Below are 56,965 nucleotides of genomic sequence, written 5' to 3' on the forward strand. Positions count from 1 at the left end.
TCTGCGATGCCTCAGAAGCTGCTTCTCCCACTTGTTCAGAACGTACAGGCTGACCAGGACAAGGAACGTGCAGAGGAACGCCGCGGTTAGAAAACCGGCGCCTACGCATAATCCGATCGCGGCAACGGTCCAGATGGAGGCTGCCGTCGTCAGCCCTTTGATGCCGCTCCCGTTCCGGAGAATGGCGCCCGCTCCGAGAAATCCGATCCCGCTGATGACCTGAGCGGCCAGACGCGCCGGGTCGACCTGCACGTTCGGCTCGTTCACGAATTGCGAGAAGCCGTAAATGGACATCAGCATGATCGTGGCAGCACCCAAGCATACCAGAATATGCGTACGGAAGCCGGCAGCATGATTGTTCCACTCTCTCTCGATGCCGATGGCTCCGCCAAGCGCCGCGGCAAGCACCATTCGGACCGCCAGCTCCGCTTGAGAGATCTCCCAGACGCTTCCCGATGCGGCGAACATGGCCGATCGCCCTCCCTTGCCGTTTACCGGCTCAACTGGTTGATGGCCTTGCCGAAGTGCCCGTTCGACAATCGCAAGGCTTCGATGGCTCTAGTAGCGGTTACTCCGAATTTGATCATTAGAATGGCGACCCTTGCGTCTCCGCCAGCCTCGAGGACGTACTTGCTGGCCGTCTGTTCGTCGCAGTCGGCGCCTTTCGCAACGATTCGGACGACACGTTCTCTCAACTTGTCGTTCGTAGCCTGAACGTTGACCATCAAGTTGCCGTACACCTTGCCAAGGCGGATCATCGTCGCGGTCGTGATCATGTTCAAGACCATCTTCGTCGCCGTGCCCGCCTTCAACCTCGTCGATCCGGTAACGATCTCGGCTCCGACCGGCACCTCGATCGGATAGTCCGCCTCCTCGCTGATCGGCGAGTCCGCGTTGCAGCTTAGGCTTGCCGTTAAAGCTCCGATTCGAGCAGCTTCTCTCAGAGCGCCCATTACATATGGCGTTCGTCCGCTGGCGGCGATTCCGACGACGGCGTCACGGGACGTAACGAGCTTCCCGATATCCGCGATTCCCGCCTCGGTATCGTCCTCCGCATTCTCGATGGCCCGAGTGATGGCTCCTTCGCCGCCGGCGATCAAACCGACGACCATCTCCGGATCGACGCCGAAGGTCGGAGGACATTCGGAGGCGTCCAGAATGCCCAGACGTCCGCTCGTTCCGGCTCCGATATAGAACAGCCGCCCTCCTCGCTCAACGACAGCGGATATCGCTTCGATAGCGGCCGCGATGCTGGGCAGAGCCCGATGCACGGAATCCGCGACCGTTCGGTCTTCTTCATTCATCAGCTCGACAATCTCCCGGACGGTCAACCGGTCCAATTGCTTGGAGCGCTCGTTGGCCTGCTCAGTTGTCGGCATCTCGTCAGCTGAACGTATCATGGTTGCATTCCCCTTCTGTCTTGCATTGTAATTGTATCCGGCGAATCATATCCGACGTCAGGCGTAAGCCGGCTTGCCTGACCGCCATGTAATAACTCCCCGTTACGGGAGGAACGTTCAGTACCCGGATGTCCAGCGGAAGCGACTGAATGTCGGAACGATTCGAGAATTCCTTAAGGAACAGCGCATCGCTGAACACGCCGCCGCTCAGCACGAGCGGCATTCGGCGACGTTCGGGGCTGAACCTTGCGTAAGCTGCCGCGACAAGCTCCGCCAACTCCCGGACGGCCTCCTTGACGATCGCTCGTCCTTGACCGTCTCCTTCGCGGGCGGCTTCGAATACGGCCGGTGCCAGCGAAGCGACCTTTGCCCGCATGTACGGCGCTTCGTAAATGGCGGTAACGAGCTGCTCGGGTTTGCTCAGCTCAAGCTTCGCCAATACTTTATCCGTCAGGCTCGTGCCCGCCGCTCTGCCGTCGAACGCTCTCACGACGGCTCTAAGGGCGGCGGCTCCCAGAGCGAAGCCGCTGCCTTCGTCTCCGAATACGTATCCCCAGCCGCCCGCTCTTACATAGGTGCCGGCGGCCGGATCGAAGCCGCAGCAGATCGAACCCGTTCCCGATATCAATACCATTCCTTGCTCCCCGAACGTTCCGGCCGCAAGCGCCGTTATGGCATCGTTATGCACGGATATGACCGACTCAGGGAGCATGGAGGACATATGGGCGACGACGCGGGACTTATCCTCAAGCCTGTCGCTTCCCGCCAGTCCGAGGACGGCGGCGTCGACCTGCTCCGCGGTAGAACCCGAGCTTTCTAAGCCTTCGAGCACCAATCGGGCCAGCTCCCCGGCAACGTCGCTCCACGGCCTTGATTTCAGATTCGTCGATTCGCCTTGTATTTTAGCTAGAATCCGGCCTTCCCCGTCTCCTACCCACAGCAAGGTCTTCGTTCCGCCTCCGTCAACGGCGAGGAGTCTCTTATCCCGTTTATGCGTCATTTCTCGGCCTCCTCTCGGTGCTTTACGGGGTATCTTCGGACGAATCCAAGCACTCCAGAAGCTCTTGCAGTTCGCCGATAACATAAGCCGGACGGAACTTCTCCGTCAACGATGCGAAGACTTCCCGCTGCTTCTCGTTCGCGGCCAGCTCGTGCAGAACCGGCTCAAGCTCGGGACAGCACGCTCGCTCCTTAGGAGACAAAGACATCATCGACGGCGGCAATCCCCGATGAATAAGCACGCCCGGGACCTCTAATCCTCTTGCAAAAATCATATCGTGATCAAGCCGGTCTCCCACGTGCGCCGCGATTTTGCCGTCCCGCAGCAGCCCGTCGGCCATTCGAACGTCGGGCTTCGAGCAGCCGACCCGGTCCGGAGTCACGATCTCGTCCAGCCAATCCGTCAAGCCGAGCTTCTTCATGACCGGATATTGATATTTGTAGAATCCGTTGGTTACCGCCGCTAATGAATAACCGTTCTTTTTTAAGCGTTCAAGCGTCGGCAGCACCGTATCGTCTAGCAGGAATATTTTGGGCGCGACAGAATGACGGTTCACCATCTCGAGAATATCGACCGTGCGGTTAATCCCTAATTCTCTTATCAACCTGCCGCAAATCTCGTCCCAATCGTAAGCTGCGACGATTTGCTCCTCGGACAACAAACGCTCGTGTTCGTCCATCAGTTGCCGCTTGAAGGCATGGCTCGATTTCAATTCGGCCGACACGATCTCCTCCAGCTCGGGGAAGATCCATCCTGAGAACGGATTCTGCATGAGAGTGCCGTCCAGGTCGAACGTAATCCATCGCTTCATGACTTCACCGCCCCGGCGGTCAGTCCTTCGATAAACTGCCTGGACGCGAACAGGAAGGCGATGATCATCGGCAAGGAGGACAGCGTTAACCCGCTGAACAGCAAGTTCCATTGCGTGTCGAATTCGCCGAAGAGGCTAAGCATGCCGAGCGGGATCGTTCCCTTCTCCGTCGTCTTGATGAAGATAAGCGGATAGAAGAAATCGTTCCATACTTTGATGAGATCCGTGATCGCGACAGTGGCCATGGCCGGACGCATAAGCGGCAGGATAATCTTGTAATAGACTTGAAAGTTATTGCAGCCGTCAATTCGGGCGCTCTGATCCAGATCCTTCGGCAGCGTCTTGAAGAACCCGAAGAAGAGAAACACCGCGAACGAGATATGTCCCGCAACGTAAACGATAATAAGGCCGGACAGCTTGTCGAGCAGGTTCAGCTTCAACAGCTGCATATAGAGCGGCGATATCGCCAGCTTCATCGGAAGCATCAGCCCCAGCATGAAGAAGAACAGGACGATGCCGTTCCAGCGGTAGTTAAACCGGGCCAGATAAAACGCCGCCATCGAAGAGATGAACAGGATGATCAAGACGGAGATGACGCTTACCCAGACGCTGTTGCCCAGGAACTTGGCAAAGTTCACTTTATTCCAAACCTCGACGAAATTATCGAACGAGAATCGGTGAGGAAGCCCGAGCGGCGAGGTCGTAATCTCTTTCTTGGTTTTGAAGGAAGACATGATCATTAGGAAAATCGGATACAGAGAAAGGAAAGCGAACAAGCTGACAAACGCGTATTTAAAAAATGACTTCATCAATAATCCACCTCTTTACGCTTGAAGAAGCCCATGGAGATCGCGGTCGCGCCCGAAATCAGGAACAGCAGCACGACGGCCAATGCGGAGCCCAAGCCAATGGATTCTCCTCCGCCGGCCGAGCCGAACATGAGCCGGTAGAAGAACAAAGCCAGAACGTCCGTCGAATAATAAGGACCGCCGGAGGTTCCCTCCATGGCATAAACCAGCTCGAAAGATTCAAAGGCGGAGATGAAAGTCAGAATCGTCATGATCATGATAGAAGGCATCGAGAGAGGAATCGTAATCCGGAATAGCAGCGTAAGTCCGGTAGCTCTATCGATTTTGGCCGCTTCGTAAATCTCGCTCGAGATGGACTGAAGGCCAACCAGGAAAATCAAAACGGCAAAGCCGAATTCGTACCAGCTGTCGATGAAGATAATGGACAGCAGAGCCGTTGCCGGCGAACCGAGCCAGGGCCGAGTCCAGGAATCGAGACCGACGGCATCCAGAGCGGTGTTGAGGGCACCGTAGCTGGGATTCAGAATCAAGCTGAATAGATACCCGACCACGATGACGGACAGAAGCTTGGGGAGAAAAAACACCGTCTTGTAAAATTCCTTGCCCTTCAATTTGCCGTGCAGCACAAGCGCCAGCGCGTAAGCGACCATCAGCTTAGCCGGAATCAGAACGATAAAGAAAACGACGTTATGCTCTAAAGCATTAAAGAAGGTCTCCTGGAACGGCGATTCCGTAAACAAGCGAATAAAGTTTTTGAACCATACGAAATCCCCGCGTAGAAATCCATTCCACTCGAAGAAGCTGTTCAATAAAGCGGATGCGATCGGATAGATCATGAATCCGACGTAGAAAACAAGCGCTGGAAGCAAAAACAAATGAATCATGTGTTTGGAATAGGTTTTTTTCATCGGCTTCGCCTCCTTATGTGCGATTCATTGGATCAGATCCCGACGGATCTGATCGTGCAGCGTTCGGCGAAGCGACCGAATCGGCGTGTGCCTGCCATAATGGACGGCATTGGTCAGCCATACGACGCTTAGCTCCGTCTGCGGTTCGATCCATAGGCTCGTTCCCGTAAATCCCGTATGCCCGAAGCTTCCTTCCAGCCAAGTCGAACCGCAGCCGAGCGGAATTTGGTCTCGATGCCGTATTTCCCAACCCAGCGCTCTTCCTTCGCAAGGCTGTTCGAAGCACTCGGAGACAAGTTCTTGCGATAAGACGGGGGATCGTTCCGGATTCATCCACTGTTCCGCGTAACGCGTCAGATCCGACGCAACGGAGAATAAACCCGCGCTTCCCGACACGCCGCCGAGGGCATACGTTTTCTCGTCATGCACCTCGCCGACGATGTACCTGCCGTTGACGTTCTCCGTCGAAGCCGCCCGATCCTTGAGATCGGGCAAGTCGGCGGCGAAACCGGTCCGGCTCATGCCTATCGGCCCGAATACTCTCTTCGCCGCCGCCCGATTAAGCGGTTCTTCCGCGACACGTTCGATCAACAGCCCCAGCAGGATCATTCCCAGATCGCTGTATGCGGCCCGAAAGCCGGGTGGGCTCTCCAGAGGAGACTGATAGATCGAGTCGAGAACGACCTCGGCTCTCCGAATTCGCGGAGGTTGAGACATGTCCGCCGGAAGTCCCGACGTGTGCTGCAGCAGGTGCCGGATCGTGACTTCTCCGTGGATGAACTCAGGCAGATGCTCCCGTACCGGATCGTCCAAGGTCAGGCGTCCTTCCTTCGCAAGAGACAAAACCGCAGGCAGAGTGGCGACTACCTTAGTCAGCGACGCGAGATCGAACCGGGTTTGCAGTCGAACCTGGCGCGAACTCGAATTGTCGTGATAAGAACCATAAGCTTTAGAGAACCGGAAGCGGTCTCCGATTCGAATATCGAGCACCGCTCCCGGGATGTACCTTTCCCGGACCCAGGCTTCGACAAGTGCATCGAATGCATGCATTCCTGTCAGCTCCCTTGACCGATTTCTGTACGATGCGAAAGGATTAGGATTTCGGTTTGAACCACTTGTCGACCGATTTCTGGAATTCGGAAGCGACTTCTTCCGGAGTCAGCTTGTCGAAGTACATTCCTTGAAGGGAGTCCTCGAACGTCGTCTTCGATGTCGGCACTCCCATATTGAAGTTGGTGAGAATCAGGTAAGGAGTCGACTGATCGACGTTGCTTTTCGCCATGCGTTGCAGCAGCGGATCCGCAGGCTCGACACCCGCAATCGGGCTGACGCGAGTCAGCTTCTCGCTGAACGCTTGACCGAACGACTTGGAAGCAACGAACTTCAGGAAGGTCAGCGCTTGCTCCTGATGCTTGGAGCTCTTGGCGACCGCATAAGAGCCGTCGACCCACGTCACGATATTCGGCGTCTCTCCTTTGTTCTTGGCGAACCCGGTGAAGAAGTCCACGGTAAAGTCCAGATCGTTCGCCTGGAACGTCTCGAGGCGGTGGCTGCCGTTGATGTACATGGCCGCATCGTGGTTATAGAACAGCGTTTGAGCGTCTTTGTCTTCCATGGCGATGAAGTCCTTAGGGAAATACGCGGTCAGGTCCTTCATGCGTTGGATCGATTCGACGAACCTCGCGTCGTTGAAGTTCGTCTTTCCCGTCAGCACTTCGCTCGCGAAGTCGTTGCCGCCGTACGCGTCCACTCCGATGACCGCATGCGTCATGGACAGAAGGTAGCCCGCCTTGCCCGACTGAGCGATCGGGGTAATCCCTTTGCTCTTCAGCGCTTCGCATACGGCGAGGAACTCTTCGTACGTCTCAGGCACGCTCAGGCCGTTCTCCTCGAACATCTCCTTGTTATAGAAGATGACCGCGTTGTTCAGCATGAACGGAACGCCGTACACGTTCCCGTCGCTGCCTCTGGCGGCGTCCAGGTAAGTATCCGGAATTTGATCCAAGCCCTCCAGGCCGTCGATCGCCGTCAGGAAGTTCGAATCCGCCAGCGCCGCCGCGACGTCGTAAGGACGGAGCTGCAGGATGTCGACTCCCGTTCCCGAATTCAAAGCATTGTTCAGGATCGTATTGTATTCCGTCGATTTGAACGGCTTGAATTCAACCTCGATATTCGGATGCTCCTTGTTGAATTCCTCGATGAGAGCCGCGTAACCGTCCGCATCCTCGGGACGCCAGCTGTACATCGTCAGCTTCGCGGGCTCGTCGCCGGCGCCGACGGATACCTCCGCGCTGCCGGATGCGCTGCTCGAAGGCGATGGAGAAGACGTATTCGACTCGTTATTGCCCCCGCACGCCGCCGCGACGCTTGCCAATGCCAGAAGGCTTGCTCCAACCAACCACTTTTTGTTCACCATAAGACCCTCCCGTAATCTGTTGTCCTATTCGATAGATGGGCAGTTGCCGATAATAAGCTAGCTTTTGTTCCGTACCGCCTTGCGCGTCTTCTCCAGAAAACGGACGTGACGTTCGTGGTTCTTCCTGGCAATGCCGACATATAAAATGTCGATTACGTTAAGTTGAGCGATTCTCGATGCCATGGCCCCGCTGCGAATGCTGTTCTCCAAGGAACTCGTAAACAGATTGATGTCCGCCGCCGCCGCAACGGGATTGCTTCCGAGCCGGGTAAGCGATATCGTCGCTGCGCCGTTCTCTCTCGCAAGGGCGAGCGAGTCGATGACATCGGTCGTTTGCCCGGAGTACGAGATACCGAACGCGACGTCCCTCTCGTCCATATTGGCCGCGAGAGTCGTCTGCTCGTCCAATCCGAGTCCCGTCTCGCACCAATAATTAATGCGAGTTAACTTCTGCTTGAGGTCCATTGCGATGACGGCCGAAGCGCCTACCCCGAAGATCGCGATCTTCTTCGCTCGGCTCATGACGTCGATCGCCTTCTCGAGCTCCTCGTTCGACAAGACCGACAAGGTATCCTGAATCGACCTCATGTTGTTGTGGGAGATCGAGGCGACAAGGTCGGCAATCGGACCTTCGATCTGGATTTCCTGATAAGAATCCTCCATCTCCGAATGATCCGACAAGTCCGCCGCGATCCTCAGCTTCAATTCCTGGAAGCCTTTGTAATTGAGGGATCGGCAAAGCCGAATAATGGTAGCTTCGCTCACATCGGCCAAAGCCGCAACCTTTTGTACCGAAGAGTTAACCACTTCCTCCGGATGCTCGACGATGTATTGAGCCGCTTTCTGTTCCGTCGGCTTCAAGCTGGATATGGCCGTCTTAAGGCTAATGAGACCGCCTTTCAGCAAAAGAACTCCCCCCCTTTCTTTTCGTTTTGATGTCTAGTTGTAAGTCCTGTTGCATGACAGCTTAGTTTACTTTTTTCATTATACAATTTTATTTCACGATGTAAATACATTTTTGAAATATTATTTCACAGCATCCCTAGCCTCTTTATTCCGAATAAACGCGCTGAATAAGAAAGAGCAAAAGTATGGCGGGTTCCGCCGTTAAAAGAACAGGGGCCGTCCCCTAAGTCAACTCGATGACTTAGGGGACGGCCCTCTCTTCGGCTAACGCCATACTCCAAACGAACCGATTATTCGACGGGACGCCAGTCGTAGTACTTCGTCGTTTCATCTTTTTGCTCCGGCATGCCCGGAAGAATTAAACCTCCGTCTACCTTCAACGTCGTACCCGTTATATAAGAGGCGGCGGACGAGGCTAGCCACAGCACCGCTTCGCCGATATCTTCCGGCTGTCCGACTCGGCGCAGCGGAATTTTTCTCCCCAGCTTCTCATAGAAGTCCTCGCTACCTTTCTCCACTTCCGTCGCTCCCGGCGCCACTTGATTCACCCTTATACCGTGCATGGCCAGCTCAATCGCGATCGATTCGCCGGCCCTCTCCAGCGCGGCCTTCATGCCGCCGTACAGCGAATCGTGCGGATAGGCCCGCTGCGCCCGCGTCGAAGTAATATTAATCAGGCTCCCTTTGATCCCGAGTTCGATCATGTGACGGCCGACGGCCTTCATCAAAAGGATCGGTGCAACGAAGTCCACGTTAATGAAGTTGAGCATGTCTTCCGATTTCATGTCGATCAGCTTCGACGCGTAACCGGCGCCGGCGTTATTCACAAGCAGGTCCACTCTTCCGAGCTCCGCAATCGCGTCGGCCGCATAGCTCTCCGCGGCGGCGGGGTCGGCCAAGTCTGCCTTGACCGCGTGCAGCTTTCTTCCGTATTTGCCGATCACCGTTTTCTCCAAGTCGCGAATCCCTTCGTCGTTGGAACGATATACGGTGGAGATATCGTAGCCTTCTCTGGCAAGGACGTTGGCAATGCCTTTGCCGATTCCGCTGCTGGCTCCGGTTACGATCGCTGCCTTCCTGAACGGCGCAAGTGACTCGTGATTCGTTCTCATGTCCCCGTTATGTCCCTCCATCGCAACCGACGTTGAAGTCCGCTTGATTTCTCCATGATTTTCTACAGTCTGCCGGCAAATCATACATGCTTCCATTCTTCGCTTATCCCTAGCCGCTTGTCCTTTCGCTTATCCTCCGTAGATTCTTTACCTCGTTTTAAGCCTATTGACGCGTATTAAATCACTCTCTTGTACCTAAGCGAGAGATATCCATGCTCCTCCTCTTCCTCGCCTTGCAATTCAAACCCTCGCGCTTCGTAGAAAGGGATTCCTTTATGGTTGCCTTTCTGCACGGAAATCCATTGCGCGGCCGCTCCGAATTCCTTCTGCTGAGCCGTTATCGCTTCGATCAGAAGACTTCCGATCCCTTCGTTGCGTCTATCGGGGCTCACGTACAGGGCAAAAATCTCGGATTCGGCATCCCCGATCATTCCGCCGCCGCCCGCTCCGATCACTCGGTCCTTTTCCACGGCGACCCAATATCCTCCCCAAGCTCTCGTCGGACTTCCGACTTCCTCTGCGATTCTCTCGGGGGTATAATACTTGGCGATAATTTCTTCTAAATATTCCTTCGCGTAGATCTCGCCGTAGGTTGCCCGATTCGCTTGCGCGCACACTTCGGCGATCCCTTGCACATGCGTTGAATCGGCTCTCTTTATCTCGATCATAGTCTCTATTGCACCTCTGCGCGCTTCTGGACTAACGGAAGAATGAGCATATGCAGCATAGCAGCAATGACGAGCACGATTGGCATCGCCGGGGAATCGGGATCCTCCGCGAACAAGATGAGGAACAGGATCGACAGGACGCGGCCGACGTTCAGGAACAGCTCCTTGATGACGACGGATTCGATCCGAAATTCCCCTTTGAGCGGCAGAAAGTCCATTAAGCGGTAATTGTAAGACGTCAACGTATTGACCGTCAGCGGGTTGAAGAACGAGAAGATCGACATGAACAGAAGCACGCTCCACCAGCTGATGTCGATCAGCAGCAAGCAAGCGGCCAGCGTCACGAGCGAGCTGCTCAGAGCCAGGCTTCCCCGAACGGAATCCCTATTGTTCCGGCGCGATATATAGAGTCCCATCGAGATCGTAAGCATCGAGAAGAAGACCGTGAGCAGACCGACCCACTGCTCGCTGCCGACCGTTTGATACAGCAGGATGTTCGGCAGGAACAGCATGATTCCTTGGAAAGCCCCAAGCAGCAGGAAGCCGAACAAGCCTCTCAGCCAGACGGGCTCTTTCTTCAACACGGATAAGGTGTATTTCAAATAATAGGTTCGGTGATGCGAGGTTTTCTTCGGGATTCTCATGCTGAATAGAGCCGCGATCATAAACATCAAGCAAGCGACGGAGAACATGACGATATAGCCCTGCAGCCCCGCGAATCGGCCGATCAGGAAGCCTGCCAGCGCCGGCCCGATCAAGCCCGCCGTATTGAACACGACCATGTTGATCCCGAGATAGCGGCCCCGGCTTCTCGAATCTACCACATCGTACATGAGCACGAGATACCCGTTCCAATAGAGTCCTAGAGCGAAGCCGTTAAAGAACGCGTAAAGCATGTAAAAATCGACGACGCTGTCCCTTGCGATGACGACGACAAGGTAGAAGCAAGCGATCATGACGATGCCGACCCGGTACGTGACCATGCGATCCTTGCGCTTCGCGATGTACCCGCCGACGGCGAACGCGAGCGGCGTCACGCCGTAGACGATCAGGTTGAACATGCCGTTAATCCACAAATCCTCGGTCAACCGCCATAAGTATAAGTTCAGGAACAGCCCGGACATCGAGGCGCCGAATTGAAAACAACCATGGATGAATAAAGACACGATGGCTTCGCCGTTCAGACCGAGCATCTGCTTCAGCCGGTCTTGAGCGTTCTGTAATCGTTTCCAATGGAACATGCCGAATCCCCGCCTCATTCTCGAAGAGGGCGATGAGAGCCTCACCGCCGCATTCGATATCTTATGATGTTAGGCCTTGCCGTGTACCGGAAGATGAATGGTGAAGGTCGTTCCTTTGCCTACCTCGCTCGCCGCTTCGATGCGTCCGCCGTGGGCTTCGACTATGTTTCTGACGATGGCAAGCCCCAGCCCCGTTCCCCCGCTTCCCCCGTTGGAATCCCGCTTGCGGGCCTTATCGGCTTTGTAGAACCTCTCGAAGATATACGGGAGATCTTCCGCCGGTATTCCCTGGCCTTCGTCGGAGACGGTAATCCGCACTTCGTTCCCTCGCTTGTCGCGGACGAGCTCCGCGTTTAATCGGATCGAGGCTTGCGGAGGCGTATGCCGGATCGCGTTGTCCATCAGATTCGTCAGCACTTGCTCCAGCCGATCGCCGTCGGCTTCTTGAAGGATAAGCTTATCCTTGCTTTCTTCGTAAATCAGGTTTAAGCCCTTCTCCTTGGTCAGCACCGCGAATTTGCGATAGACGCGGTTCATGAGCAGCTGAACGTCGAGTACTTGGGCGTTGAGCTCCAGATGTCCCGCTTCCATGCGCGCCAGGTCGAGCAGGTCCTTGACCAGCCTTCCCATGCGCAGCGACTCGTCGTGAATGACCTGCACCAGCTCTCTCCTCTCTTCCGGAGAGGTGGCGATCTCGTCCAGCAGCGCCTCGCTGTAGCCTTGAACCATTGAGAGTGGAGTTCGGATCTCATGCGAGATATTCGCCACGAAGTCCGTGCGAAGCTTCTCGACCTTGAATTCCTCGGTTACGTTGCGGAAAACGGCGACGGCGCCTCGAACCCCCTCCGTGGACACGAGAGGGGTCATGACGACGGAGAACACCTCGTTCTTCACGTACGCCCTGCTCGTCATGTCCTGTCCGCGGCGAATGACTTCGTGGAACGTCTCCTGAATCGGGACGGGCACCTCGCCTTCCCCGTACGCTTCCTCCTCGCTCCAATCGGTCGTGATCCAATCGTTCAGCAGGTTCTTGCCTTGCGGGTTGGTGAGGATCACTTTGCCTTCTGCGTTGAACGAGATGACCGCGTCCGTCATGCTTCTCAGCACGCTGCTCAAATGGTCCCGTTCATGCTGCAGGATATGGATGAGCGAGTCGATCTCCGAGGACATGGAATTGAACGTGTTCGCCAGCTCCCCGATCTCGTCGGAGGAGCGAATCGCAACCCTCGTCGTGAAGTCGCCTTGGGCGATCAACACGGCCGCTTCCTTCATCTCTCTGAGCGGCTGGGTTATCTTCTTAAGCAGGAAGAACGCGAAAAAGGTTGTCAGTAAGAAACCGACAGCCCCTGCGTAAATGAATAAATGTTTGACTTTGCTGGAATCGACGAACGTCAGGTCGATGTAATTGAGCAAGAACAATCCGATCACGATGATGACTACGGCGACGAGCGCAATGATCGTCAGCCACATCTTGCCGACGACGGTTCTCCAGATTGCCATCGATTACTTCGCCACCTCTAGCTTGTATCCGACGCCCCAGACGGTCGTAATCATCGAAGCCGCCTCGACCGATACGCGATTCAGCTTCTCGCGAAGACGCTTCACGTGCGTATCGACCGTACGAAGATCGCCGAAGAAGTCGTAGTTCCATACATCCTTAAGCAGTTCTTCGCGAGAATAGACCTTATCCGGCGAGCTCGCCAGGAAGTGAAGCAGCTCGTATTCCTTCGGGGTCAGGTTGACCTCTTGCCCGTCCGCCGTCACCCGGTGAGCGTCATGCTCGATGACCAGATGCGGGAAAACGATGTTGTTGCTCGTTGCGAGCTCCTTCGAGAGGAACGCGGTCGCCGACGATCTTCTTAGGATCGCTTTGATCCGGAAGATGACCTCGCGAGGGCTGAACGGCTTCACGACGTAGTCGTCCGCTCCGACCTCGAAGCCTTGCACGCGGTTGACTTCCTCGCCCTTCGCCGTCAGCATGATGACCGGCGTCGCCTTGCTCTGTCTGAGGCGAGTGCACACCTCCATGCCGTCGATTCCGGGCAGCATGAGATCGAGGACGATCAAATCGTAGTCCGTCTGCAGCGCCTTGCGCAGAGCGGTTTCCCCGTCTTCCGCTTCCTCGATGACGTACCCTTCCTTCTCTAGATACATCCGGAGGAGACGGCGAATTCTCTCTTCGTCGTCTACCACCAGAATGCGATTGCCTGCCTCGTTCAAACGAATCGACTCCCTTAGCGTATATTTACACTCCTGCGTACGAATGCAAGCCTGCAATAACCAGATTAACCCCAATCAGCGTAAACAAAACGACGATGAAGCCGATAACGGCGAGCCATGCCGATTTCGTTCCCTGCCAGCCGCGAGACAGCCGAAGATGGAGATACGCGCTATAGAAAAGCCATGTGATAAGCGCCCATACTTCCTTGGGATCCCAGCCCCAGAAGCGTGACCAGGCGATCTGCGCCCAGATCATCGCGAAGATCAGCGCCCCGAGCGTGAAGACCGGGAAGCCGATCGCGATGGCGCGATAGCTGATCTCGTCCAGATCCTCCGGATCGATCCCGTCCAGATGCGGATGGATCACGGCTGCCAGCGGCTTCCGCGCGATCAAGCGGGCGATGCCGTACAGAATCGCTCCCGAGATGATCGACCAGATAACGGTGTTGAGCTTGCGCCCCGCGTTGACGCCGTTCATCCACGACGGAGCTTCGAACAGCGGCTGCTCCATTCCCAAGAAGGAAGTCATATGAACCGTCTCGCTATTATACGGAGCCACGATCGGCGGCAGGTCGTATTTGACCGATTGCACGGAGTCCAGTTCCTGCCCCTGCTGATCGATCTCGAAATTCTCTTGCCTGAATTCGGCCGAGTATCCTCCGGCGCGGAAGCCGAAGACGGATACCAGGAATCCTATGATGACGATGATAAAGATCAACACCCATTCCACGCCTCGTTGCTGCCTGACGGCCGATTTCTCTTTGCTGGAGAAGTCGACCACCCGCAGCAGCTGAACGAGCGCCGCCGCGAAGCTGACGGCGAAGAACGCTTCGCCGGCCGCGGCCGTCGTCACGTGGACCTTGAGCCAGATGGAATTCAGCGCGGGAATGAGCGGCTGCACTTCCGACGGGAACACCGACGCATAAGCGATGATGATGACCACGAGAGGCGTTGCGAACGCCCCCAGAAGCGCAGTTCGATAGATTAAGTATACAACAATAAAGGCGAACATGATGGCCATGCCGAGGAATGTCATAAATTCATACATATTGCTGGTCGGGATGTGGCCGCCGCCCTTCCAGCGGGTGAAGAAGAAGACGAGATGGCTGACCCAGCCCAGGATCGCCAGGACGAAGCCGATTCGAGCCCATCTCTTCTTATGGGCCTCGACATCGCGATTGCTCCAGCGCCTGCCTCCGATCGCGATGCAGAACCCTATGAAAGAAAAGCAGTAGAGAAAGAAAGCGATAATAAAAGCGTTGCTGCTGATCGATAGCCAATTCAACGTGTATTCCTCCTGTTATCGAGTGCCTTGGGATCCACTTCGATTCCTGTTTTCTTCAGAGCGCCCGCCACTTCGGAGCGAATGCCGAACGTATTCTTATTCGTATGGGCTCCGAGCGTCAGGATGCCGTCGTCGATCCTCAGCCACACGCGGCGATGATGCCAGTAAAAGCCCATCACGAGACCGATCATCGAGATCGCGGCCCCTACCCAGATGTACGGCATCGCGCGGTCGACCCGAACGTTCAGATAGGTCGTATATTCGGAGAAGCTCACGTTCTCCATCTTGCCTACCTCGAAGGAGAATCGGCCCGAATTGTTGCCGCTCTTCTGGAAGCTGGCGTTGATCATCTGCTGAAGCTGCTTGTCCTCCGCGTTAGGCAACGGGAAGTAGATGTAGATCTCGCCGCTCTCGTCGAGCCCAGGCCCCGTCACGATAAAGACGAACGCCGGATTGTTCGGATCGCGGGACTTGGTCATCGGGCGGTTCTGCTCGTCCATGCCGAAATCCGGATAGACGTCGCTTAATTTCAAAGTATAAGGACCTGCCGTATAAGTCAATGGCGGATTGCTCATCGGCAGCTCGAAAGGTCCGTACTTCTCGCCCGTCCGCGAATCGACGAGCATCGGCTTGACCGTGATCAGGCGGATCCGCTGCTCGTAATTGTATTGATAGAGCTTCAGGCCCTTGTAGGACAACGGACTGTTCACTTGAATGTCGTGGCGGTCGACTTCCGTCAGCACCGGCTCCTTGATCGGATCGTCGCAGTCGGCCGTGCACTCGTAAAGCACCGCCTTCGTCTCGTACAGCTTGGCCCGGGCCGTTCCCTTGAGATTGTCCGGGAGCTCTTCGTCCTTATAATACTCGACGGTGAAATCCTCGTTCTTCACGTAATAATTCGTGTTCGGAATCTGCTTGGTCTGCCCTTCGTCCATCGACACGTACTGGTCCATGTGCCAAGCGGGCACTCCGCGCCCGAGCACGGCAAGCAGGAAGATGATCAGGCCGATATGGTTGATATACGGTCCCCAGCGGCTGAACCGGTTCTTCTCCGCCAGGAGCGCCGTCCCCTCGATCTTGACCTTGTAGTGCTTGCGTTTCAACTGCTTGGCGAACGACTCGGTCCATTCTTCCGGATTCTGCTCTAGCTTCGCCTTGTAGACCGTCTGCTGCCGGTTGATGAACGTAAGATGCTTGCGCACCTGCTGCTTGGAGAGCGCCTTGTAGAGAGGCAGAACCCGGTCCAAGCTGCAGACGACGAGCGAAGTTCCGATCATGACCAGGAGGCCGATGAACCACCAGGATTCGTAGGTTCTCGAGAATCCGAGAGCCTGGTAGACCGCCCCCCATGTCCCGTAGGTATCGCGATAATATTGCGCCGGGTCGTCCAGATTGATGAACGTGCTCTCCTGCGGGTAAATCGTCCCGATAGCGGCGCCTATCAAGGTAATGACAATGAGATAAACCGCGATCTTAACGGATGAGAAAAAATTCCACACTCTATCGATAAGAGCGGGATTGTCCTTCTGTGAGCGGCGCGCGACTCCGTCGTAACGCATCTCCAGAGGGCTATCCAGCGGCAAGTCCTCGACCAGCGGCTTGCCGCAGTATTCGCAGAGCACGGTGCCCGTCGGATTCTGGTGCCCGCATTCGCATTTGGTGTTCTGAAACAACCTCGACAGCCTCCTCAGCTCCACTTATTCCCCAAACAGTCGCCTAATGCGAGAATCGATATCCTCCTCGCTCATAGGTCCCCCTATCACGATATCTTGAATCTCTCCGTCCGGCGTAATGAAGAACGTCGTCGGATACTCCTTGAGTCCGTACTTTTTCTCCGTCTTTTTATTGCGGTCGAGCAGAATCGGGAAGTACGCGCCGACGCCCTCGGCGAATCTTTGCACCGAAATCCGGTCCTCGCTCAGGTTGATTCCGACGAGTTCAAGGCCTTTGTCCTTCCATTTGTCGTACTCGTGCTGCAGCGCGGGCATCTCGTTGCGGCAAGGAGGGCAGAAGGTGCCCCAGAAGTTCAGCACGAGTGGCTTGCCCTTATAGGACTCCAGATCGTGCACGTTGCCCTCCAGATCCGCGAGAACGAATTCCGGCGCGGCTTGTCCGGGCTTCAGAACGGGCGAAGTCGTGAAGAAGGAACGCCCGACGGCATAGCCTCCGATCAAGATGACGAGCGCCAGGATGACGTATTGGATAGGCTTGCGATAACGCTTCACTTTTTCACCACCGAATGGATATGTATGGGCTTTCGCAATTCGCCCCTATCGGTCATTATCGGCAACACGAAACGCCCCATACAGGGGCGGCTGCTTTAGGTGACCTAATTAGTTCCATTATAACGAAAACACCGGGGCCAAGGATAATCCCTTAACCTCCGGTTATGAACATTGTGTGACGTCAATCCTGCAAGGATGACGATTCTGCGTCTTGCAAGAGCTCTTGGAGCTCCGCTTTGGACAGCTTTCGGTGCTTGCCCCTCTGAAGATTGTCCAATTGAAGGCTGCCGAAGGAGATTCTCTTCAGCCGGATGACGGGATGGTGGATCGCGTCGAACATGCGCCGCACCTGGCGATTGCGTCCCTCGCGGATCGTGATGCGAATGGTCGCCTGCTTGTTATCCGGGTCCACGTCGTGGTATTCGACCTCTGCCGGAGCCGTCATGCCGTCCTCCAGCTTGATGCCCTTGGCCAGCTTCTCCAACGCCGAGCCGTGCGGAACCCGCTCGACGGTGGCCAGGTAAGTCTTCGGCACGTGATGCTTCGGATGCGCCAGCTTGTTCGCCAGCTCGCCGTCGTTCGTGAGCAGAAGCAAGCCCTCCGAATCGTAATCCAGCCTTCCGACCGGATACACCCTCTGCTTGACGTCCTTCAGATAGTCGGTGACGACGGAACGGCCTTTCGGATCGCTGACCGCCGTGATGACGCCTTTGGGTTTATTGAATACGATATAGACTTTCGATTCCTTGAGAATCTTCTTCCCGTTAACCGCGATCTCGTCGACGGCCGGGTCCGCTTTGACTCCGAGCTCCGTCACGGTCTCCCCGTTCACGGTCACCTTGCCGCTCGTAATCAGTTCCTCGCACTTGCGCCTGGACGCGATGCCGGCGTTCGCGAGAATTTTCTGCAAACGTTCCAAGTTGGTTCACCTCATCCCCCATCATACCCTCAAGACGGGCTTAAAACAACAGCAAACATACCGCCACCGCCGCGAAAAAACCGACCGCGTCCGAGAAAAGGCCGACTTTGAGCGCATAGCGGGCGTTGCGAATGCCGACGGCTCCGAAGTATACGGTCAGAACGTAGAGAGTCGTGTCCGTGCTTCCTTGGATGGTCGCCGCGATTCGGGCCGCCAGGGAGTCCGCGCCGTGCGTCTTGATCAGATCGGTCGCGTAAGCGAGAGATCCCGCGCCGGTAATAGGACGAAGGAGTCCCAGCGGCAGCACGTCCCCGGGGACTCCGAATTTCTCGAACAGGGGCCGGACCGCTTGAACGAGCGCATCCATGGCGCCCGACGCCCGAAACATGCTGATCGCCGTCATCATGCCGACCAGATGAGGAATGATGCCGACGGCGGTCCCGAAGCCTTCCTTGGCTCCGTCGACGAAGCTCTCGTAGACGGGCACCTTGCGGAACGCCGCGTAGAGAGGGATGAGCACGATCATCATGGGCACCGCCCAGGCCGATACCTGATGAAGGAAGGCGATCATCGGTTACCCTCCTTTCGTATCCGCGGCCTTGCCGGCTTGCAGCGGCGGCAGACGGTCCCGGCTGCGGTACCAGCGATCGGCCGCGATCGCCGCCCCCGTCGCGACGATCGTGGCCAGAAGCGTGCTTGCCACGATATCGGTCGGATGGGCGGAGCCGAAGTTCATCCGGATCGCGATCATCGTCGTCGGGATCAGGGTAATGCTTGCCGTGTTCAACGCCAGCAGCGTGCACATCGCCGGAGTCGCCGTGTCCGGGTTGGGATTCAGCTTCTGGAGCTCCTGCATCGCCCGGATGCCCATCGGCGTGGCGGCATTGCCGAGGCCGAGCAGGTTCGCGCTCATGTTCGTCAGAATAAAGCCGAAGGCCGGGTGATCCGCCGGAACGTCCGGGAACAGCTTGCGAACGAGCGGCGCGACCAGCCGGGCCAGCTTGCTCACGAGGCCCGCCTGTTCCGCCACCCGCATGAGGCCGAGCCAGAAGACGAGAATGCTGATGAGGCCGATGCATACCGTCACTCCGGTTTGAGCTCCTCCGAAAGCCGCTTCGGTCACCTCCTGCACGCGACCGTTCACCGCGGCGAACGCCACGCTGATCACCATCATCCCCAGCCAGATCCAGTTGACCATTCCGACCTCTCCTTCCGTAGCTCTAAGGGAAAACCTTCGATTTGATCCAAGCCAAGATCGATTTCATTCGGGCTTGCTCGTCCGGCGGAGAGCCGTTCGCCTTCGCTTCCGGATTGTTCGGAGCCGAGTCGTTCGAAGAAGACGGCGCCGCCGCAAGGCCCACCGTTCCGATCTCTTGATCGCCCAATCTCAGCGCCAGCTTGCCTCGGGCTCCGAATGCGTAATCGATCGAATCGGACGCGATCGGCACGATCCGCAGCCTCAGCTTCTCCCGTTCCCCGTCCGCGAACGGATAACGGAAGTCGTTGACGGTCACGAACGGGTATCCGGCGACCGTCTCGCCTTTTTTGATCACCGTCTCCAAGGGATACTTCTCGAAGCCGTAATCCAGCAGACGCCGGTGATCCTGCCAATCGTTCCGGTCGTTAAGCGTAACCGCCACGAGCTGCTGCCCGTTCCTCGTCGCCGAGCTGACCAGGCACCTTAACGCTTTTTTGGTATATCCCGTCTTGACTCCGTCCGCTCCCTCGTACTGCAGCAGCATCTTGTTTTTGTTGATCCATTTGTACTCCCACTTCTCGTTCGGATTCGGCGCCGTCTTCACTTTCGTTCTCACGATGGAGCGGAACGTATCGTTATGCAGCGCGTAGGAGGCAAGACGCGCCAGATCGTTCGCCGAAGAGTAATGCCCTTCTTGATCGAGGCCGGACGGATTGGCGAAGCGGCTGTGCTCCATGCCCAGTTCCTCCGCCTTGAGATTCATTAAATAAGCGAAGCCTTCGACGGAGCCGCCCACGTGCTCGGCAATGGCGGTAGCGGCGTCGTTGCCGGAGCGCAGCATCAGCCCGTACAGCAGATCGACGAGCTTGATCTTCTCCCCCGCCTTCAAATACAGCGACGACCCTTCCTTGCCCGCGGCTCTAGGGCTTACCGTAACGACTTCGTCCAGCTTGCCGTTCTCGATCGCGACGATCGCCGTCATGATCTTCGTCAGGCTCGCGATTCGCAGCTCCTTATCGCCGTTCTCCTGGGACAGAAGCCTTCCCGAAGCAACGTCCATCAGCGAGGATGCGACGGCCTGCGTATGAAGGACGGCAGGCGAGCCGACCGCCGGCAGCGACGCCGGGCCGGAAGGAGGCACGGCCGCCTCGGCCGTCGAAAGCTCGGTCGATATCGCTAAGACCGCCGCAAGCAACAAGGTTGTCCGAAGCAACCGGTTGACCGTATGTCTCATAGCTGTCTGGTTCCTCCTCGGGTAGATGCGGACAACCTATGGCGAAGATTCTTCTACCAATTTATGTAGGCATGTCCGGATTGATTCTTGTCTAGTTTGCTTGGAAAAGCAAAAATTCCGGCCTTGCGGCCGGAATGGCGTGATCGACTGCAATTGGGCCAATAGAACAAAGCCTTCAGGCGAACGCGTTCCTTACATGACATTATCGTTCGACGAATGAATCGAGATCCGGTTCGTTTCGACCGATTCGCCGGGCCGGCGGAAAATATTCTGAATTTTGTCGACCCATTGCGGCGCTTCTTCGATGATTCTCTCGAAAATGTGGGTTTGATTATCCAACGGCACGACCTTTACTCCTTGCGTACCTACGACCAGGAACGCGATCGGAGTGATCGATACCCCGCCGCCGCTGCCACCGCCGAACGGAAGGGACACGGAAGCGTTGTGGCCTTTGGTTTCCCCGTTGCCATGGTTGGAAGAATCGGAAGCCGACCTCGTGCCGTTCTCGTCGACCTGAAACTCGCTTCCTCCCGCGGCGAACCCGAATCCGACTTTGGAGATGGGCATAATAACGCTCCCGTCCGGAGTTTGAACGGGCTCGCCTACGATGGTGTTGACGTCCACCATCTCCTTAATGTTCTCCATTGCCGTTTGCATAAGGCCTTGAATTGGATGTTCGGACATAATGCGCATCCTCCTTTCTCCCGATAGCTTGCCCTTCGCCCAGCCTCGTTTATTCGCCTCGCGGATTGAGGTTTCTTGGCCGTTCAGGCATGCTCCGGCCCCGCGTTCCATGTCTTCCACGCCCGAAGCGCTTGCCGGACGCGAACCGTTCGCGTGCCGAGTCCGATCATGGACAGCGCCAGCTCGGAAGCGCGGATGCGAAAGTCCGCTTCCCATACGAAAGTGAATTCCTTGCCGTTATAGACAGGCTCTACCTTGCCGTGCGGATGGGTCCTCAGACGTATGTATTGGCTCGCCATGCCATTGACGCATCCCATCAGCGTCCAGAACAAGCCGGACAGCACGGCCGTCATAGCGGCGTCTCCCGTACCGATCCTAACGTCCATTCTCCACCGGGTGCATTCCACTCGCCGCAGCGTTCGAATGGACCATTCCTTAACATGGTCGATCGACAGCTTTAAGCTTTTGGTCGCGTTCCACAGCCTTCGGACGGTTCCGTTGTCGATGAATCTTTTGTCTTGCCCGTCCTTATTTTGCCCGGCCATGCTGCTCTTGGCCTTCTCCTCATAGAAGATTCCCCAGCTCCGCAACGTGATCGTAGGAATCGTGCGCTGAGTCTGAACGACCCCGTACAACGCTCGGATAACGATGACGAGCTGATCCAGCTGGCCGCTGCGCCAGTATCGAACTCTTATCCGGATAGACGACAACAAGGCTGCGATCAGGAGAATGATGACGACGGCCGCTGCCCCTGTCCAAAACCAAAAAGCCATACTCCCCCCGCCTTTCGCTAAAGGGTAGTATGGCCTTCTGTCTTCGTTCTTCATTCGGTTGGCAGGGCTTCATTTCGCTTCCAGGGCTTTCAGGTCGTCGAGCGAAAGCTGTCTGCCTTCGATCTTCTCGAACAAAAGCCGGGATTGCTCTTCGATCTCGTCGTCCGTCTCGTTGATCATCGGATCCGGCAATTGATCGAGGCTCGCCAGACCGAAATAATCGAGGAACGCCTTGGTCGTTCCGTATAGAATCGGCCGGCCGAGCGCTTCGGCGCGCCCGACCTCTTCGATCAGGTCCTTGACGACCAGCGTATGGATCGCCCGGTCCGCCTTGACTCCGCGTATCTCCTCGATCTCGATCCGGGTAATCGGCTGTCGGTAAGCGATGATGGAGAGCGTCTCCAACGCGGCTTGGGAGAGCACGGCGCGAGAAGGGTTATACGCCAGCTTCTCGAAGTACGGCGCGTGCTCGGGCGCCGTGGTCAGCCGGAAGCTTCCCGCTACTTCCGCGATGCGGATTCCCCTTTTCTTGCGCTTGAGGTCCGTCTGCAGGTCCTTCAGCACGTCGCGCACGACGTCGACGTTCATCTCGACGACCTCGGCGATCGTCTTCGCGTTGATCCCTTCGTCGCCGGAAACGAACAACAAGCCCTCAATAACTGACTTCAGGCTCGAATAGTCCATCCCCAACCTCCTCTCTTCCCGTCCAAGACAACACGATTTCGTCGAACAATTGATTCTGATAGCAGGTGATCCAATGCCTTCTCATCAGCTCGAGGATGGCGAGGAACGTCACGACGACCTCCTGACGGTCCATTTGGTCGCCGATCAGTTGAGAGAACAGAACCTTGTCCTCTCCCTCTTCCGATCTGCCCCTCAGAAGCCCGACGATGTCTCGAATGCGATCCATAATCGAGATCTCGTCGCGTTGAATCGCCGAGATGCGATTGCGGCCCTGCACGCGCCGGAGCGCCTTCCGGAAGGCCCGGACGAGATCGTCCACGTGCAATCCTTCGACCGGATTCTGCGGAATATCCGGAACGAACGGCTCCAGGTCCGCCGGCTCGCGCGTATAAGTCTGGCTGCGTTCGAACTCGTGCTCGCGCAGCTCGCTGGCGATCGCCTTGAACTTGCGATACTCGATCAGCTTGCGGATCAGTTCTTCGCGAGGATCGTAGCCTTCTTCCTCGTCGAACGACACCCAAGGCTCGTCGGTAACCGGCGGCTTCGGCAGCAGCTGCCTGCTCTTCATCGCGAGCAGCGTCGCCGCCATGACGAGAAACTCGCTCGTGACGTCGAGCTCCAGCTCCTGCATGGCTTCCAGATAAGCAATATATTGATCGGTGATCTCGCTGATGGAGATATCCTGGATGTCGATCTCCGCCTTATCGATCAAGTGAAGCAGCAGATCGAGCGGTCCTTCGAACGTTTCCAGCTTGTAAAGCACCGTCACGCGGATCCCTCACCCTTCCCAGACTCTTAAAAGCTTATCATACTACTTATCCTTTAAGAGCGCTAGTCAGGTTCGCCATCTCGATAGCCGAAACAGCCGCTTCCCAGCCCTTATTGCCGGCCTTGGTGCCCGCCCGTTCGATCGCCTGCTCGATGCTGTCGACGGTCAGCACGCCGAAGATCGTCGGAACGCCCGTCTTGAGTCCCGTCGCGGCCACGCCCTTGGCGACTTCGTTGCACACGTAATCGAAGTGGGGAGTCGATCCGCGGATAACCGCTCCAAGCGTAATGACCGCGTCGTACTTGCCGCTCTCCGCCATCTTCTGCGCGATCAGCGGGATTTCGAATGCGCCAGGCACCCAAGCCACTTCCACCTCGTGGTCCTCGGCTCCGTGACGCTTGAAAGCGTCCAGGGCGCCGCTAAGCAGGCGCGTCGAGATGAATTCATTGAATCTTCCCGCGACGATTCCGTATTTTAATCCTTGGGAAACCAAATTACCTTCATAATAAATAGCCATTGTCCTTCATCCTCTCATTAAGTTCAAACGCTGCTGCCAGCCGATTAAACTCCCAGTTTATTGTCGTTGTCCGCCGATTCCTTCTTCTCTTCGCCGGAGAAGCCCAGCATATGGCCCAGCTTCGCCTGCTTGGCGCGCAGGTAGCCGGTATTCGTCTGATTCGCCTCGGTCTGGATCGGGACGCGCTCGACCACGTTAAGCCCGTAGCCTTCCAGCCCTCGGATCTTCCGCGGGTTGTTCGTCAGAAGCCGGAGCCGGCGTACGCCGAGATCCTTCAGTATCTGGGCCCCGATGCCGTAATCCCGCAAATCCGGCGCGAATCCGAGCTTCAGGTTCGCGTCGACGGTGTCCAAGCCTTCTTCTTGAAGCTTATAAGCTCTGAGCTTATTGATCAAGCCGATACCGCGTCCTTCTTGTCTCATATACAATAGCACGCCGCTTCCCTCTTCGTCGATCTGCCTTAAGGCCGCCTCCAGCTGAGGTCCGCAGTCGCAGCGATGGGAATGGAACACGTCGCCCGTCAAGCATTCGGAATGCACGCGGACGAGCACGGGCTTCTCGCTGTCGATCGTTCCTTTGACGAAGGCGACATGCTCCTTCGCATCCACCAGATTCGTATAGGCGATGGCGTTGAACTCGCCGAAGTCGGTCGGGATGGTCACTTCGACCTCCCGCTTGACCAGCTTCTCCTTCTCGTTCCGGTAACGGATCAGCTCTTCGATCGTAATCAGCTTAAGAGAGTGCTGCTTGGCGAACTCGATCAGGTCCGGCAATCGGGCCATCGTTCCGTCCTCTTTGACGATCTCGCAGATGACCGCGGCCGGAGTGGAACCGCACATCCGGGCGAGGTCGACGGCGGCTTCCGTGTGCCCCGATCGGCGCAGCACGCCGCCGTTCTTGGCAATCAACGGGAACATGTGGCCCGGTCGGCGGAAGTCGGAAGGCTTCGCGTTCGGGTCGATCAATCCCCTTACCGTATCCGCTCTCTCGTAAGCCGAAATGCCCGTCGAAGTGGATGCATGATCGACGGATACGGTAAACGCCGTGCCATGGTAATCGGTATTGTGCGTAACCATGGGAGGAAGGTCCAATTGCTCCGCCCTCTCCTGGGTAATCGGCACGCAGACGAGTCCTCTGCCTTCCGTAATCATGAAGTTGATAATCTCGGGCGTCGCTTTCTCGGCAAGTACGATCAGATCGCCTTCGTTCTCGCGATCCTCGTCGTCCACGACGACGATCGCTTTGCCTTCCATCAGATCCTTCAGCGCGTCTTCGATCCGGTCGAACTCGAAAGCTTCCGGGCTTCCACCCGCATTCCGCCGTTCATCGTTCGTGCTCATGCTCGTTTCCTCCTCTTCCCTTGTTTCTGCTCTATCCATTCTTTACTATCTCGATAATCCGAAACATCGATTCGGATCGATTCGGATCGTCGCGGCCTTCCTATCGGCCGGATGCTCTCACCCTAAGGTTAGAAGCCTAATTCTCTGAGCTTCGCTTCGGTTAGGCCGCCGCCCTTCGGACTTCCGGAGGACTGTTCTCCGAGCCTCTGCGCCAACAGATGGTCCACGTACTTGCCGAGAATGTCGCATTCGATGTTGATCGTTTCGCCCGGCTTCTTGTACTGCAGCGCCGTCTCCTGCAGAGTGTGCGGAATAATGGATACCGTGAGCGTCCCCGCTTCCCGGTCGACGAGCGCCACCGTCAGGCTGATGCCGTCCAGCGTGACGGAGCCTTGCGGCACGATCTGGCGCAGCGTGCTTGGGTCATGCGGCTTAATCGTGAACACGACCGCGTTCGCATCCTCTCGGCGATCCGCGATCGCGCCCGTCCCGTCCGCGTGGCCTTGGACGATATGGCCGCCGAACCGTCCGCCCGCCATCATCGCCCTCTCCAAATTAACCGGGTTGCCGGGCTTCAGCTCGCAAAGGTTGGAGTGCCGGAACGTCTGCGGCATGACGTCGGCGTTGAAGCTTCCGCCGTCGTAGGAGACGACGGTCAAGCAAACTCCGTTAACCGAGATGCTGTCGCCGAGCTTGACGTCTTCCAGCACCTTCTTCGCCGCGATCGTCAAGATCATCGCTTCTCCGCGCTTCTGTACCCGTCGGAGCACGCCGATCTCTTCGATGAGTCCTGTAAACATGGAGCGCACTTCCTTCCTACTCCGGTTTCGCCCGGTTGCTCGGATACCCCGTCACGCACCAGTCGCGACCGAAATGTTCGACCGACACGTTCTCAAGCTCGAGAGCGTCGCCCATCCGATCGGGACCTTGAAAGGCGAATGCGGACGGAGCTTCGGAGCCGACGAGCTTGGGCGCGTAGAACAGCATGATCTTGTCGACAAGACCGGCTTCCAGCAGCGATCCGTTGATCGTTCCTCCGCCTTCCACGAGAATGGAGCCGATCTCCTTCTCCCCGAGCTTCTTCAGCGCCAGAGCCAGGTCCACGCGAGGTCCCGGACCGCACGCGATCACCTCGGCTCCTTGCGCTTCCAGCTCTCGCGCTCGTTCTGCCGGCGCGCTCTCCGTCGTCAGCAGAATCGTGGGGGCTTCTCCGTTCAGCACTCTCGCGGAGACCGGCGTGCGAAGCTTGGAATCGACGACGATTCGGATCGGGTGGAGGCCCGGTACCGATAATCGGGTCGTCAATTCGGAGTCGTCGGCCAGAATCGTGCTGACTCCGACCAGGATCGCGGCGTTCCGATGGCGGAGCGTATGTACCGCTTCGCGGGCTTCGGGCCCCGTGATCCAGCGGCTGTGGCCCGTTCGGGTCGCCACTCTTCCGTCCAGCGTCGCCGCCGTCTTGATCGTCACGAAAGGAAGCTTCGTCATAATGTACTTGTTGAAAGCTTCGTTCAGCTTGCGGGACTCTTCTTCCAGCAAACCGACCGTGACGTCGACCCCGGCTTCCCGCAGCCGCTTGATGCCTCTTCCCGCGACAAGCGGATTCGGATCCGTCGCCGCGACGACCACCCGCTTGACGCCCTCTTGGATAAGTCTCTCGCAGCAAGGAGGCGTTCTCCCATGGTGGCTGCAGGGCTCGAGCGTGACGTAAGCCGTCGCTCCCTTGGCGTAATCGCCCGCCATGTTCAAAGCGTGAACCTCCGCATGTCCTTCGCCCCGCTTCAGGTGCGCGCCGATGCCGACGACCCGTCCCTCGTTCACGACGACGCATCCCACCACGGGATTGATGCTCGTCTGTCCGGCGGCGCTGGAGGCCGCTTGAAGCGCAAGTCTCATGTAGAATTCGTCATTGATGACTTCCATTTCTCTCTCACTCCCTTGACGTCCGGCAATGCAAACAAATAAGCCCCCGGAGAACATGTCCCCAGGGGCAGATGGCAGTTACACAGCGTAAGACAGACCTATTGCGTGCGCGTCCGAAACCGGCGGCAATCGACCAGGCCGAGCAAGAATCGCCAAAGCAAGCTGCGAGGCAGCCGCTATTAGACTAAACGAAAGTCGATGTTCTCTACCGCGAGCGACGACGATAGCATAGGTCCCTATCGACGAAGCCGCGCGAACCCAGACACCGCAGCTTTCATTTGTTGGCGCGAAAACGACTGATTTGTGAAAAAAAGGACAAAGCAGGTCGTTTCCCATCTTGTGCCGGTAACCCGATTGTTCGCTGCATGTTGGACGCGGCAAGGCCGCGCTGCGCTCCTTCTCCCATCCAGACTGTAACTGTCGGTCCCGGACTCTCACCGGGTCAGCCGCCTCGCGGGCTCCGGTTGACCGGAAGCTGCAAGAACGGGTCACGGACTGACGGCGGACGGATCCGCCGAACACCGCCGGTGGGGAATTGCACCCCGCCCCGAAGGTAGACGCTTGAATCAATGACTTTGTAAATCACCGTTAACCGTAAGAGAACTCTCTTAAAGCTTACGTTGATTGGAATAGTAACACTACGGCGGCAAAATTGCAACCACCTTTCCATTCGTTTTCAAAGGTAAACGCATTCAATTCATCGTTTTAGTCGGAATTGCTTTCTTCGACCTCACGAATTCCTCGAACAAAAAAGGGCTGCCACTCTTCGACACACATTTCGGTTCGCTCCTTATATAATGAGAACCGAGTTATTATTTTTCAATTATGGATGAGGAAGGGATTAAATGAGAAAAAAAGGGTTTTCGCTGCTGATCGGGATCGTCATGTTTCTCTCGCTTTCCAGTCAAGCATTCGCGGCACCGTCTTCCATCGCTACCTCGTGCGGAGTCGCCAAAGGAACGGCATCGTCGCCTATCCGGATTTGCAGCTCGGAAGACTTGAAGCTGTTGGCCTCGTATCCGAGCTCCCACTTCTTATTGAGAAACAGTATTGCGGTCGATGATGCCTGGATTCCGGTCCCGTCATTCTCCGGTACGTTTAACGGGAACCATCATACGATATCCGGCTTGCAGGACAGCTTGATCGATCAGAACTACGGGACGATCAGAAACCTGATCTTGTCGTCCTCCGTCCTCCATGACCAAAGAGGAGCCTTGTCGATCGCCAATTATGGATACGTATCCAATCTTAAGGTTTATGGCGAGGTCTACGGCGATAACGCGGGGGGAATCGCGAGCCTCAACGAAGGAACCATCGAGTACTCGTCTTCCTTCATGGAGATCGGCGGCAAGTCCGTAACCGGAGGGATCGCGGCCCGGAACGGGAAGAACGGCATCATCCGTTATTCGCATTTCAGCGGAGAAGCGGGCGCATTCGCCCAGAGCGGCGGAATAACCGCCTTTAACGAGGGATTGATCGCGAATTCCTTCTCGTGGGGGAAAGTTTCCGTGGTGAGCGGAGGCGCGGGAGGCGTAGTGGCCCACAATTATCCCGGAGGCGCGATCCGAACCAGCTGGTCGGCGGGAGAAGTTCATTATCTGTACGAGCCGCGGCTCGATGTCGGCAAATTCGCGGGCAAAAACAGCGGAATTATCGTCAACCCGATCATCACGAACCACGTTTATGCAGATGGCGTTCTGGTGGAGTAAGACCGAAACGTTGCTCGCGAATCGAATGAAATAAAGCAAACCCTCCGAACGTTGCGAATAACGTCGGAGGGTTTGTCGTTTGGCCCGAGGGTCGGAATTACTCTTCCCACACCTTGACTTCGTTCATCTTGCTGCCGCCGCGAAGCTCGTCGACATGCTCCATGCCCGAAGTGACCTTGCCGAATACCGTGTGCACGCCGTCCAGGTGCGGTTGCGGAGCGTACGTGATGTAGAACTGGCTGCCGCCCGTGTTCGGACCGCGGTGAGCCATGGCGAGAACGCCGCGCTCGTGCTTGTTCGGATTGATTTCGCAATCGATCTCGTAGCCAGGGCCACCGGCACCTGTTCCCTGTGGGCAACCGCCTTGAGCGACGAAGCCCGGGATGACGCGGTGGAACGTCAAGCCGTTGTAGAAGCCGCTGTTCGCCAGCTTCTCGAAGTTCGCGACCGTATTCGGCGCGTCCTTATCGAAAAATTCAATCTCAATCGCATTGCCGTTCTCCAGCGTGATCGTGCCTTTCTTCATTCCCTGTCACCTCGTAAGCGTAAATGGTTTGCGGCCGATAGAATTCTATCTTACTTGGCTACCGCCTGCTTGCGCAAGCGCGCCGGAATCAAGTCGTTGCCTACGATGTTGTCGTAAGTCTCGCGAGCAACGACAAGGTCGGCCTGTCCGTCGCGTACGAAGACGACAGCGGGACGGCGAATCCGGTTGTAGTTGCTGGCCATGGCATAATTGTACGCTCCCGTGCAGAAGACCGCAAGCAGGTCGCCCGTTTGCACCTTCGGCAGGTTCAGATCCCAGATGAGCATGTCGCCGCTTTCGCAGCACTTGCCCGCGATCGAGACGACCTCGGAGACGGCTTCGTTCGCGCGGTTGGCGAGAACCGCTTCGTACTTGGACTCATAGAGAGCCGGACGCGGATTGTCGGTCATGCCGCCGTCGACGGCCACGTACTTGCGCACGCCCGGAATGTCTTTGCTCGTTCCGACCGTGTACAGTGTCGTGCCCGCGTCGCCGACGATGCTGCGGCCCGGTTCGACCCAGATCTCCGGAAGCGGATATTCCGCGGCCGTGAACTCGCCGATGATCGCGTCGGTAATGGCCTTAACGTAAGTCGCGACCGGAAGCGGAGTATCTCCTTCGACATAACGGATGCCGAAGCCGCCGCCGAGGTTAATGACCGGGAACGTCGCGTCCAGCTTGTCGCGCACGTCGATGGAGAACGCGGCAACCTTCTCGACGGCCATGCGGAAGCCTTCTACCTCGAAGATCTGCGAGCCGATGTGCGAGTGAACGCCGAGCAGCTTCAGCTGAGGAAGCCCCAGCGCCGTCTTCACCGCTTCGAACGCCGTGCCGTTGCCGATGTCGAAGCCGAACTTCGAATCCTGCTGGCCGGTGGAGATGTAGTCGTGAGTATGCGCTTCGACTCCCGGAGTCACGCGCAGAAGGATATTGACTTGCTTGTTGTGATCGACAGCGATCGCGTTCAGAAGCTGAAGCTCCACGAAGTTGTCCACGACGAAGCAGCCGATATTCGCCTTAAGCGCCATCTCGATTTCTTCCGGCGTCTTGTTGTTGCCGTGGAAGTGGATGCGCTCCGCCGGGAAGCCGGCTTGCAGAGCGGTGTACAACTCGCCGTCGGAGACGACGTCCAGGCTCATTCCTTCTTCTTCCGCGAGTCGGCACATCGCCATCACGCAGAATGCCTTGGAAGCGTAAGCGACCTGGAAGCGGAGTCCCGTCTCGCGGAACGCCTCCATGTACTCCCGGGCGCGTTGGCGCACGAGCGCCTCGTCCACGATATAAAGCGGAGTGCCGAACTCCTTGGCTAGATCGGTGACGTCGCAGCCTCCGATTTCAAGATGTCCTTTGTCATTAATGCGGCTGGTTCCATGCAGGTACATTCCCATTATCCCCTTTAACGAATATTCTCGGATTCGGACGACCGACGGCCGATCGCGGTCCGGTCATTTGCACGATTTATCCTAGTATATCCGATCCTGTCCGCGCGGGAAATGGAGGATTTAGAAGAACATTTGCATTCGTTCCTTCGCTACCCGTGCCGCTCGCTTTCTCCGGCTCCTCTTTCCGTTGTCGCGAGGGGCTGCTTGACGTTCTGTTTCGTTCGGTTGATCGAGGGTCTAACCTTGTTCTTGGGCCGCGGCCTGCGCAGGATAACGGCCAGCAACGCGCCCGCGTTGAACGGAATGAACGGCCACAGGTACGGGGAGTTGAACGAACGGGTAAGCGACAGCCAAATGACGATAATCGTCGTGGCGGCGATCAAACCCGGCGCTTGGAACGCGAAAGCCGCAAGCAGCAGCACCAGCCGTACGATCCGGTTCGCCAAGCCGAGCTCATAGCTGGGGGTGGCGAACATTCCGATCGCGGCAACCGCCATGTACAAAATAACCTCGTTGATAAAAAGCCCCGTCTTCACGGCGATATCGCCGACGAGAATAGCCGATACGAGCGACATCGCGGTCACGAGCGGAGACGGGGTATGGACGGCCGCCAGCCGCATCAGATCGACCCCGACCTCGACCAACAGGAATTGAAGGACCAGAGGCAGGTCCCCCGTTTTGTTCGCTCCGAGAAACCAAAGCCAATGCGGACGCAATTCCGGATGCTCGGCGAACAAGAACCAGAGCGGCAGGAGGAATATCGAAGACAGGATTCCGAAAAAGCGAACCCAGCGCAAATACGTGCCGATGAAGGCGTTCTGGCGATTTTCCTCGGCATGCTGGACCAGATCGAAGTACGTCGTCGGAAGCACGATAACGCTAGGCGATGTATCCACGATGACCGAAACGCTGCCGTTCATCATATGCGCGGCAACGACGTCCGGCCTCTCGGAATACCGAACGAGAGGGAACGGATTCCAGTCCGTCTTGACCGTCAGTTCCTCCAGCTGCTTGTCGGCGAGCGGGATTCCGTCGATGTTGATGGCTTGAATTTTATCGCGGAGCGATTCCACCAGCTTCGGGTCGGCAATGTCCTCGACATAGCCCATCGCCACGTCGGTCTGGGTGCGGGTTCCCACCTTGAGGATCTCGAAACGGAGGTGGGGATCCCGCAGTCTCCGGCGCACGAGCGCCACGTTCATCAGCAGCGTCTCCGTGAAGCCGTCCTTGCTTCCCCGCACGACCTTCTCGAGAACGGGCTCGTCGGGCGTTCGGGTCGGGTACTGCTTCGCATCGATAATCAGGGCGGTACTTTCTCCATCCACGTAGAAAGCGGTATTGCCGATCATCACTTCCTCGATGAGCTTCTGCATGGAATTCGTCACGGTCACCTGTACGGCCGGCAAATAAAATTCGAAGAACGTCTTTAAGGCGCTGCTGCCCTGGCGAAGCGACTCCGGATCCAGATAGCTCAGCCTTTTGATAACCTCCGTCAAGGAGACGTCTTTCGTAAAACAGCTCAGGAAAAGCAGGCCCGTGCGTTTATGGCCGAAGGTCATCTGCCGTACCTGCACGTCGAAGCTGGACTCCAATCCGCTTTTGCGCTTCAGCTCTTCCAGCCAATCGTCGATATCGGGAGGAATCCGATCCTCGGGCTTGAGATCGTCCGGATCGGAGACGTTGAAGCCCCCCGGCTCTTGCCTTCTCTCGGACCGGTCCCGCGAAGAAGCTTCCCTGCCTTCCCGCTCCCGATCGGCATGCGCCCGACCCTCTCGCTCCGATCGCTCCTTCTCCTCGCGTTTACGGTTCACTCCGACAGGCTTCGGAACGATCATCCCGTTCTCGTTTCTGCCTTCATCCTGCAGGGGTGCCATCGTCTCGGCTGCCGGTTTTCTCTCGGCGGTGGATAGGTCCATGCTGCCATGCTCGTTCGTTTCCATCTCGAACCCCTCCTTTTTCCAAATCTTATCTAGGTTGCAATATCAGCCAATCCACGAGCGATCCGGTTGTCTTCCCTAGAGCCAACGCGATCAAGAGAGCGAACAAATATCTTTTGAGGCCCAATTGCTTCGTCAGAATGGGAATGACGTTCAGCACCTCCGTCAAAGCGGCCGACATCATGCCGACGAACACCCCTTGGAACACCGCCGGGATGAGCAGAATCGCCTGGGGAAGAACAAACCTCCAACCGAAGAAATCCGCGCAGCACCAATAGACCGCCCCCGCCAACAGAGCGGACTCGAACACCCAAGAGCGCCGATGGGCGCGGGTAAGCTGGACGAGCCGGGGGATCAGGTCCAATACGATCAGCAGCGCGATAAAAGCGCTGCCCACGGCGAACCCGCCGGCCAGAGCGACGACGGAGACGAGAGCGAACCCGGCCGCCTCAATCATGGCGCGCCTCCCGGGCCCGCTCTTGCTTCTTCCGGAATTCTTCCGTTATGACGTAATGGTTGACGTTCTCCTGGTACATGAACATCTCGACCTCGAGCGGATTCGGTTCGTCGCTTCGGCGCTTGCGGAACAGCCGATTGAAGAACAGCAGCATGCCGAGCCCGACCCCGATGGAATACGGAATCTGGAACAGCCAAGGGTGCCGGTCGCCGCTTCCGGTGAGCAGCTCGACCACCCTTCGCTGCACCAAAGGCATATTCACGTCGGCATGGAAGTTGACGATCGTCATCCCGGAACCGAAGAACAGAAGGAGCCACGCAAGCACAAGCGCGACTCTCCTCGGCTTCTGCTCCCCGTTCTTCGTGATCTCGACCAGCACATGCGGTTCCCCGTAAGTCTCGATGACGATGCCCGGAGCTTCTTCGCGAATTCGGCGAACGATGTTCAGCATATCGATAATAAGCCGATCGCCGTCTTCCGGCTTCGCCCGGACCAGCTCAAGCTCCGACAGCCTCCTCTCGACATCCGGTTCCGAAACGATCCGCGCGATGTCGCCCAATCGAACCGCTTCGCCTTGTTTCATGACAATTCTGCGCCTAAGACGCAGGTAGACGGTCGTCTCCACCGGCTTCCCACTCCTCCCGCAGCGTTACCCGCCTAAATCTCGATTGACGCCGATTCGCACCATCCTTGCCAGTAGTATGAAACAAATGAACGGAACAAATCCCCCAAAAATCGCCTCCGATAGACGAAAAAACGCCCGCGCCTGGAAGCCGGGAGGCTTGGCGCGGACGGTTCGGGATTCATTGGGCGATTTGCTCTTTGATGCTTTGCAGTATTTTTTTCTCCAGACGGCTGACTTGAACCTGAGAGATTCCGAGCCGGCTGGCCACCTCCGATTGGGTCTGATCCCGGAAATAACGCAGGAATACGATCAAGCGCTCCCGATCGCTGAGCCCCTGAATGGCCTGCGTAAGGGCGAGCTTGTCGAACCATTTCTCCTGGGATTCGTCCGCGATCTGATCCATCAGCGTGATCGGATCCCCGTCGTTCTCGAACACCGTCTCGTGAATGGACGTCGGCGGCTTGTTCGCCTCTTGGGCGAAGACGATCTCCTCCGGTGTGACCCCCAGCTCCTCCGCCACCTCGCCGATGGTCGGCTGCCTTCCATGGCGCTTGGAGAGCTCGTCCTTCGCCTTGCGAACCCGGTTCGCCATCTCCTTGAGAGATCGGCTTACCTTGAGCGTTCCGTCGTCCCTCAGAAATCGTTGAATCTCTCCGATTATCATAGGGACGGCATAAGTAGAGAACTTCACGTCGTAGCTAAGATCAAATTTATCTACCGCCTTCAGGAGACCGATGCAGCCGATCTGGAACAGATCCTCCGAGTCGTACCCTCTGCCCGAGAAGCGCTGAACGACGGACCAGACGAGCCGAATATTGCTCGACACAAGCGTCTCGCGAGCCGTCCCGTCGCCGGATTGGCTTAACGCGATAAGCCGCTTGACTTCGGAATCGTCCAGATACCCCTGCGGCGACGATCGCTTCCATTCGATTTCCATTGCTCCAACCCCTGCCGCGCGGTATTTAGTTGAACAGCGCCTTCTTGGATTCGATTCTTTTCTTCATGCGAAGACGGGTTCCCTTGCCGGGTTCGCTGGACACGTCCAGCTCATCCATGAAATTCTCGATAATCGTGAAGCCCATGCCGGATCTCTCCAGCTCCGGGCGCGAGGTGTACAGCGGCTGCCGGGCAAGGTCGATGTCCTCGATGCCCCGGCCTTCGTCCGCAACGGTAATCGTGACGGTGTCACCGTCGATCTCGGCTTCCAGCAGCACGACTCCGTCCGGCTTATTCTCGTAGCCGTGGATGATGGAATTCGTCACCGCCTCCGACACGACCGTCTTGATATCGTTCAGCAGCTCCAGCGTAGGATCCATCTGAGTGACGAACGCGGCTACCGCCACGCGGGCGAACGCCTCGTTCTCCGAACGGCTCGCAAAGCTAAGCTTCATGAAATTGCCTGCGCTCATGATACGACCTCCAATCCGGCTAGAGCCGAACGCTCCGTCTCGTAGAATGAGATAATCTTGAACAAGCCGGACAGCTCGAACAAGCGTTTTACGCCCGAATGAACGTCGCACACGACCATTTTGCCCCCGCGGCTCTTGATCAGCTTGTATCTTCCGAGAATGACCCCGAGACCCGAGCTATCCATGAACTGCAAGTCTTTCAAACTGAGAACGACATGCTCCACGCGACCTCTTAGAATCGCATCTTCCATCTTGAAGCGGACGATATCCGCCGTATGATGGTCCAATTCCCCTCGCAATCTGACAACCAAGACATTCCTATGCTGCTCCAATTCCACCTGCAAGCTCACGCCGATCCCTCCCCATCGTGTACCAACGGCTGTGCCACTTTTCCGGATTACTGCTTAACTCAATTCTACGAACCGGATTTCCATTCCTGCCCCCCGACAAAACTAGAAGCTAGCTTCTTCCCCCCGACAAAATACAGCAAAGAGGCGCAAGTCTGCCGCTTGCCGCCTTCTTTGCCCATCTTCGGTTAATCGTTCAGGAAAAGCTTGCCCGCCGAGCGCTTGAACAGAGTCCACCAGCCCGCCCGATCCACGGAAGCCGGAGCTTCGATCGGGAATTCGTTCATCACCTCGTTGCCGCGATAAACGATCAGCTTGCCGACCTGTTGTCCGGCCTTCACCGGCGCCGTCAGCTTTTTGTCCAGAACAAGCTCGTGACGGATATTTCCTTTGGAATCGCCTTTGCGCACGAGCACGCTGTACGAATGCTTCGCGACGATCGGCAGCTTGGCGGTTTCGCCCTTCTGCACCTGAAGCGAGCCGATCGTGTCGCCCTTCTTGTAAATAGGGACATTCGTGAATTGAGCGAACGCGTAATCGAACAGCTTCGACACTTCCGCGTTGCGCGTTTTCGTATTCGGCTCTCCCATCACGACCGCGATCAGCCGCAGATTATCCCGCTTGGCCGTGGCCGACAGGCAGAACTTCGCTTCCCCGGTGAAGCCCGTCTTCAGCCCGTCCGCGCCGTTGTAAAACCTCACCAGCTTGTTCGTATTGACGAGCCAGAACGGCTTCGGCTTGTCCTTGCGAAGATAATCCTGGTAAAGCCCCGTGTACTTCGTAATCTCTTCGTGCTTAAGCAGCTCCCGCGACATCAGCGCGATATCCCGAGCCGAAGAGACGTGCCCCGAGGCCGGCAAACCGTTGCAGTTGACGAAATGCGTGCTCGTCATGCCGAGCTCCTTCGCTTTCTCGTTCATCCGCTTGACGAATTCCTCTTCGCTTCCGGCCAGCTTCTCGGCCAGCGCGACCGAAGCGTCGTTCCCGGATGCGAGGGCTACGCCCTTCAGCATATCCTCGACGGTCATCTCTTCCCCCGGTTCAAGGAAGATCTGCGAGCCGCCCATCGATGCCGCGTATTCGCTGGTCTGCACTTTGTCCGTCAGCTTGATTCGGCCTTCGTCAAGAGCCTCCATCACCAGCAGCATGGTCATGATCTTCGTGATGCTCGCCGGAGGCAGAGCCGCCGAGCTGTTCTTCTCGAAAATAACGGTTCCGCTGTCCGCATCCATCAGGATGGCCGAACGGGCGGAGCCGGTCAGATCGGTTTGCGGTGCGATCGATTTGGAATGGCCCGAGGAGGCTTCCTCCGCCAGAGCGGGGGACGAGGCGGCCGAGGCCGCAATCGCGGCGGTCAGGGCAAGAGTCGTCAGAGGACGAACCCATCGGCGGTATCGCATGGTGTGCATGAGTGTTTGGTTTTCCCCTCCAGATGCCGGTAAGGCAGGCTATGGTGTCTTCTTCCAACCATTGTTCCCTGGGGAAAAGCAAAATATTCCACTATGCGAGAGTATTGCTGCTTGATCGGGCGGCTAGACGCGGTTCCGTTTGCGATAGGCGGATGGCCGAATGCCCCGAACCTTGAGGAACACGCGGCTGAGGTAGAACCCGTTCTCGTAGCCGCATTGCCTGGCGATCTCGTCCAGGCCGAGGGACGTATCCCGGAGGAGCCGGCATGCCCGATCCAGCCTCGTCTCCGTCAAGAACGCCGACGGAGTAAGCCCGAACGCGGAACGAAACTTCCTCGTCAGCTGCACCGGGGTCAATCCCAATCGCTTGGCCGCTTGTGACAAGGAGAGAGGCTCCATTCCGGAATCGGCCAATAACCTCTTCGCCTCCAGCATCTTCTCGTCCCCGGTTTCGGGAGGCTGCCCCGACCGGACTTGCTCCAGCTCCAGCATCCGCAGCAGATCGTTCAGAAGATGCTGCTTCAAGCGCATGCTCCGAGGTTCCGTTGCGGCCTCCAGGCTCCGCAAGTAGCGGAAGGTCGAAGCCAAGCGTTCCCGGTCGGCCGGGGCGAACTTGCCCATCCATTCCTCGCGGGTCGCTTCCGCATCGGTTCCCTCTTCTAACGCGGCGGAATCCGCTCCGTCCGCCTGACCGATACGGAACGCTAAATAATGGAACGACAATGGCGTCACCGTTTCCCGGTAAAACCACGTTCCGGGCGGGCACAGTACGAGTTCGCCTGATCCCGCCTCCCCTTCGAAGCGGCCGACCTTGTAGCGGAACCGGCCCGTCTCTACCGCGAACATCGTCCAGAAGGCGTGCAAATCGCGGTCCAGCGCGAAGCGCTCCTTCCGATGCCAGTAGACGTGAGACTCCAACCGCGCTTCCGCGGAACCGAGCATGGCTTCTTCCTCCTTCATGTTGAAAAAAAGGATATTCGATTTTGAAATAGGGTGCATGTAATTAAATAATATGATGGATTAATATGAAATCAAAGATATCCCTTTCGAGGTGACCGATGATGAGACAGGAAATCGCGCAAGCGGATATTACGGTCGTGGGAGGAGGGCTGGCCGGCGTCAACGCCGCCATCGCGGCGGCCAGGCTCGGCCGCACGGTGGCCCTGGTACAGAATCGCCCCGTCCTCGGGGGGAACTCCAGCAGCGAGGTCCGGGTCTGGGTGTGCGGCGCGACGGCGCACGGCACCCAGCGATATGCGAGGGAAACCGGCATCATGGGCGAGCTCTTCGTGGAGAATCAATTCCGCAACATCGAAGGCAATCCGTATTTATGGGATTTGACTCTGCTCGAAGCCGTCCGGGCGGAGCCGAACATCCGGCTGTATCTGAACACCGACGTTCACGAGGTTGAAGCCGACGGCGACGAACGAGACCGCACGATCCGGTCGTTGACCGGATGGATGATGGGCTCGGAACGCCGGATTCGGTTCGAGAGCCTCTTCTACCTCGATTGCACGGGGGACGGCCTGATCGGCTTCCTGGCCGGAGCGAAGCACCGGATCGGACGCGAAGCGCAGCATGAGTTCAACGAGAGCTGGGCACCGCTCGTCCCGGACGATATCACTCTCGGCAGCACGCTGCTGTTCTACACGAAGGACGCGGGCCGGCCCGTTCGGTTCGTTCCTCCCTCCTTCGCCGTCGACATCGCGAAGACGACGATTCCGGTGCGCCGGATCATCCGCAGCGGCGACAACGGCTGCGCTTACTGGTGGATCGAATGGGGCGGGGAGCTCGACACCGTGCACGACAACGAACGAATCCGCGACGAGCTGTGGGCGGTCATCTACGGAATCTGGGATTTTATCAAAAACTCCGGCAAATTCGACGCGGACCGGATGACGCTCGAATGGGTCGGCTCGATCCCCGGCAAGCGGGAATACCGCCGGTTCGTCGGCGATTACGTCTTGAACCAGAACGACATCCTGGAGCAGCATCCGTTCGAGGATCGAGTCGCGTTCGGCGGCTGGTCGATCGATCTTCACCCGCCGCAAGGGGTTTACGCGAAGGAAAGCGGCTCCAAGCATCTGTATCCGGACGGCGTCTATCATATTCCGTTCCGCTCTCTCTATTCGGTCAACGTGAACAACATGCTTATGGCGGGGCGCGACATCAGCGCTTCCCACGTCGCTTTCGGAACGACGCGGGTGATGGCGACCTGCGCCGTTATCGGCGAAGCGGCCGGCACGGGAGCCGCGTTGTGCGCGATCAAGGGCGTCTCGCCCCGTGAGCTGCACCGCCGGCACCTTCGAGAGCTGCAGCAAACGCTGCTTCGTCAGGACGCGTCCGTCATCGGCATCCGCAACGAAGACGAGGCCGACGCGGCGCGCCATGCGGACGTAGCCGCCTCCGGCACGCTTCGGGTTCTCGCCGCCGAGCAAGCCGACGAAGCCTATTCGCTGACGTCCGACATCGGCTTTATCGTGCCGGTCGATCCCAGGCTGGACGGCATCGAATTGCTCGTGAATGCCGCGGACGATGCCGTGCTCCAGGTTGAAGCGTGGAGCACGGGACGCCTCGAGAACTACGTCCCCTTCCGGCTGGAGGCTTCCTCGGAAGCTTCCGTGAAGCGAGGCGAACGTCAATGGGTCGCTCTCCCGCTTGCCTGGAGCCCGGATACGGCGCAGAACGCGTTTATCGTCGTGAAAGCGAACGACCGCTTATCCGTCCATCTTTCGAACCGTCCGCTTACGGGCGTATTGACGTTCAAGGACGGCGGCGAACCGCCGGTGCCTTCGTCGCTCGAGGAGAAGCAGGTCGACCAGCCGCTCGTTCGGTGGCGTTCCCATCCTTTCGAACGGAAGACCGTCTGCTTCCGGCTAGCCGGCGAGACGAACGCCTTCCTTCCGTCCAAGGTCGCGGACGGCTATCATCGCCCTTACGGCGGCCCTCATCTATGGTCGTCCGAAGCCGATCCGTCCGAGACGCCGCAATGGCTGGAGCTCGCCTGGCCCCAACCGATCGCGGTCGGCTCCGTCCACCTGACGTTTAACGACGACGTCAACGAGGATTTGATCAATTTGCATCACCATCGCACTCCGTTCGAAGCCATTCCAGAGCTCGTCAAGGATTATCGCGTCGAAGCCTGGCTGAACGACGGATGGGAGACCGTGGCGGAATGCCGGAACAATCACAAGCGCAAGCGCGTTCATTCCCTTGGCGCGAAGATCGAAACGAATCGCCTTCGCGTCGTCGTCGCGGCGACGAACGGCTGCCCTCGCGCCGAGATCGTGGAAGTGCGGGTATACGAATGCAAGCGCGAGAAGCCGCTTGGTTGATAGTCGGATTTTCGAGCATATGAAGAATAGGAGATAGACTCGGATGAGTCTATCTCGCCGGGAGTATGGTGGGTTGGGGCATCCGACGCTGCCGCCCGGTCGACATCCTTCCCGCTGGTCATGCGGCAAACTCATTGTCCCGCGCCGCCGCCGATCCACAGCTTCTTGAGCGGGACCATCGCTTCGCCCGGCACGTAATAGTGAAAGTAGTTATCGCTAATGTCTCCGAGCAATTGACGGCGAACCGGGTCAGCCCCTTCCAGCAGCGAAGGCGATGCCTTGTGATAGTCGATCGGCCGCATCCAGATCGGGCTGTAGCCGATGAACAGCTGCCGGCGGGTAAACTCGGAACGGTTCGGCGCTCCGGCATGCCACAGGTTCTGCGAGAAGATAAACGCGTCTCCCGGTTTCCCGCAAAGCTGCACCTCGCCTTCGAGCGGGACGTTGACGTCCGTCTGGACCGGCCGAAAATCGGGCTGCGAATGGCTGCCCCGGATAACCTTCGTATTACCCCGGTTCGGCTGCGACATATCGCTCAGAATGTAACAGACCTTCAAGTAGTAAACTGCAGTCAACCCGCGAATACTCGGGAACTTCGGATTCGGACCGTCCTGATGCCAATCGATGAAGCTGTTCGTCTCGGTCTTCAAGCGGTCGGGATTCGGCTTCCGGACCGTGAGATGGGAGATGTGCAGCTGAATGTTATAACCGAGAAGGTTTACGATCAGCGGAAGCAACGAGGGATGGTCGATCAGCGACAGAATCGCCGGGTCCCGCTCCACGCTGTTGTAGACATTGTAAGCGAGCGATTCTTTTTCTTGGGCAAGGATTCGGTCGACGGCCCCGTTCAGCTCCGCTACCTTCTCTTCTTGCAGGGCGCCGGGCACGATTAAGTAGCCGTCCCGCTCGAACTGCCGCGCGAGTTCCGGAATATCCAGCTTAAGGTGATCCATTCGAATAAGTCCTCCCTTAATGTCTCGTGTATATTTTCGCGGTAAAGGAGGCCGGGCTCGGCTAAGCGCAGGCGGCGTTTTCTCTGCCGCCAGGCTCAGCCGCAACCCGGCTTCTTCTCCTCTTGATCGCGTTAATCTCGTCTCGCGAGCGTAGTTCCACTAATCCGATTGTCCCGCTGGATGCGCGTTGCCGTCAGTTGCCGTACCCCAGCTCCTTCAATTGCTGGAACGCCGAATCCAGGAACGACTTGTAGTTCATCGAGGTCTCGAGCGTGCTCAAGAAGGCGTCATACTCCGATAGCGGTCTTTTGCCATAAGCGAACTTGACGGTCTCCTCCTCGATGTACCGGTTCGCATCGGCCGCATTGTATCCGTCCGGCGTCATCAGGAACCCGTTCAGGGTCTGGATGCGCGGCTGCTTATCGGCGAAATCGATGAAGGACGCCTGCTTCTCGAACTTCACCTGCAGATAACTCTTCTCGGGACGGCCGGTGAATTGATATAGCCAGGTAAAGCCCGCTTCCTGCGCCATCAAATCGGTCGGCACGACCTTGTCGCCTTCCAGGTTGAAATGCCGGCCTTGAACGCCGAATTGAACGAGATTGGAGCCATCCTTCGTCGATACGTAGTTGAGCAAGTCGAAAACCTTCCTCAGTTTCTCTTCGTTCTTCTCCAGCGCCTTCGGAATGGCGTAGATCCCCGGCGAGCCGCCGATGTCGAACGATCCGTCGTTCTGTCCGCCCGGCCCCTTCGGGGGAGCGAGCTGAATCCATTCCGCGTTCGGGTTCACCTTCTCGATCTGTTCGGTGAACTGGTCCTTCGACAGGTTCGGCCAATCGATCCAGACGATGCCCGCCTGCCCCTTGATCGCCTTCTCCTGATGCTGCAGCCCGGTGTTCGCCATGAGCTCCGGATCGACCGAACCGCTCGCGATCATCTTGTTGATGAACGCAAGAGCGTCCTTCATTCCCGGTTCGTAAAGGGAATTCATCAGCTTGCCGCCTGAGAGGTAGAAATCCCCGGGGTTGCCGACGCCGAACGCCCCGAATACCGGCGCGAACGCGGACAGCTTGCTGCCCGTCAAACCGATCGTATCCTTCTTGCCGTTGCCGTCCGGGTCCTGCTCCGTGAAGGCGACCGCCGTGCTCAGCAGCTCGTCGATCGTCTGCGGCGGCTGAAGGCCGAGCTTATCGAGCCAATCCTTGCGTATCCAGTAGGTGTTGTACGGAATGTTCGGCGCCTTCGGGATCGCATAGACCTTGCCGTCGAACGATGTCTTCTTCAAGCTGTCTTCCCCGACGAAATCGACGGCGGCCTTCAACTGATCCTTATACGGAGACAGGTCGAGCAGAAGCCCTTGCTGCACGTATTGTTTGAGGGTGGAGCGATCCGGGACCATGAAGAGGTCGGGAAAATTGCCGGACGCCATCCGAACGTTCAACTGGTTTTTGTAGTCGTCGCCCGAGGCGTAGACGGTCAGGGAGATGTCGGTATGAAGAGCTTTGTCGAGCTCCCGCTTGATGAAGTCCTTATCCGGAGGGGGCAGGTTGTTGCCCGTCTCGATAATGTCTAGCTTGACGACTTTGCCGGAGTCGGCCGATGGCGAAGCCGAGTCCGAAGGCGCCGACGGAGAGGGGCCGGAGCCGGAGGCCGGAGCGTCGGACGAATCGCCTTCGTTCGAGCCGCAGGCCGTCGTCAGGCCGCTTGCGAGCAGCATAACGGCCATTAGGCGGAACATTCGTGGAGTTCGAATCAAACAATCCCCTTCTTTCTTGTCGTATGATCTAGATATGGCACCGCTTAACCGCTCCTGCAGTAGCGGCTTGGCGGAATCACCCTTTGACGGACCCGAGCAGCATGCCTTTCGTGAAGTGCTTTTGCAGAAACGGATAAACGACGATGATCGGCAGACTCGCCAGAATGACCGACGCCATCTGCAGCGTCTCGGTCGGCGTCATGTTCTCGGCGTTTTCCAGCGGCTGCTGGGTTTGAATCAAGATCTCGCGAACGATGACCTGAAGCGGGAACAACTCGCGGTCCGTCACGTACATGATCGCTTGGAAAAATTCGTTCCAATGGCCGACGGCGTAAAACAAGCCGATCGTCAACGTGACGGGAACCGATAGCGGCAGAACGATCCGGGCCAGGATGCGGAATTCCTTCGCCCCGTCCATTCGAGCGGATTCGAAAAGCTCCTCGGGCAGAGTCTCGTAGAAGCTTTTCATGATAAGCACGTTGAAGCTCCATACCATGTTCGGCAGGATCATCGACCAGACCGAATCGAGCAGTCCGAGCGATTTCACTACCAGGTAGGTCGGAATGATGCCTCCGCTGAATAGCAGCGTGAAGACGATCAGCATCAGGAACAGGTTCCGACCCGGCAGCTGTTTGCGGCTTAGCGGGTAGGCCATGAGAGACGTGACGGCAAGATTGAGAAGCGTGCCGACGACCGTGATGAAGGCCGTGACGCCGAACGCTTGCGGCACGTTCGATTCGGTCAGCAGCTTCCGGTATGCGTCGAACGTGATCGATCGCGGAATGAGGATGAAGCCGCCGTTGCGGAGCACCTCGCTGAACGGCGTCAACGACACGGACAGCACATAGAGCAGGGGAAACAAAGCCGCCAGGCCGCATAGGGAGAGAACCGCCGCGACGACGATCTGGAAGACGCGTTCCTCGGTCCCTCTCACCATATGCCTTCCCCCCATCGCTTAGCGATCCTGTTCGATACCAGCACCAGCACCAGGCCGATCGCCGCCTTGAACAAGCCGACCGCCGAAGCCAAGCTGAAGTTGAGCTGTTGCAGACCGGTGCGGAACACCCACGTATCGAGGATATCGGCGACCGGATAAACCTGAATGTTGTACATGATGTAAATTTGTTCGAAGCCGGCATCCAGCATATGGCCGAGCCGGAGGATGAGCAGCATGACGATGACGCTGCGGATGCCCGGGAGCGTGATATGCCAGATCATCCGCAGCCGGCTGGCACCGTCGACTCTAGCCGCCTCATACAGAGTCGGATCGATTCCGGCCATCGCCGCCAGGTAGATGATGGCTCCCCACCCCAGGTTCTGCCAGATCTCCGAGGAGACGAGCAGCGAGCGGAAGTACGTCGTCGAAGTCAGGAACGGGATCGATTGTCCTCCCGCTTCTTCGATCCAATGATTGACGAGACCGGAGTTCTGCGACAGCAGCGCAAGCACGATGCCGTAAATAATGACCCAAGACAAGAAATGCGGCATGTACGTAAGCGTCTGAACGAGCGATTTGAACCACCGGATCCGGCACTCGTTCAGCAGAAGCGCCATGAGGATCGGCGGCAGCATGCCGAACAGCAGCTTGTAGACGCTGATGAGCAGCGTGTTGGTAAGCAATTGCCCGAAGTAAGGAGAATGAATGAACGTCAGAAAATGCTTGTTCCACGGATCGGCCCAATAGCTTCCCAAGATGCCGTCGTTGAAGCTGTAATCCTTGAAAGCGATTACGACTCCGTACATCGGAAAATAGCGGAACACGATAAAATACAAGGCGCCCGGCAGCAGCATGACGTAGAAGGCGCGGAATCGCCATATCCTGGCGGCAAGGGTGCGGAGCCGGTCGGGGCGGGTTCTTGCGGACGGCCCAGTGAGCTCGGTCGGTTGCTCCAGCTGTCTTCACCTCGATTCGGTCGATAGGGACTGCGCGCGTTCAGCCCCGAGAAGAATGATTGCGCTTGCAAATTGTTCGGGCAATCGAAGTATATCAACTCCCGAGGCGAGCGCGATATACAGCGAATTTGCGAAATTGTCCGAAAACTCGCAATGCCGTTTCAGAGCGGCAGCTGGATGCGGACGATCGTCCCGATTTCCTTTACGCTCTTTATGCGCAGCCCGTAAGGTTCCCCGTAATGAAGCCGCAGCCGATCGTGCACGTTGGACAGGCCGATGCCTGTGAACCTCTCTTTGGGCGCCGGATTTAAAGGATCCCCGAGCAGACGGCGCGCCGCTTCCGCGTCCATGCCGACCCCGTCGTCCCTTACGTAGAACCTCAGAACGCCGCGCCGAATCGTAGCCCGGATAAAGATGGTCCCGTTCCCTCGCCGAGGCATGATGCCGTGGAAGATCGCGTTCTCCACGATCGGCTGCAGCGTCAGCTTCAGGATCGGCGCTTGCGCCGCTTCGGCAGGAACGTTCGTCACGCATCGGAATTTGCTGCCGTAGCGAATGTTCTGGATTTGCAAGTACATGCGCAGCCCTTCCAGCTCCTCGGCGACGGTGACGAATTCGTTCGTCCGGTCGAAGCTGAGCGACAGCAAGCCGACAAGCGAACGAATCGTCTCTTTCACCTCGTCCGTCTTATGCTGGCGCGCCAAGCTGCCGATACAGGCCAGCGTGTTGTATAGGAAGTGCGGGGCAATCTGGCTCTGCAGAACTTTCAGTTCGAGTTCCTTCTTGCGCTGCTCCATCTGCTTCGTCTCGTTCAGCAATATGCGGATCCTCTCCATCATCGACTGGTAGCTTCTCGCCAATCGGCCGATCTCGTCGCGACGGTCGACGGTGATGCGCGGCAGAACCTCCATGTCCCGCACGCGGTCCATCTTGGCGGCGAGAATCCGAATCGGCCGAGTTAAATACTTCGACATGGCGAAAGTCACGATGAGCAGCACCGCCGTCCAAATGACCGCTGCCGACTTATAGTTGTCGTATAGACGAATGATGGAGGCATGGAAGTAGCGGTCCTTGATGAACACGATAAGGCTCCAGCCGAGCCGGTTCATGCCCGATTTGACGACCGTTAGGCGGCCGTCCGCGCCTTGGCTGTCCGACGTTCCCGCCGGCAGCGCGAACATGGCCGCCGCGAAGTCGTCCGGCAGCTCCGGCATGTACGTCCGGGGCTTGTGCGGGAGCATGTCGCTATCCGGATCGAACGTCACGACGTTGCCTTTGTCGGACTGCAGAAGGAACGCCTGATAGCCGCCCGACGTGAGCTCGGCCAGCTTGCTCCTGAGCTTCTCCAGATCGAGTTCGACGACCGCGACGCCGACCACCCCTCTCCCCTGTTCGGTCATCGGCCGCGAGATCGCGACCGTACGGCCGGACAGCGGCGACGGATAGGGCTGGCTGACGGCGGACGCCCCGTAATTTTGCTGGGATTGCTCGTAAAGCTCGGGCAAAGCGGGATTGCCCACGATATCGTAGGTCAACTGCGCGTTGGAATACACCTTTCCGTCGGAACGGATCATGTATAGGCTCTTGACGATCGTGCTGTTGTAGCCGGCGACGGAGCGCAGGTAATCTTCCGCCTCCTTATCGCCGGCGGTCAGCAAGTCCGTGCGGTCGGACAGCAGCAGTAGAATGTTCTGTCCGTTATCCAGGTAGCTGTCGATGTAATCGTTCGTGCGGGCGATGAGCTTCCATGAATCGTCGAGCATCTGCTCCCTGAACAGGGTCGCGGCCTTCTGGTAATTGTCGTAGGCCAGGAAGCCGAGCATCAGGAACGTCGTCAGAAACAAAAGAAGGAACTGTCTTGTCGCCAAGCTCCAGCTCCCGATACCAAACGATATCCTTCTCATTCGAATCATCCCTTTTTATATTCGGAAGGAGCAACGCCCATCCACTCACGGAACATCGCGGTGAAATAACGGTAGCTCGGAACGCCGACGGCGTTCGCGACCTCGTAAACCCGCATGGTCGTCGTCTGCAGAAGCTCGGCCGCTTTCTCCATTCTCTTGCGGGTTATGAAGTCGTTAAAAGAAACTCCGGCCTCTTCGCGGAACAGCCTGCTTACGTAGTGAGGGCTGAGTCCGACCCGATTCGCGACGACCGGCAGCGTAATCGAACTCCCCAGATTCTCTTCGATGAACCGCATCGCTTCCGCGATCTCCTTGCGCGGTTTCTTCTTCCCGCCGGCCTTCTCCGCTTCGTGCACAAGGGCCGAGATCAACTCGGCGAGCGACGACGCGTCCGCGATCGCCTCTTCTAGGTGAACATCGTCTGTCTGGCCGGGTTCTTCGTCCGTCCCGGGAGCCCATTCCCGGCGCCATTCCGTCAGCAGACGCTTCAGCCTCTCGGGCGGGAGCCGATGCTTAAGCGCCCACTTCGGCAGCTCGTCGCCAAGCCACTCGAGCAGCCCGGCTTGGTCATGCTTCGCCCGGCGCATCCTCGCCTCCATCGTCCGAATCTCCGCTTCGCCGGGAATCGCGTGCGATTGGGAACGAGCATACAGAATCCGGCTCGTCGAATCGTAAAATCGTTGAGGCTGCTCGCCCGCGACCGACGATAAAAGCTCGCTCCATCGGATGCCGTCCCGAATCGGCTCGCTGACGACCGCATACAGGCGAATGGCATCGCTCAGGAACGACAGCTCCTTCTCCAGATGCTCCGACAGCGACTGCAGCAGCGTATCGAGACGCGCTCGGAGCGAGGAAGAAGGGCCGGCCGAGCGGTCGATCAGCAGCAGGTACGTTCCTTCGCGCGCCGGGATCCAGCGAAACGGCGCTTGCAGCAGTTCGGATCCGGACAGCCGTTCCTCGATCTCCCGTCCGACCAACCTTCTGTTCTCCTTCTTCGTGTCCGCGTGAAGCGCCGTCAGGCAAGGGGGCATTCCGCCCAACGCTTCGCGGAAGATCGATTCGACCGTCTCCTCCCGCGAGTTCGGAAGCGCCAGCTGAGCCAGCTTGCGCGACAACGCCCAGCGCCGCCGCTCCGTCTCGCTTCGGCGGATCGACCGTTCGCGGTCGATGGCTTCCTTCGCCTTCAGCAGCGCCCGTTCCAAGTCCTCCTGCTCCATGGCGACTTTGACCAAGTAATCGACAGCTCCGAGCCGAATCGCTTCCTTGGCGTAGGCGAAGTCGGAGTGGCACGTCAGCAGGATGACTTGCGGAGATAAGCTTTCGCGCTTCAAGGCGCGGAAGAGATCCAGTCCGTTCATCACCGGCATCGTAATGTCGGTAATGACGATATCCGGAGAGAAGTTGCGGCAGAAGAACAGCGCATCCTCGCCGTTCTCCGCCTCCCCGACCAGCTCGGCGCCCAGTTCGCCCCACGGGACCAGCCGGAGCTCCTGGCGAATCGGCAGCTCGTCGTCTACGACCAGCACCGTCAACGGTTCTTGCTTCATGATTTACCACCCCGCTCGGTAAACGCTTACATCTATTCATCATAACTCGATCGCCCGGATCCGAATATGCAGAGATTCGTAAATTTGGTAGCGATTTATTGCACGGTTTAAACGGTAAGGAATCGAAGAAAAAAACGAAGGGGAGCAGCTGTGGTTCTAATCGAAATATATCCGTTCGGGAAATGGTTAGACTATTCGAGTTTACCCTCGGGGAACAAGATCTGGTGAATAATAACCTTCGGCGCTTTCAGTTGCAGGGCAATAACGACACAATCGGGCTGAAATCCCCGGCATAGGCGAAACAGAATAAACTGGTTACTCTCTTGAGCGGATAATCGAGACATTCGGCCAAAGAGGGTAACCAGAGTACTCTCTTGGACGGATATTCAAGACATTCGGTCAAAGAGCGTAACCAGACTACTCACTTGGGCGGATAATCATGAGATTCAGCCAAAGAGTGTAACCAGACTACTCTCTTGAGCGGAAATGAATTGGAGTCAGCCGAACTCGCCATAAAGCCCCCGTGCGAGCGGACTGCTGCTTCCTCGCACAGGGGCCTGTCTTCTTGTTTACCGGCGTACGCCATCCTTGCTCACGATCGCATAAATGAGCGGGTTGGCGGCGGGAGCCTCGTCGCCTAGCTCGTAGGCGCCGACGATCTGCTCGGCCGCCGAGCGCGCGGCTTCGTCGTCGCCGCGGGTGTGAAGGATGGCGAGCGTGTCGCCCTTGACCACCTTGTGCCCGCGTTTCGCGATCAGCTCGACGCCGACGGCGTAGTCGATCTTGTCTTCCTTCGCGGCGCGACCCGCTCCGATTCGCATCGCGGCGAGGCCGATCTCCTCGGCATCGATGCCGTGAACGTAGCCGTCCGCCGCGGACAGAACCGGAATGCGCGCCGCCGCTTGGGGCAGCAGCCCCGGCTGCCCCGCGATCTTGGCATCGCCGCCTTGGGCGGCGATCATCTGGCCGAGCTTGTCGAGCGCGGCGCCGGAATCTATCGCCGACTTCAGCTTGTCGCGCGCCTCCGCTGCGTCTTTAGCTTGCCCGCCCAGCACGAGCATTTGGCTGCCGAGCTCCAGGCATAGCTCCCTCAAGTCCTCAGGCCCTTCGCCGCGCAGAATCTCGATCGCCTCGCGCACTTCGAGCGCGTTGCCGATCAAGCGGCCAAGCGGCTGGTCCATGTCGGTGATGGCGGCTACCGTCGTTCGCCCAACCTCGGTGCCGATGGCGACCATCGCCTTGGCGAGAACGATCGCATCCTCCGCGGTCTTCATGAAGGCTCCGCTGCCGAACTTGACGTCGAGCAGAATCGCGTCGGCTCCGGCCGCGATCTTCTTGCTCATGACCGAGCTGGCGATGAGCGGGATGGACTCGACGGTCCCGGTCACGTCCCGCAGCGCGTACAGCTTCTTGTCGGCCGGCGCGATATTGCCGCTCTGCCCGATCACGGAGACCCCGATCCCGTTCACTTGGGCGAAGAACTCATCCCTGCCGAGCTCGGTCCGGAAGCCGGGAATCGACTCCAGCTTGTCGATCGTACCGCCCGTATGCCCGAGTCCCCTGCCGCTCATCTTCGCGACGGGAACCCCGCATGCGGCGACCATCGGCGCCAAAATGAGCGTGGTTTTGTCGCCGACGCCTCCGGTGCTGTGCTTGTCCACCTTAACGCCGCGGATGGCGGACAGATCGACGACGTCGCCCGAATGCGCCATCGCGAGCGTCAGCTCGGCCGTCTCCGCGTCCGACATTCCGTTAAAGCAAACGGCCATCGCCCACGCCGCCGTCTGGTAATCGGGAATCGAGCCCGAGACGACTCCGTCGATGACGAAGCGGATCTCTTCCGCCGTCATTTCTTCTCCCGCTCTTTTCTTGCGGATCACGTCCACCATGCGCATCTTCGTCATCCTCCTTCTATGTCGGGTCGTTACAGCTTCGGCAGCAGAGCCAGCACGAGAGACACGAATTGGGACTTGACCCTCTCCGTCGTCTCCATCACTTCCTCATGCGACAGCGGTTGATCGAGGATGCCCGCGGCCATGTTCGTGATGCAGGAGATGCCGATGACTTCGATTCCCGCGTGACGGGCCACGATCACTTCCGGAACGGTGGACATCCCTACCGCGTCGGCACCGATGACCCGCAGGTAGCGGATCTCCGCCGGCGTCTCGTAGTTAGGGCCGAGCAATCCGGCGTATACGCCCTCCTTGACCGGTACGCCGAGCTCCGCCGCCGTCTCCTTCGCCACCTGGCGCAGACGCTTGGAGTAAGCGTCCGACATGTCCGGGAAGCGAACGCCTAGCGCATTGTCGTTCGAACCGACAAGCGGATTGCGGCCCGTCAGGTTAAGGTGGTCCGAGATGATCATCAGATTGCCGGACGCGAAGTCCAGGTTCACGCCTCCCGCGGCGTTCGTCACGAGCAGCGTCTTCACGCCGAGCCGCTTCATGACGCGGACCGGCAGCGCCGTCCGTTCCGGCTCGTAGCCTTCGTACATATGGAAGCGTCCGCGCATCAACGCGACGGTTCGCCCTTGCAGCCGGCCGATGACGAGCTCCCCAGCATGGCCTTCGACCGTAGATACCGGAAAGTGAGGAATGTCCCCGTACGGAATGGTAACCGCGTCTTCCACTTCGTCCCCGATCACCCCGAGCCCGGAGCCTAGAATAAGACCTACCTCCGGGACGTGCGACGTAAGCGATTGAATATAGGAAGCCGCCTCTTCGATCGTTTGCTTCGTCTGTTGCGCCATGATTATCTCTCCCTCTCTTTATTTAAGCTCGGACAAGAAGCTGCGTCCTTGGCCGGTCGCCTTGACTTGGAAATTGTCCGAGATCGTCGCGGCGAGATCGGAATACGTCTCCCGGACGCCGAGCTCTCCCCCGGATAAAGAAGGCGAGAAGACCAGAATCGGAACGTATTCCCGCGTATGGTCGGTACCGCGATGAACCGGGTCGTTGCCGTGATCGGCCGTTATGACGAGCAGATCGTCCGGCCCCAGCTTCGCAAGGAGCGACGGCACGGCCCGATCGAATTCCTCCAGAGCCTTGGCGTAGCCCGCCGGATCTCTCCGGTGGCCGTATAGGGAATCGAAATCCACCAGATTGGTAAAAAGCAGCCCTTCGAAGTCTTTGCCCAGCTCCCCGAGAGTTACTTCGATCCCGTGGGCGTTGCTCTTCGTCGGAAGCGCGCGGGTGACGCCTTCGCCGTCGAAAATATCGTTGATCTTGCCGACCGCGACGACCTCGAGACCGGCATCCTTAAGCGAGTTCAGCACGGTCGGCTGCGGCGGCTTCAACGCGTAATCGTGGCGGTTCGGGGTGCGCCGGAACGCTCCCGGCTTGCCGACGTAAGGTCTGGCAATGACCCGGCCGACCGAGTATTCGTCCGCCAGCGTCAACCGGCGCGCGATGCGGCAAGCGTCGTACAGCTCCTCGAGCGGAATGATGTCTTCATGCGCGGCCAGCTGGAACACGCTGTCCGCCGAAGTGTACACGATCCAGGCGCCGCTTTTCATTTGCCGTTCGCCGAGCTCGTCCAGAATCTCCGTGCCGGATGCCGGCTTGTTGCCGATCACGGGACGTCCCGTCTCCCTCTCGAATTGTTCGATCAGCGCGCTCGGGAAGCCGTCCGGGAACGTGCGGAACGGCGTTTCGATCTTGAGACCCATGAGCTCCCAATGGCCGGTCATCGTGTCCTTGCCCGCGGATACCTCCGCCATCTTGCCGTAATGGGCGGACGGAGAAGCTTCCGGCGCCCACTTGCCGAGTGGAGCGATGTTGGCTAACCCCAGCTTGCGAAGATTAGGCAATTCCATGCTAGGCACCGATTCCAGAATATGTCCCAAGGTATGCGCCCCGAGATCCTGGTAGCGGTCCGCGTCCGGCAGCTCTCCGATGCCGACGCTGTCTAATACGATCACGGTAATGCGACGAAATTTCATCGAGGTTAGTCCTCCATTCTGATCTTGCGGGCTCTGGGATGAGCGTGCTCGTAAACTTCCTTCAGCCGGGCCTTGACCGGCGGCTGGTAAATCTGGGTCGTGGCCGGATCCTTATGCCCCATCATCTCCTGGACCGAACGCAAATCGGCTCCTCTCTCGAGCAGATGGGAAGCGAAGGAATGGCGAAGCGTATGGGGAGTAATATCGTCTTGAAGACCGGCGGCGGCGGCATGCTTCTTGATCAGCTTCCAACAGCCTTGCCTCGTCATCCGGCTGCCCAGATGATTCAGGAACAGCGCAGGCTCCGCCTTCTCTCCCCGAAGCAGGCTCGGCCTGGATTCTCGCATATATTTTACCATCCAATCCAAGCAGAAGGAACCGATCGGAACCATTCTCTCGTTGCCGCCGGGACCCACGCAGCGCAGCAACCCCAGCTCCGCATGGATATGGTCCGTGTCCAGCGCGAGCAGCTCGGATACCCGAAGGCCCGACGCATAAAGCAGCTCCAGCATCGCTTTATCCCGAAGTCCGGCCGGAGAATCCCCGCCCGGCGCGTCCAGCAGCCTTTCGACCTCCTGCTCGGACAGGACCGAATATGGCTTCCTCTCCAAACGCGGCGACTTCAGCGTCAAAGCCGGATTGTCCGTTAGAATCCGATTCTGGTGAAGATAGTGACAAAAGGAGCGGATCGATACCAGTCTTCTGGACAATGTCGAACTGGAACGCGACATTCCCCGGAGCTTCAGCAGATAGGCGGAAAGATGGCGGGAATGAATGTCCCGGGGCTCCGCAATGCCGAGCTCCTCCAAGAATTGCAGAAAGTCGGCCAAATCTCCGCGATAGCTGTCCAGCGAATTGCGCGCCAAGCCCCTATCGTGCTCGAGATAGCTCAGAAAAGCGTCCAAATGAGTCTTCATCTTGATCTTCAAGCTCCTTTATGCATTCCCTCTCCAGCTGTCGGATAATGTCTTTCTTTAATGATTTCCCCATCCCGCGGCCAACTCCTGCTTCTCCCTACTCCCCCAGCCACAAGAACAGCTTAAGCCTGTCCTTGGCGCTCTCCGCGCTGATTTCGGGAACGGGATCGCCCGCTTGGAAGACCTTGGCGGAGCCGCCTTCCGGAACCTTGTACGGATCGATGGGCATCATCCATCCTTGCAGCCACCCGAACACATGGTGAACCATGACCGTGAGCACCAGGAACAGCAGGGTGAACTGCAGCCTCTCCAACCATTTTCCCGTCCATTCCCTCATGCCGCATCCGCCTCTCCGAACGATTTGGAAGCATTTTATTCGGACAAGAACCGTTTCATGCCCTCTCTTCTGGGCGAACCTTCCCGCTCATTCGTCCATACATTGGCTAAGGGATGGCCAAGACCGCCCAATCCGTCTTCTTCCGAGGAGAGTCGTGCGAATGAAATCCGTTGAACATGTTCTATCCTTATCCGTTCGTTCCAAGCCCTCGAGGTCGACCGAACGCCGAATTGTCGCTTTCAAGAAAAGCGGCGATTATCGCAAATGCCTTCATAAGCTTTCGGCATCGGGCTTAAAACCCGTCAAAAGCTCCAACGCGCTTCGGATGATCTGCTGTCACGCGGACAAAAAGAGCCGCTGGAGCGGCTTGCGCCAAAATCCGCGAATCGCCTTCGTCGAGAAAGACGGGAAGGTATCCGCCCACGCGATCTCCCTTGCTCCCCGGAAGAGCCGTGTTCTCAATAAGCGCCGGGCGTGCCAGGCCAAGGTTCCGTGGAACGTCTGCCGCGTCAAATCTCCGCCGTTATGGCCGAGATCGAAAGGGCAGGGCGTGCGGGTCGCGATCATCGACACCGGAATCGCCGCCCATCCCGATCTTCGGATCGCTGGCGGAACCAATACCATCGTCCCGGGCGGGTCGTTCGCCGACGACAACGGCCACGGCACCCACGTGGCCGGAATCGCCGCCGCGACGGGGCGCCGCCGGATCTTCGGCAATGCTCCGCGAGCCGTCCTATATGCCGTCAAAGCGCTGGACCGCAACGGCGAAGGCTTTATCTCGGATATCGTTCAGGGGATCGATTGGTGCATCGCCAAAGGAGTCCGCGTCATCAACATGAGCTTCGGCATGCCGGATAACAGCCTTGCGCTGCATAACGCCGTCCGCAGGGCCCGGCGCAAAGGAATCGTTATCGTCGCTTCCGCCGGCAATTCCGGCCGGGCTGCCGGACGGATCGACGTTCCCGCCCGATTCCCGGAGACGATCGCCGTCGCGGCCACGACCCGAAGCAACCGCGTCGCTTCTTTCTCCAGCCGGGGCAGGGGCATCGACGCCGCCGCGCCGGGGGTCAACATTTTATCGACGGGGCTTAACGGCACCTACGTCCGAATGTCGGGCACTTCCATGTCCGCTCCCCACGTCGCCGGAGGTGCTGCGCTTCTGAGAGGCGTTGCTCCCAAGCTGTCGGCAACAGCCATAGGCAAACGAATCCGCAGATCCGCTCTTCCGATTCCGGGGGGAGCGAATGCCGTCGGTTCCGGATTGCTTCAAGTCGCTCCCGCCGCCGGCCGACGTCGGCGTTGACCTCATAGAGAAAGCCGTCCGGCTTCCGTTATCGCGGAAACGGGCGGCTTCTTGGCTCTTACGCTAGCGGCTGCGAATCGCCGCCCCGATGAATCCTCGCCAGCATATCCGTCATCTGGCTGCGGATGGCCTCCAGCTGCTCGGCGCTCATCCCCGATTGCAGGTAGAGCCGCTCCGGAATCGTACAGGCCTTCGCCTTCAGCGCCCTTCCCTGCTCCGTCAGAACGATGCGAACGCTTCTCTCGTCGACGGGATCGCGCGTGCGCGTTAGATAGCCCGCCGCTTCCAGCTTCTTCAAGAGCGGCGTCAACGTTCCGGAATCCAGGTAGAGACGTTCTCCCAGCTCCTTGACGGTGACGGCGTCGCGCTCCCAAAGCGCCAGCAGGGTAATGTATTGGGTATAGGTCAGGTTCAGATCCTTCAGCAGCGGATGATAGAGCTTCGTTATCTCGCGGGCGCAAGCATATACGGCAAAACAGAACTGATTCTCCAGCTTCATCAAGTCGTCGCTCACGGTACACTCCCCTTGACTTTCAAATTGTATTTTATAAAATTAAATTGTATCACTTAATTGCCAAGGAGGGAAATCCGGATGACGGTTTACGATTATCGAGTGAACACGATCCAAGGCAAGGAAGAAAGCTTATCCAAGTACAAAGGCCAAGTTCTGCTTATCGTCAATACCGCGACCAAATGCGGCTTCGCCCCGCAGTTTCACGGATTGCAGAAGCTTCACGAGAAATACTCGGGCCGCGGTCTGGCCATCATCGGATTCCCCAGCAATCAGTTCATGAACCAAGAGCCGGGCGAGAACACGGAGATCGCGAGCGCCTGCGAGCTAAACTTCGGCGTGACCTTCCCGTTGTACGCCAAGATCGACGTCAAGGGCCAAACCGCTCATCCCCTTTACCAATACTTAACGAAGGAATCCCCCGGGGTGCTGGGCTCCAAGAGCATCAAGTGGAATTTCACGAAGTTTCTGGTCGACCGGAACGGCCGCATCGTCAAACGCTTCGCGCCCACGGCAACGCCCGAGAAGATCGAGAGCCATATTCAATCCCTTCTCTAACAGGCAAACGGTCCTTCATCGCAAAAAGGATGCCATCCGAGCCTTCCGGCTTCTCTGGCATCCTTATTTCTCTTGTTCTATACGTTGGTCGGAGCGGCGCTGCCCGAATCGTTCTTGCTCTGTTCTTCCTCTTTGGCGCGGCACTTGGAGCATATGCCCGTAAAATCCAAACGGTGGTCGAGCACCGTGAAGTTGTATTCGGCCTCAAGCTTCTCCTCCAGCGGAGTAAGCCAATCTTCCATAATCTCCGTCATGGACCCGCATTGCACGCAGATAAGATGATGGTGATGGTGCTTGTTGCTCTCGGTTCGAAGGTCGTACCGGGCCACTCCGTCCCCGAAGTTCATCTTCTCGACAATGTGCATCTCGCTCAGCAGCTCAAGGGTACGGTATACCGTGGCCAGCCCGATCTCCGGAGCGATATCCTTCACCAGCATGAAGACGTCTTCCGCGCTGAGATGATCTTCCTCGTTCTCCAAAAGCACGCGCACCGTCGCTTCGCGCTGCGGGGTCAACTTGTAGCCCTGGGATTGCAATTGCTGCTTTACTTTCTCGATTCGGGCTTCCATGATTCTCCCCCTTAACCCGTTCAACACACTTGCTTCCATTATAGGGGGAGGCACTTTAGGAAGTCAAACCCTAGCAGCGAATTGAAGGTCGAAATTTGCCCTTTTCGCTATTTTTCGAGTTTCGGAAGCTGGGCGGCAAGCCCGGGATCGGGGGCGATTCTCTCAATGACCAACGGAGATACATAGGCTTCGTACAAAGAGGCGGCGCACAGGACGACCAGCATCGCGCCCGCAACTGCGGTATGGGCGACAAAGGGAGGCAGCATGTTCCCCTTCCGCCGGAACAGCCGTTCCCGAACGACGAAATAAGCGAAGCGGGACGCCGATACGCTGGCGATAATAAGCGCGGGGATCACGAGGAGATTCTGGGGGGCGACCGCGGCCAGCGACAGCCCGACGCCATGCCAGCTCATCTCCCGCACGATCAAGCCGACCGAGAAGCCGAGCAGCACCCCTTTGAGAAAATCGAGAGCCATGACGAACGGCAGACCGATGACGGACAAGCCTAGCATCCAGATGAGGAACAGCCACTTGGCATACAGGAAGAATCGGTCCCGGAACGCGGCGCCCGCATCGAGCGCTTCGGCGTTGCCGAACGT

General features: G+C 57.8%; 57 protein-coding genes and 1 riboswitch (2 of these 58 only partly in view). Of the genes, 4 read left to right on the plus strand and 53 right to left on the minus strand.

Going from position 1 to position 56,965, the window contains the following annotated elements:
- The 29 genes from H7B67_RS15010 to ribD all read right to left on the minus strand — a co-directional run.
- Positions 1–468: the 5' portion of an MgtC/SapB family protein gene (locus H7B67_RS15010; protein WP_185120658.1), read on the minus strand. Its footprint begins 258 nt before the window's first position; 468 of the gene's 726 nt are visible here — the first part of the coding sequence; the start codon lies at positions 466–468; its stop codon lies off the left edge, out of view.
- A 23-nt stretch (positions 469–491) separates the two neighbouring features.
- A complete protein-coding gene (gene murQ, locus H7B67_RS15015) occupies positions 492–1,400 on the minus strand; it encodes an N-acetylmuramic acid 6-phosphate etherase (protein ID WP_185120659.1) in 909 nt (302 codons plus the stop codon).
- Positions 1,384–2,400, minus strand: coding sequence for an N-acetylglucosamine kinase (locus H7B67_RS15020; protein WP_185120660.1), 1,017 nt, complete (start codon positions 2,398–2,400; stop codon positions 1,384–1,386). Before H7B67_RS15020 ends, murQ begins: the two co-directional genes overlap by 17 nt.
- 22 nt (positions 2,401–2,422) lie before the next feature.
- Positions 2,423–3,211 carry an HAD family hydrolase gene (locus H7B67_RS15025; RefSeq protein WP_185120661.1) on the minus strand — a complete coding sequence of 263 codons (789 nt, stop codon included), beginning with the start codon at positions 3,209–3,211 and terminating at the stop codon, positions 2,423–2,425.
- Positions 3,208–4,020, minus strand: coding sequence for a carbohydrate ABC transporter permease (locus H7B67_RS15030; RefSeq protein ID WP_185120662.1), 813 nt, complete (start codon positions 4,018–4,020; stop codon positions 3,208–3,210). The genes H7B67_RS15025 and H7B67_RS15030 overlap by 4 nt, the downstream gene beginning before the upstream one ends.
- Positions 4,020–4,928, minus strand: coding sequence for a carbohydrate ABC transporter permease (locus H7B67_RS15035; protein ID WP_185120663.1), 909 nt, complete (start codon positions 4,926–4,928; stop codon positions 4,020–4,022). Before H7B67_RS15035 ends, H7B67_RS15030 begins: the two co-directional genes overlap by 1 nt.
- A 24-nt stretch (positions 4,929–4,952) precedes the next feature.
- On the minus strand, positions 4,953–5,978 hold the full coding sequence (locus H7B67_RS15040; RefSeq protein ID WP_185120664.1) for a serine hydrolase domain-containing protein: 1,026 nt from the start codon (positions 5,976–5,978) through the stop codon (positions 4,953–4,955).
- A gap of 43 nt (positions 5,979–6,021) precedes the next feature.
- On the minus strand, positions 6,022–7,341 hold the full coding sequence (locus H7B67_RS15045; RefSeq protein ID WP_185120665.1) for an extracellular solute-binding protein: 1,320 nt from the start codon (positions 7,339–7,341) through the stop codon (positions 6,022–6,024).
- Between the two features lie 60 nt (positions 7,342–7,401).
- Positions 7,402–8,250, minus strand: a complete 849-nt coding sequence (locus H7B67_RS15050; protein ID WP_185120666.1) for a MurR/RpiR family transcriptional regulator — start codon at positions 8,248–8,250, stop codon at positions 7,402–7,404.
- 290 nt (positions 8,251–8,540) lie between these two features.
- On the minus strand, positions 8,541–9,362 hold the full coding sequence (locus H7B67_RS15055; RefSeq protein ID WP_245363630.1) for an SDR family NAD(P)-dependent oxidoreductase: 822 nt from the start codon (positions 9,360–9,362) through the stop codon (positions 8,541–8,543).
- 176 nt (positions 9,363–9,538) lie between these two features.
- Complete coding sequence (locus H7B67_RS15060) at positions 9,539–10,030, minus strand: GNAT family N-acetyltransferase (RefSeq protein WP_185120667.1); 492 nt, start codon at positions 10,028–10,030, stop codon at positions 9,539–9,541.
- A gap of 5 nt (positions 10,031–10,035) precedes the next feature.
- Positions 10,036–11,271, minus strand: a complete 1,236-nt coding sequence (locus H7B67_RS15065; RefSeq protein ID WP_245363632.1) for an MFS transporter — start codon at positions 11,269–11,271, stop codon at positions 10,036–10,038.
- Positions 11,272–11,340: 69 nt separating this feature from the next.
- Positions 11,341–12,771: a HAMP domain-containing sensor histidine kinase gene (locus H7B67_RS15070; RefSeq protein ID WP_185120668.1), complete on the minus strand. Its 1,431-nt coding sequence runs from the start codon at positions 12,769–12,771 to the stop codon at positions 11,341–11,343.
- A gap of 3 nt (positions 12,772–12,774) precedes the next feature.
- Positions 12,775–13,491, minus strand: coding sequence for a response regulator transcription factor (locus H7B67_RS15075; RefSeq protein WP_185120669.1), 717 nt, complete (start codon positions 13,489–13,491; stop codon positions 12,775–12,777).
- A gap of 25 nt (positions 13,492–13,516) precedes the next feature.
- Positions 13,517–14,776 carry a cytochrome c biogenesis protein CcsA gene (gene ccsA, locus H7B67_RS15080; protein ID WP_185120670.1) on the minus strand — a complete coding sequence of 420 codons (1,260 nt, stop codon included), beginning with the start codon at positions 14,774–14,776 and terminating at the stop codon, positions 13,517–13,519.
- Positions 14,773–16,449, minus strand: coding sequence for a cytochrome c biogenesis protein ResB (resB, locus tag H7B67_RS15085; protein ID WP_185120671.1), 1,677 nt, complete (start codon positions 16,447–16,449; stop codon positions 14,773–14,775). The genes ccsA and resB overlap by 4 nt, the downstream gene beginning before the upstream one ends.
- Before the next feature lie 24 nt (positions 16,450–16,473).
- Positions 16,474–17,001 carry a redoxin domain-containing protein gene (locus tag H7B67_RS15090; RefSeq protein ID WP_185120672.1) on the minus strand — a complete coding sequence of 176 codons (528 nt, stop codon included), beginning with the start codon at positions 16,999–17,001 and terminating at the stop codon, positions 16,474–16,476.
- A 181-nt stretch (positions 17,002–17,182) separates the two neighbouring features.
- Positions 17,183–17,920, minus strand: coding sequence for a pseudouridine synthase (locus tag H7B67_RS15095; protein WP_185120673.1), 738 nt, complete (start codon positions 17,918–17,920; stop codon positions 17,183–17,185).
- A 40-nt stretch (positions 17,921–17,960) separates the two neighbouring features.
- Positions 17,961–18,491 carry a spore maturation protein gene (locus H7B67_RS15100; RefSeq protein ID WP_221468776.1) on the minus strand — a complete coding sequence of 177 codons (531 nt, stop codon included), beginning with the start codon at positions 18,489–18,491 and terminating at the stop codon, positions 17,961–17,963.
- A gap of 3 nt (positions 18,492–18,494) precedes the next feature.
- Positions 18,495–19,118 carry a nucleoside recognition domain-containing protein gene (locus H7B67_RS15105; RefSeq protein ID WP_185120674.1) on the minus strand — a complete coding sequence of 208 codons (624 nt, stop codon included), beginning with the start codon at positions 19,116–19,118 and terminating at the stop codon, positions 18,495–18,497.
- A gap of 22 nt (positions 19,119–19,140) precedes the next feature.
- The gene (locus H7B67_RS15110) at positions 19,141–20,352 is read right to left on the minus strand and encodes a D-alanyl-D-alanine carboxypeptidase family protein (RefSeq protein ID WP_185120675.1); all 1,212 of its coding nucleotides are present in this window, start codon (positions 20,350–20,352) and stop codon (positions 19,141–19,143) included.
- 192 nt (positions 20,353–20,544) lie between these two features.
- The gene (ytfJ, locus tag H7B67_RS15115; protein ID WP_185120676.1) at positions 20,545–21,036 is read right to left on the minus strand and encodes a GerW family sporulation protein; all 492 of its coding nucleotides are present in this window, start codon (positions 21,034–21,036) and stop codon (positions 20,545–20,547) included.
- A gap of 83 nt (positions 21,037–21,119) precedes the next feature.
- The gene (locus tag H7B67_RS15120; RefSeq protein WP_185120677.1) at positions 21,120–21,809 is read right to left on the minus strand and encodes a DUF2953 domain-containing protein; all 690 of its coding nucleotides are present in this window, start codon (positions 21,807–21,809) and stop codon (positions 21,120–21,122) included.
- 69 nt (positions 21,810–21,878) lie between these two features.
- Entirely contained in the window at positions 21,879–22,493 is a 615-nt protein-coding gene (gene scpB / locus H7B67_RS15125; RefSeq protein ID WP_185120678.1) for an SMC-Scp complex subunit ScpB, read from the minus strand.
- Positions 22,462–23,262, minus strand: a complete 801-nt coding sequence (locus tag H7B67_RS15130) for a segregation/condensation protein A (protein ID WP_185120679.1) — start codon at positions 23,260–23,262, stop codon at positions 22,462–22,464. Before H7B67_RS15130 ends, scpB begins: the two co-directional genes overlap by 32 nt.
- 46 nt (positions 23,263–23,308) lie before the next feature.
- A complete protein-coding gene (gene ribH / locus H7B67_RS15135) occupies positions 23,309–23,779 on the minus strand; it encodes a 6,7-dimethyl-8-ribityllumazine synthase (RefSeq protein WP_185120680.1) in 471 nt (156 codons plus the stop codon).
- 44 nt (positions 23,780–23,823) lie between these two features.
- A complete protein-coding gene (locus H7B67_RS15140) occupies positions 23,824–25,119 on the minus strand; it encodes a bifunctional 3,4-dihydroxy-2-butanone-4-phosphate synthase/GTP cyclohydrolase II (RefSeq protein WP_185120681.1) in 1,296 nt (431 codons plus the stop codon).
- A gap of 128 nt (positions 25,120–25,247) precedes the next feature.
- A complete protein-coding gene (ribE, locus tag H7B67_RS15145; RefSeq protein WP_185120682.1) occupies positions 25,248–25,919 on the minus strand; it encodes a riboflavin synthase in 672 nt (223 codons plus the stop codon).
- A gap of 16 nt (positions 25,920–25,935) precedes the next feature.
- The gene (gene ribD / locus H7B67_RS15150) at positions 25,936–27,042 is read right to left on the minus strand and encodes a bifunctional diaminohydroxyphosphoribosylaminopyrimidine deaminase/5-amino-6-(5-phosphoribosylamino)uracil reductase RibD (protein ID WP_185120683.1); all 1,107 of its coding nucleotides are present in this window, start codon (positions 27,040–27,042) and stop codon (positions 25,936–25,938) included.
- 390 nt (positions 27,043–27,432) lie between these two features.
- Positions 27,433–27,601: riboswitch (FMN riboswitch) on the minus strand.
- Between the two features lie 286 nt (positions 27,602–27,887).
- Here ribD and H7B67_RS15155 point away from each other — a divergent pair.
- Entirely contained in the window at positions 27,888–28,751 is an 864-nt protein-coding gene (locus H7B67_RS15155) for a hypothetical protein (protein ID WP_185120684.1), read from the plus strand.
- A 97-nt stretch (positions 28,752–28,848) separates the two neighbouring features.
- Here H7B67_RS15155 and H7B67_RS15160 read toward each other — a convergent pair whose 3' ends face one another.
- The 10 genes from H7B67_RS15160 to H7B67_RS15205 all read right to left on the minus strand — a co-directional run bounded on the left by H7B67_RS15160 (position 28,849) and on the right by H7B67_RS15205 (position 37,785).
- Positions 28,849–29,277: a peptidylprolyl isomerase gene (locus H7B67_RS15160; RefSeq protein WP_185120685.1), complete on the minus strand. Its 429-nt coding sequence runs from the start codon at positions 29,275–29,277 to the stop codon at positions 28,849–28,851.
- Between the two features lie 50 nt (positions 29,278–29,327).
- Positions 29,328–30,659 (minus strand): diaminopimelate decarboxylase, encoded by a 1,332-nt coding sequence (lysA, locus tag H7B67_RS15165; RefSeq protein ID WP_185120686.1) that lies wholly within the window; start codon positions 30,657–30,659, stop codon positions 29,328–29,330.
- A gap of 149 nt (positions 30,660–30,808) precedes the next feature.
- The gene (locus H7B67_RS15170) at positions 30,809–32,599 is read right to left on the minus strand and encodes a spore germination protein (RefSeq protein WP_245363634.1); all 1,791 of its coding nucleotides are present in this window, start codon (positions 32,597–32,599) and stop codon (positions 30,809–30,811) included.
- Positions 32,600–32,624: 25 nt separating this feature from the next.
- On the minus strand, positions 32,625–33,053 hold the full coding sequence (locus H7B67_RS15175; RefSeq protein WP_185120687.1) for a stage V sporulation protein AB: 429 nt from the start codon (positions 33,051–33,053) through the stop codon (positions 32,625–32,627).
- Positions 33,046–33,678 carry a stage V sporulation protein AA gene (locus tag H7B67_RS15180; protein ID WP_185120688.1) on the minus strand — a complete coding sequence of 211 codons (633 nt, stop codon included), beginning with the start codon at positions 33,676–33,678 and terminating at the stop codon, positions 33,046–33,048. Before H7B67_RS15180 ends, H7B67_RS15175 begins: the two co-directional genes overlap by 8 nt.
- A 178-nt stretch (positions 33,679–33,856) precedes the next feature.
- On the minus strand, positions 33,857–34,615 hold the full coding sequence (sigF, locus tag H7B67_RS15185) for an RNA polymerase sporulation sigma factor SigF (protein WP_185120689.1): 759 nt from the start codon (positions 34,613–34,615) through the stop codon (positions 33,857–33,859).
- Positions 34,616–34,640: 25 nt separating this feature from the next.
- Positions 34,641–35,087 (minus strand): anti-sigma F factor, encoded by a 447-nt coding sequence (gene spoIIAB, locus H7B67_RS15190; RefSeq protein WP_185120690.1) that lies wholly within the window; start codon positions 35,085–35,087, stop codon positions 34,641–34,643.
- Complete coding sequence (spoIIAA, locus tag H7B67_RS15195; protein WP_185120691.1) at positions 35,084–35,437, minus strand: anti-sigma F factor antagonist; 354 nt, start codon at positions 35,435–35,437, stop codon at positions 35,084–35,086. Before spoIIAA ends, spoIIAB begins: the two co-directional genes overlap by 4 nt.
- A 185-nt stretch (positions 35,438–35,622) precedes the next feature.
- Entirely contained in the window at positions 35,623–36,843 is a 1,221-nt protein-coding gene (locus H7B67_RS15200; protein WP_185120692.1) for a D-alanyl-D-alanine carboxypeptidase family protein, read from the minus strand.
- Between the two features lie 123 nt (positions 36,844–36,966).
- A complete protein-coding gene (locus tag H7B67_RS15205) occupies positions 36,967–37,785 on the minus strand; it encodes an AraC family transcriptional regulator (RefSeq protein ID WP_185120693.1) in 819 nt (272 codons plus the stop codon).
- 119 nt (positions 37,786–37,904) lie between these two features.
- On the opposite strand from H7B67_RS15205, the gene H7B67_RS15210 reads away from it, so the two are divergent.
- Complete coding sequence (locus H7B67_RS15210) at positions 37,905–40,178, plus strand: FAD-dependent oxidoreductase (RefSeq protein ID WP_185120863.1); 2,274 nt, start codon at positions 37,905–37,907, stop codon at positions 40,176–40,178.
- A 131-nt stretch (positions 40,179–40,309) separates the two neighbouring features.
- Here the strand turns inward: H7B67_RS15210 and H7B67_RS15215 are convergent, their stop codons facing one another.
- The 11 genes from H7B67_RS15215 to H7B67_RS15265 all read right to left on the minus strand — a co-directional run bounded on the left by H7B67_RS15215 (position 40,310) and on the right by H7B67_RS15265 (position 53,425).
- Positions 40,310–41,131, minus strand: a complete 822-nt coding sequence (locus tag H7B67_RS15215) for a phytanoyl-CoA dioxygenase family protein (protein WP_185120694.1) — start codon at positions 41,129–41,131, stop codon at positions 40,310–40,312.
- Positions 41,132–41,324: 193 nt separating this feature from the next.
- Positions 41,325–42,887 carry an extracellular solute-binding protein gene (locus H7B67_RS15220; protein WP_245363636.1) on the minus strand — a complete coding sequence of 521 codons (1,563 nt, stop codon included), beginning with the start codon at positions 42,885–42,887 and terminating at the stop codon, positions 41,325–41,327.
- A gap of 76 nt (positions 42,888–42,963) precedes the next feature.
- Positions 42,964–43,824, minus strand: coding sequence for a carbohydrate ABC transporter permease (locus H7B67_RS15225; protein WP_185120695.1), 861 nt, complete (start codon positions 43,822–43,824; stop codon positions 42,964–42,966).
- On the minus strand, positions 43,818–44,678 hold the full coding sequence (locus tag H7B67_RS15230; protein ID WP_185120696.1) for an ABC transporter permease: 861 nt from the start codon (positions 44,676–44,678) through the stop codon (positions 43,818–43,820). The genes H7B67_RS15225 and H7B67_RS15230 overlap by 7 nt, the downstream gene beginning before the upstream one ends.
- 263 nt (positions 44,679–44,941) lie before the next feature.
- Positions 44,942–46,648: a cache domain-containing sensor histidine kinase gene (locus tag H7B67_RS15235; RefSeq protein ID WP_245363638.1), complete on the minus strand. Its 1,707-nt coding sequence runs from the start codon at positions 46,646–46,648 to the stop codon at positions 44,942–44,944.
- 41 nt (positions 46,649–46,689) lie between these two features.
- Complete coding sequence (locus tag H7B67_RS15240) at positions 46,690–48,231, minus strand: response regulator (protein WP_185120698.1); 1,542 nt, start codon at positions 48,229–48,231, stop codon at positions 46,690–46,692.
- A 569-nt stretch (positions 48,232–48,800) separates the two neighbouring features.
- The gene (locus H7B67_RS15245) at positions 48,801–50,126 is read right to left on the minus strand and encodes a pyrimidine-nucleoside phosphorylase (RefSeq protein WP_185120699.1); all 1,326 of its coding nucleotides are present in this window, start codon (positions 50,124–50,126) and stop codon (positions 48,801–48,803) included.
- 29 nt (positions 50,127–50,155) lie between these two features.
- Complete coding sequence (locus tag H7B67_RS15250; protein WP_185120700.1) at positions 50,156–50,980, minus strand: purine-nucleoside phosphorylase; 825 nt, start codon at positions 50,978–50,980, stop codon at positions 50,156–50,158.
- A gap of 18 nt (positions 50,981–50,998) precedes the next feature.
- Positions 50,999–52,171, minus strand: a complete 1,173-nt coding sequence (locus H7B67_RS15255; RefSeq protein ID WP_185120701.1) for a phosphopentomutase — start codon at positions 52,169–52,171, stop codon at positions 50,999–51,001.
- 5 nt (positions 52,172–52,176) lie between these two features.
- Positions 52,177–53,088: a site-specific tyrosine recombinase XerD gene (xerD, locus tag H7B67_RS15260; protein ID WP_185120702.1), complete on the minus strand. Its 912-nt coding sequence runs from the start codon at positions 53,086–53,088 to the stop codon at positions 52,177–52,179.
- Between the two features lie 97 nt (positions 53,089–53,185).
- Positions 53,186–53,425 (minus strand): DUF4227 family protein, encoded by a 240-nt coding sequence (locus H7B67_RS15265; protein ID WP_185120703.1) that lies wholly within the window; start codon positions 53,423–53,425, stop codon positions 53,186–53,188.
- A 160-nt stretch (positions 53,426–53,585) separates the two neighbouring features.
- Here H7B67_RS15265 and H7B67_RS15270 point away from each other — a divergent pair, with 160 nt between their 5' ends.
- Positions 53,586–54,728 (plus strand): S8 family peptidase, encoded by a 1,143-nt coding sequence (locus tag H7B67_RS15270; protein WP_185120704.1) that lies wholly within the window; start codon positions 53,586–53,588, stop codon positions 54,726–54,728.
- Between the two features lie 58 nt (positions 54,729–54,786).
- Here the strand turns inward: H7B67_RS15270 and H7B67_RS15275 are convergent, their stop codons facing one another.
- The gene (locus H7B67_RS15275; protein WP_185120865.1) at positions 54,787–55,227 is read right to left on the minus strand and encodes a MarR family winged helix-turn-helix transcriptional regulator; all 441 of its coding nucleotides are present in this window, start codon (positions 55,225–55,227) and stop codon (positions 54,787–54,789) included.
- Between the two features lie 93 nt (positions 55,228–55,320).
- Here H7B67_RS15275 and H7B67_RS15280 point away from each other — a divergent pair, with 93 nt between their 5' ends.
- Positions 55,321–55,797 (plus strand): glutathione peroxidase, encoded by a 477-nt coding sequence (locus H7B67_RS15280; RefSeq protein WP_185120705.1) that lies wholly within the window; start codon positions 55,321–55,323, stop codon positions 55,795–55,797.
- 77 nt (positions 55,798–55,874) lie between these two features.
- Here the strand turns inward: H7B67_RS15280 and fur are convergent, their stop codons facing one another.
- Both fur and spoIIM read right to left on the minus strand, forming a co-directional pair.
- A complete protein-coding gene (gene fur / locus H7B67_RS15285) occupies positions 55,875–56,366 on the minus strand; it encodes a ferric iron uptake transcriptional regulator (RefSeq protein WP_185120706.1) in 492 nt (163 codons plus the stop codon).
- A gap of 107 nt (positions 56,367–56,473) precedes the next feature.
- Positions 56,474–56,965, minus strand: the 3' portion of a protein-coding gene (spoIIM, locus tag H7B67_RS15290; protein WP_185120707.1) for a stage II sporulation protein M. Its footprint extends 165 nt past the window's final position; only the last 492 of its 657 coding nucleotides appear in the window; the start codon falls outside the window, past its right edge; the stop codon is at positions 56,474–56,476.

The sequence above is a fragment of the Cohnella thailandensis genome, assembly GCF_014212135.1.
GTDB lineage: Bacteria > Bacillota > Bacilli > Paenibacillales > Paenibacillaceae > Cohnella > Cohnella thailandensis.

Bases quoted from the DNA above. Each gene is read 5' to 3' on its own strand.
- H7B67_RS15040 (WP_185120664.1), bottom strand. From the start codon at position 5,978: ATGCATGCATTCGATGCACTTGTCGAAGCCTGGGTCCGGGAAAGGTAC.
- H7B67_RS15215 (WP_185120694.1), bottom strand. From the start codon at position 41,131: ATGGATCACCTTAAGCTGGATATTCCGGAACTCGCGCGGCAGTTCGAG.
- H7B67_RS15210 (WP_185120863.1), top strand. From the start codon at position 37,905: ATGAGACAGGAAATCGCGCAAGCGGATATTACGGTCGTGGGAGGAGGG.
- H7B67_RS15065 (WP_245363632.1), bottom strand. From the start codon at position 11,271: ATGTTCCATTGGAAACGATTACAGAACGCTCAAGACCGGCTGAAGCAG.
- H7B67_RS15060 (WP_185120667.1), bottom strand. From the start codon at position 10,030: ATGATCGAGATAAAGAGAGCCGATTCAACGCATGTGCAAGGGATCGCC.
- H7B67_RS15225 (WP_185120695.1), bottom strand. From the start codon at position 43,824: ATGGTGAGAGGGACCGAGGAACGCGTCTTCCAGATCGTCGTCGCGGCG.
- H7B67_RS15140 (WP_185120681.1), bottom strand. From the start codon at position 25,119: ATGAGCACGAACGATGAACGGCGGAATGCGGGTGGAAGCCCGGAAGCT.
- spoIIAB (WP_185120690.1), bottom strand. From the start codon at position 35,087: ATGAGCGCAGGCAATTTCATGAAGCTTAGCTTTGCGAGCCGTTCGGAG.
- ribE (WP_185120682.1), bottom strand. From the start codon at position 25,919: ATGTTTACAGGACTCATCGAAGAGATCGGCGTGCTCCGACGGGTACAG.
- H7B67_RS15240 (WP_185120698.1), bottom strand. From the start codon at position 48,231: ATGAAGCAAGAACCGTTGACGGTGCTGGTCGTAGACGACGAGCTGCCG.
- H7B67_RS15275 (WP_185120865.1), bottom strand. From the start codon at position 55,227: ATGAAGCTGGAGAATCAGTTCTGTTTTGCCGTATATGCTTGCGCCCGC.
- H7B67_RS15155 (WP_185120684.1), top strand. From the start codon at position 27,888: ATGAGAAAAAAAGGGTTTTCGCTGCTGATCGGGATCGTCATGTTTCTC.
- H7B67_RS15160 (WP_185120685.1), bottom strand. From the start codon at position 29,277: ATGAAGAAAGGCACGATCACGCTGGAGAACGGCAATGCGATTGAGATT.
- H7B67_RS15255 (WP_185120701.1), bottom strand. From the start codon at position 52,171: ATGAAATTTCGTCGCATTACCGTGATCGTATTAGACAGCGTCGGCATC.
- ribH (WP_185120680.1), bottom strand. From the start codon at position 23,779: ATGGCTATTTATTATGAAGGTAATTTGGTTTCCCAAGGATTAAAATAC.
- H7B67_RS15170 (WP_245363634.1), bottom strand. From the start codon at position 32,599: ATGGAAACGAACGAGCATGGCAGCATGGACCTATCCACCGCCGAGAGA.
- H7B67_RS15100 (WP_221468776.1), bottom strand. From the start codon at position 18,491: ATGATCGCCTTCCTTCATCAGGTATCGGCCTGGGCGGTGCCCATGATG.
- H7B67_RS15105 (WP_185120674.1), bottom strand. From the start codon at position 19,118: ATGGTCAACTGGATCTGGCTGGGGATGATGGTGATCAGCGTGGCGTTC.
- H7B67_RS15270 (WP_185120704.1), top strand. From the start codon at position 53,586: ATGAAATCCGTTGAACATGTTCTATCCTTATCCGTTCGTTCCAAGCCC.
- xerD (WP_185120702.1), bottom strand. From the start codon at position 53,088: ATGAAGACTCATTTGGACGCTTTTCTGAGCTATCTCGAGCACGATAGG.
- H7B67_RS15175 (WP_185120687.1), bottom strand. From the start codon at position 33,053: ATGATTGAGGCGGCCGGGTTCGCTCTCGTCTCCGTCGTCGCTCTGGCC.
- murQ (WP_185120659.1), bottom strand. From the start codon at position 1,400: ATGATACGTTCAGCTGACGAGATGCCGACAACTGAGCAGGCCAACGAG.
- scpB (WP_185120678.1), bottom strand. From the start codon at position 22,493: ATGGACTATTCGAGCCTGAAGTCAGTTATTGAGGGCTTGTTGTTCGTT.
- fur (WP_185120706.1), bottom strand. From the start codon at position 56,366: ATGGAAGCCCGAATCGAGAAAGTAAAGCAGCAATTGCAATCCCAGGGC.
- H7B67_RS15030 (WP_185120662.1), bottom strand. From the start codon at position 4,020: ATGAAGTCATTTTTTAAATACGCGTTTGTCAGCTTGTTCGCTTTCCTT.
- H7B67_RS15025 (WP_185120661.1), bottom strand. From the start codon at position 3,211: ATGAAGCGATGGATTACGTTCGACCTGGACGGCACTCTCATGCAGAAT.
- H7B67_RS15200 (WP_185120692.1), bottom strand. From the start codon at position 36,843: ATGCACACCATGCGATACCGCCGATGGGTTCGTCCTCTGACGACTCTT.
- lysA (WP_185120686.1), bottom strand. From the start codon at position 30,659: ATGTACCTGCATGGAACCAGCCGCATTAATGACAAAGGACATCTTGAA.
- H7B67_RS15280 (WP_185120705.1), top strand. From the start codon at position 55,321: ATGACGGTTTACGATTATCGAGTGAACACGATCCAAGGCAAGGAAGAA.
- H7B67_RS15245 (WP_185120699.1), bottom strand. From the start codon at position 50,126: ATGCGCATGGTGGACGTGATCCGCAAGAAAAGAGCGGGAGAAGAAATG.
- ytfJ (WP_185120676.1), bottom strand. From the start codon at position 21,036: ATGTCCGAACATCCAATTCAAGGCCTTATGCAAACGGCAATGGAGAAC.
- H7B67_RS15110 (WP_185120675.1), bottom strand. From the start codon at position 20,352: ATGAGACATACGGTCAACCGGTTGCTTCGGACAACCTTGTTGCTTGCG.
- H7B67_RS15070 (WP_185120668.1), bottom strand. From the start codon at position 12,771: ATGGCAATCTGGAGAACCGTCGTCGGCAAGATGTGGCTGACGATCATT.
- H7B67_RS15120 (WP_185120677.1), bottom strand. From the start codon at position 21,809: ATGGCTTTTTGGTTTTGGACAGGGGCAGCGGCCGTCGTCATCATTCTC.
- H7B67_RS15035 (WP_185120663.1), bottom strand. From the start codon at position 4,928: ATGAAAAAAACCTATTCCAAACACATGATTCATTTGTTTTTGCTTCCA.
- H7B67_RS15205 (WP_185120693.1), bottom strand. From the start codon at position 37,785: ATGCTCGGTTCCGCGGAAGCGCGGTTGGAGTCTCACGTCTACTGGCAT.
- H7B67_RS15250 (WP_185120700.1), bottom strand. From the start codon at position 50,980: ATGGCGCAACAGACGAAGCAAACGATCGAAGAGGCGGCTTCCTATATT.
- H7B67_RS15265 (WP_185120703.1), bottom strand. From the start codon at position 53,425: ATGAGGGAATGGACGGGAAAATGGTTGGAGAGGCTGCAGTTCACCCTG.
- ribD (WP_185120683.1), bottom strand. From the start codon at position 27,042: ATGGAAGTCATCAATGACGAATTCTACATGAGACTTGCGCTTCAAGCG.
- sigF (WP_185120689.1), bottom strand. From the start codon at position 34,615: ATGGAAATCGAATGGAAGCGATCGTCGCCGCAGGGGTATCTGGACGAT.
- H7B67_RS15020 (WP_185120660.1), bottom strand. From the start codon at position 2,400: ATGACGCATAAACGGGATAAGAGACTCCTCGCCGTTGACGGAGGCGGA.
- H7B67_RS15055 (WP_245363630.1), bottom strand. From the start codon at position 9,362: ATGAGAACGAATCACGAGTCACTTGCGCCGTTCAGGAAGGCAGCGATC.
- H7B67_RS15230 (WP_185120696.1), bottom strand. From the start codon at position 44,678: ATGCTGCTGCCGGGCGCCTTGTATTTTATCGTGTTCCGCTATTTTCCG.